Raw genomic sequence first — 57,671 nt, forward strand, 5'->3', positions numbered from 1 at the left:
CTTCGGGGGGTGACTGCGTACCTTTTGTATAATGGGTCAGCGAGTTACTTTCAGTGGCAAGCTTAACCGAGTAGGGGAGGCGTAGCGAAAGCGAGTCTGAATAGGGCGTTAAGTCGCTGGGAGTAGACCCGAAACCGAGCGAGCTAGCCATGGCCAGGCTGAAGGTGCGGTAACACGTGCTGGAGGGCCGAACCGGGATCTGTTGAAAAAGATTCGGATGAGCTGTGGCTAGGAGTGAAAGGCTAAACAAGCTCGGAGATAGCTGGTTCTCCTCGAAAGCTATTTAGGTAGCGCCTCGTGTATCACTTCCGGGGGTAGAGCACTGTTTCGGCTAGGGGGTCGTCTAGACTTACCAAACCGATGCAAACTCCGAATACCGGAAAGTGCAGCACGGGAGACAGACGGCGGGTGATAACGTCCGTCGTCAAAAGGGAAACAACCCAGACCGCCAGCTAAGGTCCCCAAATCAGACTTAAGTGGAGAACGATGTGGGAAGGCATAGACAGCCAGGAGGTTGGCTTAGAAGCAGCCATCCTTTAAAGAAAGCGTAATAGCTCACTGGTCGAGTCGGCCTGCGCGGAAGATTTAACGGGGCTTAAAGTCTGTACCGAAGCTGCGGATGCGAGCGCAAGCTTGCGTGGTAGGGGAGCGTTCCGTAAGCCTGCGAAGGTCAACTGTAAGGTTGGCTGGAGGTATCGGAAGTGCGAATGCTGACATGAGTAACGATAATCAGGGTGAAAAACCCTGACGCCGAAAGCCCAAGGTTTCCTGCGCAACGTTAATCGGCGCAGGGTTAGTCGGCACCTAAGGCGAGGCCGAAAGGCGTAGTCGATGGAAAACCGGTTAATATTCCGGTACCAGGTGTAACTGCGATGGGGTGACGAAGAAGGCTAGGTCAGCCGGGTGTTGGACGTCCCGGTTTAAGCGAGTAGGCAGATCCTTTAGGCAAATCCGGAGGATCAATGCCGAGACGTGATGACGGTGTCTTGGTTCGCCAAGACCGAAGTGATTGATGCCAGGCTTCCAAGAAAAACCTCTAAGCTTCAGGTTACATTTGGCCGTACCAAAACCGACACAGGTGGGCGGGATGAAAATTCTAAGGCGCTTGAGAGAACTCGGGTGAAGGAACTAGGCAAAATGGTACCGTAACTTCGGGAGAAGGTACGCCCCTGGTACGTGAAGTGACTTGCTCATGGAGCGGAAGGGGGTTGCAGTGAAACGGTGGCTGCGACTGTTTAATAAAAACACAGCACTCTGCAAACTCGAAAGAGGACGTATAGGGTGTGACGCCTGCCCGGTGCCGGAAGGTTAATTGATGGGGTCAGCGCAAGCGAAGCCCTTGATCGAAGCCCCGGTAAACGGCGGCCGTAACTATAACGGTCCTAAGGTAGCGAAATTCCTTGTCGGGTAAGTTCCGACCTGCACGAATGGCGTAACGATGGCCACACTGTCTCCACCCGGGACTCAGTGAAATTGAACTTGCTGTGAAGATGCAGTGTACCCGCGGCTAGACGGAAAGACCCCGTGAACCTTTACTACAGCTTTACACTGGACTTTGAATTTGCTTGTGTAGGATAGGTGGGAGGCTGAGAAGCCGGGACGCCAGTTCCGGTGGAGCCGACCTTGAAATACCACCCTGGTGAATTTGGAGTTCTAACCCAGATCCTTGAATCAGGATCGGGGACCGTGTATGGTGGGTAGTTTGACTGGGGCGGTCTCCTCCCAAAGCGTAACGGAGGAGCACGAAGGTGCGCTCAGCACGGTCGGAAATCGTGCAGAGAGTGTAAGGGCAAAAGCGCGCTTGACTGCGAGACAGACAAGTCGAGCAGGTACGAAAGTAGGTCCTAGTGATCCGGTGGTTCTGAATGGAAGGGCCATCGCTCAACGGATAAAAGGTACTCCGGGGATAACAGGCTGATACCGCCCAAGAGTTCATATCGACGGCGGTGTTTGGCACCTCGATGTCGGCTCATCACATCCTGGGGCTGTAGCCGGTCCCAAGGGTATGGCTGTTCGCCATTTAAAGTGGTACGCGAGCTGGGTTTAGAACGTCGTGAGACAGTTCGGTCCCTATCTGCCGTGGGCGTTGGAGATTTGAGGGAAGTTGCTCCTAGTACGAGAGGACCGGAGTGAACGAACCTCTGGTGTTCCGGTTGTCACGCCAGTGGCACAGCCGGGTAGCTATGTTCGGACGGGATAACCGCTGAAAGCATCTAAGCGGGAAGCCCCTCCCAAGATGAGATCTCCCTGGGACGAAAGTCCCCTGAAGGGCCCTGGAAGACGACCAGGTTGATAGGTGGGATGTGGAAGGTCAGTAATGGCTGAAGCTAACCCATACTAATGGCCCGTGAGGCTTGACCATATAACACCCAAACCGTTTGGGTGACGACACCCAACGCCGTGTACATTGTCCGAGGAAAGAGCGAAAAACAACAGCTCACCTCATAACCCGTTTTGCCTGGTGGCCAAAGCGAGCGGGAACCACCCGATCCCATCCCGACCTCGGAAGTGAAACCGCTCAGCGCCGATGATAGTGCAGTTCCCTGTGCGAAAGTAGGTCACCGCCAGGCACCCTATCCCCTAATAAGCGCCCCGCACATCCAAAGCGGGGCTTTTCATTTTTAGAAGAACCCCACCACTATCGGCCTCATAGGCATCGAGCAGCGATATCATCAAGGACCGAATTGAATCCAGTATAATCTCGCGCCTACCGCCGTTTTTTCTTTTGGAAATATTCTGCTAAAACGAATCAATTTTTCCTTTTTATGCAGGATATTCTTGACCAAATCGAAGGAAATCTCGATCTCTGTCTCCGCAAAGATCGCTATCATCTGAGTAAGAGACTTTCTCAGCTACGAGCCGAGATGCGCCGCGGCCAGTTGGCTGCCGATCGGTTGCAGTCGCTACAGGAAGCAGTCAGCCAGTCTATGGCGAAAAGGCAGCTTCGAGCGGAGAGCGTTCCAGAGCTGGATTATCCGCTAGAGCTGCCAGTCGTTGAAAAAAAAGACGAGATTCTCGAGAAAATCCGTAATCATCAGGTGGTCGTTGTTTGCGGAGAAACGGGCTCTGGCAAGACGACCCAATTGCCAAAAATCTGTCTCGAGGCTGGCCGTGGTGTTTCTGGTTATATAGGCCACACACAACCCCGTCGTATTGCGGCACGAACCGTTGCCGCTCGGATTGCCGAAGAGCTCAAACAGCCTTTAGGGCAGGCGGTGGGTTATAAGGTTCGATTTCAAGATCAGACCCGGCCGGAAAGCCTGATCAAACTCATGACCGACGGCATCCTGCTGGCGGAAATTCAGCACGATCGCTTTCTCGAGCAATACGACACCTTAATCGTGGATGAGGCGCATGAGCGGAGCCTCAATATCGATTTCCTGTTGGGCTATCTCAAATGGCTGCTGCCCAAGCGTAAAGATCTGAAGCTCATCATTACTTCCGCCACGATCGAGCCAGAACGTTTCGCTCGGCATTTTGGGAACGCCCCGATTATCAATGTTTCGGGACGCACCTATCCGGTGGAGATTCGTTACCGGCCGGTTGAAGTCGAGGAGGGCGATGAGACCGACCATGCCGAACAGATGGCGATTGTTAACGCCGTGGATGAGTTGTGGCGTGAGCAGCCTGGGGATATTCTCATCTTTCTCAGCGGTGAGCGCGAAATCCGCGAGACCGCCGAGTCGCTACGTAAGCACCACCCGTCAAACTGCGAAATTCTGCCGCTGTACTCGCGCCTGTCTCAATCCGAGCAGGAACGAGTATTCAGACCTTCAGGCATGCGTCGCATTGTGCTCGCGACCAACGTCGCAGAAACGTCGCTCACCGTGCCCGGAATACGCTCGGTGATTGATACGGGGTACGCCCGTATCAGTCGGTATAGCCATCGCAGCAAATTGCAACGCTTGCCAATCGAGAAGATTTCCCAAGCCTCGGCTAATCAGCGCTCCGGCCGCTGCGGACGAGTGGGCCCCGGGATTGCTATCCGCTTATATTCCGAACAGGATTATCTGAATCGGCCGGAATTCACCGACCCGGAAATACTCCGTACCAACTTGGCGGCGGTCATTCTGCAAATGCACGCTCTCAAGTTGGGTGATATTTCAAACTTTCCCTTTGTAGAACCGCCCGACGCCCGGCTGATCCGCGACGGTCTTCGGACCTTGCAGGAGGTCAATGCGCTGGATGATCGCGGACAGATCACCGATATCGGTCGCAAGCTCGCAAAGCTGCCGGTGGACCCGAGGCTCGGGCGTATGCTTTTGGCAGGAGCGGAAGAACATTGCCTGAGCGAAGTCGCTATTATCGTCGCTGCCCTGAGTGTGCCCGATCCACGCGAGCGCCCTGCCGACAAGGCTTCGAATGCCGATCAGAAACATGCCCGTTTCCGGGATGACAATTCGGATTTTCTGTCCTTCCTGAAGCTATGGACCGAGTACGAGGAACAGAAGAAGTACTTGTCGAAATCCAAGCTGCGTCAGTGGTGTCGCGAGAATTTCCTATCCTATGTGCGGATGACAGAGTGGCACGACATTCACGGGCAGATCATGGAAGTGCTGAAGGGGGAACTGGACCTGAAGCTGAACCAGGTGCCTGGCGAATACGGCGAAATTCATAGGGCGCTCCTTTCGGGTCTTCTGTCTAATGTCTGTCTCAAGCAAGAGCAGAACGAATACGTTGGAGCGCGTGGAACCAAGTTGTTCATTCATCCTGGCTCCTTTTTGTTTAAGGTCAAGCCCAAATGGATCATGGCGGCCGAGCAAGTGGAAACCACTAAGGTCTACGCCCGTACGGTAGCTAAGATAGAGCCGGAATGGATAGAAAAGGTGGGGGCTCATCTCGTTAAGCACCAACACTACGATCCGCATTGGGAGCGCAAGACAGCTCGCGCCGCGGTGTATGAGCGCACTACGTTGTTCGGACTCATTGTTCAAGCGGGGCGAAAGATTCCGTATGAAAGGATCAATCCACAAGGGGCGAGAGACATGTTTATCCGTCACGCCCTTGTGCACATGGATTACGACAGCAAGGCACCGTTCTTCCTGCACAATTTGAAACTACTGGAGGAAGCGGATTATCTTCAGCACAAGGGACGGCGAGCCGATCTGCTGGTGGACGAGGATTGGCTGTTCCGCTGGTTTGACGAACGTATTCCGCAGGATGTAGTCAACGGCGTTACCTTCGAGCGCTGGCGTAAGTCCATTGAAGCCCGTGAGCCCGATCTTCTCAAGCTCAGCCGGGCCGACATTACCACAAAGGAAGCCGCTTCGCTGGACGCTAAGAATTTTCCCGATCATTTTCAGGTAGGTCCTTTGCGGTTCCAGCTGCAGTACCGCTTCGAACCGGGACATGAGGACGACGGCGTCACGGTCATTGTGCCGCTGCATCTTTTGAACCAGCTTGATCCTGAGCCGTTCCGCTGGTTGGTTCCAGGGCTACTCAGGGAGAAAACCGTCGCTCTGATCAAATCTTTGCCCAAGACTTTGCGTATCCATTTCGTGCCGGCATCGGACCATGCCGAACGCGTGTTGCCCATGCTCGACTATGGACGCGGTTCTTTCTACGCGCAGCTTTCTTCGGCTTTGAAAAAAACCGGCGGTATTGCCGTATCACCCGACTCTTTCCGAGAAGACGTACTTCCGCCGCACTTGCGCATGAATTTCGCCGTTGTCGACGAATTTAACACTGTCATCGATCGTTCCCGCGATCTGAGAGAGCTCAAAGCTCGCCATTCTGCTGATGCCGGTAAGAATTTTCAGCAGTTGGCGGGACGGGCCTATCTTCATACTGGCTGCAAGAGTTGGACTTTCGGCGAATTGCCTCGCTGTTTCGACGGCCAGTACGACGGCCAGACGATCTTTGGCTTTCCGGCGGTGGTCGACGAGGGCGAAACGGTGGGCGTTAGGGTGTTCGATACCCCGGAAGAAGCGGCGTGTCAGCATGAACTAGGCCTTATCAGGCTGTTCCGTTTCGCTTTGGCGAAAGAACTGAAGTATCTGAAAAAGAATCTGGCGGTAAATGCATCGTCAGAACTTTGGTATCGGCAGTTGCCAGCTCACCCTTTCCTCTATTCTGAGTTAAAGACCGGGCGTGAACTGCGCGAGGATCTTCTGAATAGGCTTATGGGCGCATTGTTCCTGGAGGGACAGCCGGATATTCGCAGCGCCGAGCAGTTCGAAAAGCGGCTTAAAGATCAGAGAGCCGAATTGGTCCTAAAAGCAGACGAAATGGCGCGTATGGCTCAAACCATATTTCAACTGTACAGTGAGGTACAGGCGAAACTGAAGTCGCTGCCCGCTGGTCCGACTAAGCAGGATGTACTGGAACATTTGAGATTGCTCGTTTATGCAGGATTCTGGGTTACCACCCCGTATCCGCAAATCCGGGAAATGCCCCGCTATCTCAAGGCTGTGTTACACCGTTTGGAGAAAGCCACTCAAGATCCGCTGCGCGACCGAAAGCAATACGGCGAGCTTGCGCCCTTCTGGGGACGCTATTGGAACGCCGTGAAAGCGGCCAAAGGACAGCGCCTTGCCCCTGAGCGTGAAACCTATCGCTGGAGCTTGGAAGAATTCCGTGTCTCCCTTTTCGCTCAAATGCTCAAGACGGCCTACCCAGTATCCGCAAAGCGGTTGGAAGAAGCGTGGAAACAACTGGGCTTTCAAGGCTGAGATTTGAGTTGTAGAGCCCTTCGAGGCGACAAGGGGGCTCGAGTCCGTGGCGATCTTTGGGTTCGGGTGGCTCGGAGGGTGTGAGTATTCGTGGCTGAGATTAGAATGGCGAAGAATAGGCTCGATAGCTAAGGGCGCATATCGGGGTGATCATTCAGCGAGAGGAGCCAGTTATGAAAATCGGTACCGCACTTACACGTAGCGCCACCCGTGTCATGCTTCTTGGTGCCGGCGAGCTCGGCAAGGAAGTCGCTATTGCCTTGCAACGTTATGGCGTTGAAGTCGTGGCCGTGGATCGTTATCCCAATGCGCCTGCCCAGCACGTGTCGCACTGTGCCCACGTCATCGACATGATGGATGGCGACGATGTGAAACGGCTCGTTGAGATGGAGAAACCGGATATCATCGTTCCGGAGCTTGAAGCGATCGCAACCGACGCTTTGGCGGAGATTGAGCGCGCTGGAAACGTAGTCGTCATTCCCAATGCGCGCGCCGTCGATTTGACGATGAACCGTGAAAAGATTCGTCGTCTGGCCGCAGAAGAACTCGGGTTGCCTACTTCGTCCTACGCTTTTGCCGATTCTTTGGAATCGCTGAGAAAGGTCGTTTCGTCGGTCGGTTATCCCTGTTTCGTGAAGCCTGTCATGTCATCTTCGGGTAAAGGGCAATTCTTGCTGCGAAGCGAAGCTGACTTAGAAAAAGCTTGGGAGCACACACAGTCGGAAGGGCGAGTAAGGGATGGCAAAGTCATCGTAGAGGCAAAGATTGAGTTTGACTACGAAATTACGTTGCTTACGGTGCGAGCAAGGAACGGGCGCTCCGGAGAAGAAACCTATTTTTGCGAGCCAATTGGCCACCGACAAGAGTTCGGCGATTACGTCGAAAGCTGGCAGCCGCAACCCATGAGCAAAACTGCCCAGGAGGAGGCCAAACGTATCGCAAAGACGATAACGGAGAATTTGGGCGGATGTGGCGTTTTTGGCGTAGAGCTGTTTGTCAAAGGGGATCAAGTCTGGTTCAGCGAGGTGAGTCCGAGACCTCACGATACCGGCATGGTGACCATGATTACCCAGGAGCAGAGCGAGTTCGAGCTGCACGCGAGAGCCATACTAGGATTTCCTGTATCGACCCGTCTTCGAGATCCGGGAGCCAGTGCCGTGATCTATGGCCAGGTCGAAGGCGAAGGCCTAGCATTCGAGGGCGTTGATGATGCGCTTGCCGTTCCCGAAACCGAGATTCGGCTGTTCGGCAAGCCGATTTCATATCCACGCCGTCGAGTCGGTGTGGCTTTAGCCGCAGGTCGCTCCGTCGAAGAAGCGCGGGAACGAGCGAGAACCGCGGCAGGGCTGGTCAAGCCCGTGATCGGTTAGGAAACTCGTGTTCTGACGGGCGTTTTGTATCGTCGGCGCGAAAGTGTGAGCCGGTTCGCAGAATGACATCCGTCAATTGAAAAAAAGCAGATTCGTGCAAAACTTTTCGTCTGTCGACATAGCGACGGTCAACAGGCGGAAAGACGATGTTCAGACCAATTGATAAATGCGGGCTGGCATTTTTATTCTTTCTTTTTTCGAATTCGGTCGGTGCAGATGTTTACAAATATGTTGATAGCACCGGACACGTTTTCTACACGGATAATCCGAAGCACTCAGGATATCGATTGATTATCAAGACGCCGACTGCGTCATCTCCCTTTTCGTCTTCGAGAACATGGCGGTTGGGAACGCGATTTCCAAAGAGGAACCGCAGTCAATTCGACCCCTTGATTGAAGCGGCAGCCAACAAATACAGCCTTGATCCCGCATTACTGCATGCCGTCATTCGTGCGGAATCCGCCTACAATCCCGCGGCTGTGTCTCCTAAGGGCGCTGTCGGTCTGATGCAGCTTATGCCGGAAACCGCTGCCCGTTTCGGCGTTCGCGATCGTTACAATCCGAGTGAAAACATAGAGGCGGGAGCGAGGTATCTGAGGCAATTGATCAACATGTTTCAGTCAGACATACGACTGGCGGTGGCGGCCTACAATGCTGGGGAAAAAAATGTCATCAAATATGGCAACAAGATTCCTCCGTTTCAGGAAACTCAGGCCTACGTAACACGGGTTCTCAATTACTACAACCGCATGAATTGATGCCCATCGCCGAAACACCCGAAACCCTTGTGATGGGGATGCCTCAGTTGGTATCCCCGTCGGTCGCAGTGGCGCGGGTTTGGGCCATTCTCGAACGTGACGATTTCAACTTTGCCGAGATTGCCGAGGCAATCGGTCAGGATCCGGCACTTACCGCACGATTATTGAAGATAGTCAACAGTGCGTTTTACAACTTGCCGGTCCGTATCGAGACCATTACACGTGCGGTCGGGCTGGTTGGTGCCGATACGCTGTACAGTTTGGCGCTGACCACTTCCGTCATCCACAGCTTTCGCAAAATCCCGACGTGTTTGGTCAATATGAATGATTTTTGGTTGAACAGCCTTTATTGCGGCGTGATTTCGCGTCTATTGGCCAAGGAAGCCTCTGTCCTGCACAGCGAACGCTTGTTTGTTGCGGGCCTGTTACATCGCATCGGTGCGCTGATTATCTATTTGCGTTTGCCCGACAAGGCGCGGGAAATTCTGTTGGCTGCCGCTGGCGACGATCGGTTGATCCCGGGATTGGAAAAAGATCGGCTCGGTTTTACTTATGCGGAGATCGGGGCGGAACTGGCCAAGGCCTGGAAACTGCCAGAGGCTTTGCAGGAAGCGATTCGTTGGCATCTCGAGCCTGAATTGGCCGAAACTCACCGCTTGGAAGCCAGTCTGTTATATCTTGCGAATCGACTAAAAACCGTGGCATTACTCGGCTTTCCGGCCGACGACGTGATTCGGGCGATACCGGACGAGGTTGCCGTTACGACACGTTTGGACGAAGGCCAAATAATGAAGGTGATGGCCCTAGCGTCCGAACAATTCAGCGAAACGGCCGCCGTATTCATGCCAGGTGTTTATCTGCAGCATTGATCCGTTTAAACTACCCGTATTCCGAAGCTCGTGAGCAGGCGAGCAAGTCGTATTAGCGGTAGCCCAACCAGCGCATTGGGATCTTCGCCTTCGAACTTTTCAAATAGCACGATACCCAAGCCCTCCGATTTAAACCCACCGGCACAGTCAAAAGGTCGTTCGCGATCGACATAACGTTCAATTTCCCGATCATCCAGTGATCGAAAGTAGACCGCGCAACGGTCGATATCCGTTTTCATTTCTCCAGTGGTCGTGTGCAACACGGATACGGCGGTGTAAAAGGCGACACGTTGTCCCGAAGACTCGCGAAGTTGCCGAATGGCGTTGTCGCGCGTCATCGGCTTTACTAATTGCCTTCCGTTCAGAACGGCGACTTGATCCGAGCCGATAATCAGGCTTTCGGGAAAGCGAGGTGCCGCCGCCGCGGCCTTCTCCTTCGCGAGTCGCAGTGCCTGGTTATCGGGACTTTCATCAAAACCGGGCGTTTCGACAACTCGAGGAGAGACTGCCTCGAATTCGAGCCCCAGCTTTTTCAACAAGTCTTGGCGATAGGTGGAGCTGGAAGCCAGAACAATTTTTGTCATGGAGTCGGATTTGAGTTAAAGATTTGAGCGGTCGAAAGAGGTATACGTGAAGCTATTTTGACACCTTTTCACATTTCTCGATATCATTGCACGTTATGCTTGACTGTTTGCCAAACTCAATCGATCCGTTAGAGTATGCGGACAAGAGGCGCAGGATCGTCGGATCGGTGCCTTTGAACGAGATGTCTCGCGTACGGGACATGGTGCTCAATGAGAAAGGCGAGGCAAAAGTCGATCTCGAATTTCGGAAAGAAGGCCGGCGAGCAGTCGTTTCCGGGTGGGTCGAGGCTGATCTCGAGCTGGAGTGCCAGTGTTGTTTGGAGCCTTTGGACTGGCCGGTACGCAGCAAAGTACACCTAGGCATCGTCAGTACCATCGATGAAGGAAATCTGTTGCCAGAACCGCTTGAGCCTTTGCTTCTCGATGAAACGGGTATGATCGATCCTGCGGACATCGTTGCTGACGAATTGGTGTTGGCGATTCCGCCGATTCCCCAACACCCTCAGTGTGCTTTGCCTAAGACGGAAACCGATGCTGAATCCCGCGAGAATCCTTTCGCCGTATTGGCGCAACTCAAAAATAGTCGACAGTAGGAGCTCTTAAATGGCCGTACAGCAAAATCGTAAAACGCGTTCCAAGCGAGGTATGCGTCGTTCGCATGATGCATTGAAAGCTAAAGCGCTTTCCATTGAACCCACCACAGGCGAAGTCCATCTCCGGCACCATGTCAGCCCGGATGGATATTATCGCGGGCGCAAAGTGATCACCAGCAAAGAGGAGTCGAGCGAAGAATAGTTTCGATATCCTGATCGATTCGGGGAGCCGAAGTTTTCGCGATTTCTTTTTGTTGTTTCTGCTGAGTTTGCCGCTCGATTGATTGAATAATAACTATGAGTAAGAAGCCGACCATCGCTGTGGATGCCATGGGCGGCGATCACGGTCCCGCCGTGATCGTTCCGGCGGCTCTGGATAGTGTCGAAAGCAATCCTCATTTAAACCTGATTTTCGTGGGTGACGAAGCTGTCTTGAAGCAGCACCTTGGGGCGGCGTTAACACGCTTCGGCGACCGGCTTCGCATTCATCACGCCTCCGAAACGGTGGAAATGCACGAGTCTCCGGCTAAGGCTCTCCGTAGCAAGAAGGATTCATCCATGCGAGTTGCCATTGACCTGGTCAAGAGCGGCCTTGCCGATGCGTGTGTCAGTGCCGGGAATACCGGTGCCTTAATGGCGATCGCAAAATTCGTTCTCAAAACGATACCAGGGATCGACCGGCCAGCCATTATCTCTGCTGTGCCGTCCATGGGAGGCCATACCCATGTTCTGGATCTCGGAGCTAATGTTGACTGCTCGGCAGAGCATCTCTATCAATTTGCCGTGATGGGGTACGAGCTCGTTCGCGCAGTGGAGGAAAAGGAGCACCCACGGGTAGGATTGCTGAATATCGGCGAGGAAGAAATCAAAGGCAACGAACAGGTCAAGGAAGCTGCGAAATTGTTGGCTGACGCCCACATCAATTTTATCGGTTACGTCGAAGGAAACGATCTTTACTCGGGGAACGTGGATATCGTCGTGACCGACGGCTTTGTCGGTAATGTGGCGCTCAAAACCAGTGAGGGGCTCGCCAAAATGATCAATCATTCAATCAAGCAAGCATTCAGCAAGAATTTTTTAACCAAACTGGCCGGCTTGGCAGCTATGCCTGTACTTCGCTCCTTCAAAGAGCAATTTGATCACCGACGCTACAACGGAGCCAGTTTGCTGGGACTGCGTGGCATCGTGATCAAGAGTCACGGCAATGCCGACCGTTTGGCCTTCGCAAATGCGATTGGCATCGCTGTCCGGGAGGTCGAGAAAGCCGTCCCAACTCGTATCGGCGAGCGGATCGCTGAAATTTTCGCCGAGAGGAAAACCGCGTGAGACGGTACTCTCGGATCCTCGGAACCGGCGGCTATCTCCCCGAAACTATTCTCACCAACGACCAGATCGCTCAGACCGTCGATACGTCTGATGCCTGGATCGTCGAACGGACGGGTATTCGCGAGCGTCGCATCGCCGGGGAGCACGAAACGGCTTCCAGCATGGCGGAACATGCAGCTCGTCAGGCTTTGCAGTCGGCTGGAATCGAACCGGGAGCGATCGACCTCATTATCGTTGCAACCTGTACGCCCGATCGTGTTTTTCCCAGTACCGCTTGTTTGTTACAGCAGCGGTTGGGCATCCAAAATTGTGCAGCATTCGACGTTCAGGCAGCGTGCTCCGGATTCATATACGCACTCAGTATCGCTGACCAGTATGTCAGGGCAGGAACCGCCCGGCGGGTTCTTGTCGTAGGGAGTGAAGTCATTTCGCGTATCGTCGACTGGTCGGATCGTACAACCTGTATCCTTTTCGGCGACGGTGCGGGAGCGGTCGTGCTCGAAGCTTCGGATGAGCCAGGGATTTTAAGCACTCATATCCATTCGGATGGGCAATACCAGCATCTCTTGTACGTGCCAAATTCCCACAGCATTGGAAACGGCGAAGACAAAGATCGATTCCTGAGAATGCAAGGGAACGAGGTCTTCAAGATCGCTGTCAATACGCTCGGACGCATTGTGGACGAGACCTTGGCCGCCAATAATCTGCAGAAATCGGATATCCACTGGCTAGTGCCTCACCAAGCCAATATACGTATCATCGCCGCTACGGCAAAAAAGCTGCACCTGCCCATGGACCGCGTGGTGACGACCATCGAGAAGCAAGGTAATACATCGGCGGCTTCGGTACCGCTCGCTTTGAATGAAGCGGTTCGCGACGGTCGGATTCAGCGCGGACAAATGATCTTGATGGAAGCTTTCGGCGGTGGTTTTGCGTGGGGCTCGGCCCTAATCCGGTATTAGGGGAATTTATGTCTACACATCGCGTCGACGAAGGCTTGGCATTCGTTTTTCCTGGGCAAGGCTCTCAATCCGTGGGGATGTTGGCGGAACTCGCTATGACCCAGATCGAAGTGGAGTCCACTTTTCAGACCGCATCTGAAGTACTCGGTTACGATCTCTGGGACTTGGTGCAGAATGGTCCCGAGGACCGACTCAACCTTACCCAGTTTACCCAGCCGGCCATGTTAGCCGCCGATGTTGCGGCTTGGCGGGTATGGTGCAAACACACGCCCGTTAAGCCAGCATGGATGGCGGGTCACAGTTTGGGCGAATACTCGGCTCTGGTGTGTTCGGGCGCTTTGGCGTTCGAGGATGCGGTTCGTCTTGTGGCCGAGCGCGGCCGATTGATGCAGGAAGCGGTTCCACCCGAAACCGGAGCGATGGCGGCTATTTTGGGGCTGAGCGATGATCAAGTCGTAGACGTATGTCGCAGGGCAACGACCAGAACGGAACTTGTCGCATCAGCCAATTTCAACGCTCCTGGACAAATCGTGATCGCCGGTCATCGGCCTGCGGTGACGCGGGCCATCGAACTCGCGAAAGCAGAGGGGGCCAAGCGAGCCGTCCTTTTACCGGTGAGCGTGCCGTCTCATTGTCCCTTAATGGAAAGGGCCGCCGAGGAATTTAGGGCAATGCTTGCGGATACCGCGGTCACTATCCCTGAAATCGCCGTGCTGCACAACGTGGACGTGGCGTCCCATTCGGCACCTGAAGTCATCCGGGTGGTTCTAGAAAAGCAATTGTACAGTCCTGTTCGTTGGGCCGATTCCATCCTATTCATGTCACAACAGGGCGTCACGCGTTTTGTCGAATGCGGTCCCGGTCGAGTGCTGAGTGGCTTGAACAAGCGGATTGTCCCGACGTCTAGAACCGAGGCGGTTTTTGATCCAAATTCTTTGTCTAAAGCGTTGGAGCTTGTTCAATGATGACTAAAGTCGCTATTGTAACCGGAGCCAGTCGCGGTATCGGACGTGCCATAGCGCTGCGTTTGGCGAAGGAGGGCCATACCGTGGTAGGCACGGCGACAAGTGAGTCTGGTGCCGATGCTATCTCCGCGGCTCTGACGGAGGCTGGATTCCGCGGCAAGGGCATGGTGTTGGACGTCTCGGCAGCTGGCTCAATCGAGCCGTTTTTCGAAGCCGTGAACGACGCGTTCGGGGCACCGCTCATCTTGGTCAATAACGCCGGGATTACGAGGGACAACTTGCTGATGCGGATGAAAGACGAGGAATGGGAAGACATTATCCGGACCAACCTGTCCTCCGTTTACCGCATGTGTAAAGCGGCTTTGCGCGGAATGATGAAAGCCAGGGAAGGTCGTATGATCAATATTACGTCCGTGGTCGGCGCAATGGGAAATGCCGGGCAGACCAATTATGCGGCCGCCAAAGCCGGAATCATTGGGTTCACTAAGTCGCTCGCGAGAGAAGTCGGGTCGAGGAATATCACTGTAAACGCCGTGGCCCCGGGGTTTATCGATACCGATATGACGCGTGTTCTGCCTGAAGAAAGCCGCAAGGCACTATTGGATAATATTCCGTTGGGAAGGTTAGGGGCCGCCGACGACATAGCGGGTGTGGTAGCCTTCCTCTGCTCGGAGGATGCCGCCTACATTACTGGCGAAACGATACATGTCAACGGTGGCATGTACATGGCGTAAAGCTGCCCGGTGTTTTTCCCGAAAAGGCTTGTATTCACCGGGTTTCAAATTAAAATTTCCCGACTCACTATAACCAGACAAAACAGCTGAGGATATAAAACGATGAGTGATGTAGCAGAGCGTGTTAAGAAGATCGTGGCTGAGCAATTGGGCGTGAAAGAAGAAGTCTCCAACGAAGCTTCTTTCGTCGACGATCTCGGTGCCGATTCCTTAGACACGGTCGAACTGGTGATGGCGCTGGAAGAAGAGTTTGAATGTGAGATTCCCGACGAAGACGCGGAAAAGATCACGACTGTCCAGCAAGCAATAGACTACATCGAAAGCCACATCTGATTTAGTCCTGCCGCCCCGCACGGTTTTCGGCTTGGCGGGGCAGGATTGTTTTTTGTCAATTTCCAACCCCTCTAAGGCATAACGTTGAGTAAAAGGCGCGTGGTCGTTACCGGCTTGGGCGCAGTGTCGCCGGTCGGGTTAACGGTAAGTGATTCCTGGAAAAGCGTGCTTGAAGGCAAAAGCGGTATCGCGCCTATCGAGCATTTTGACGTTTCGGATTTCTCGACCCGCTTCGGCGGCAGCGTTAGGGGATTTGATATCACCCGATACATTCCCGAAAAAGAAGCTAAGAAAATGGATGTTTTCATTCATTACGGGCTAGCGGCCAGCTGCGAAGCGTTCGAAGATTCCGGATTGGAAGTGACGGAAGAAAATGCCGAACGGATCGGCGTTGCCGTCGGTGCCGGTATCGGCGGTATCACGGGAATCGAGAACGGGCATAGCGCCTATTTAAAAGGTGGCCCGCGGAAGATTTCCCCGTTTTTCGTACCCAGCAATATCATCAACATGATTTCGGGCAACGTATCCATCAAATTCGGATTGAAAGGCCCGAATTTCGCCATTGTTACGGCTTGTACGACGGGCACCCACAATATCGGAGAGGCTGCCCGAGTAATCCAATACGGCGATGCCGATGTCATGATTGCCGGTGGTGCGGAAATGGCGACCTCGCCGACCTCATTGGGGGGATTCGCATCGGCGCGTGCCTTGTCCCGGCGTAATGATGATCCGGTCCGCGCCAGTCGTCCGTGGGACAGAGATCGCGACGGCTTCGTATTGAGCGATGGCGCCGGGGTTTTGGTGTTGGAGGAATTGGAACACGCTAAAAAGCGTGGGGCGAAAATTTACGCGGAACTGATCGGTTACGGCATGAGCGCCGACGCCTATCACATGACTCAGCCGCCGGAAAGCGGCGAAGGAGCTGCCCGCTGCATGCGCAATGCATTGAGAGATGCCGCTATCAACGCCGATCAGGTCGATTACATCAACGCTCACGGAACTTCGACGCCGGCCGGCGATATTGCAGAAACCAGAGCAGTCAAATCCGTACTCGGTGATCACGCCTACCGTACCCCGATAAGCTCGACCAAGTCCATGACCGGCCATATGCTGGGTGCCGCCGGCGGCATCGAGGCGATCTTCTCGGTTCTCGCGCTGAGAGATCAGGTCATCCCGCCGACGATCAACCTGGACAACCCAGATCCGGAATGCGATCTCGATTATGTTCCACACACGGCTCGTGAAGCGAAGTTGAACATCGTCATGTCGAACTCTTTTGGCTTCGGCGGAACGAACGGCACTTTGATTTTCAGGAAATTTAGCTGATTCTCTGGACGAATCCGACTCACGCCAGCGGTTGCCGTTGGAAATGGGGTTGGTTCATCTTTAAAAGCACGCGTTAAGCGTGCTTTTTGTTATCTTAGGACGACGAAGCATTTTAGATTCGCCGATAAGACGATGAGCGGCTCCGGTGCGTATGAAGTTTTGATTGACGGCCAGCCGATGCGCTGCGTGGATGCTGTAGACCGCGGATTTCAGTACGGCGATGGGACATTCACCACGATCACCATCCGCGAGGGGGTACCGTTATTTTGGCCTTTGCACCTTGCTCGTTTGGAACGAGACTGCCGGCAACTCCTCATCCCTTTTCCCGGAGTCGAACATCTAGAACCCGATGTGCGGACGCTTTGCGCGGCACATCCGGACGGAGTGCTGAAGATACAAATCACCCGTGGTATCGGAGGGCGCGGTTACCGGTTGCCCGAGCCGCAACGGGTGACTCGAGTCCTGAGCATACACCCACCGCCCGATTATCCATCCGAGTTACGGGAAATCGGCATCGAGGTTCGGCTCTGCGAAAATCGCCTGGGCATCAACCCTCGTCTGGCCGGCATCAAACACATGAATCGCTTAGAGCAAATCCTCGCCCGCGCTGAATGGACCGACGATGCGATTCGAGAAGGCATCATGCTGGATACTGAGGGCTATGTCGTTGAGGGCACGATGAGCAACCTTTTTCTAATTAAGAATGGCACGCTGTATACGCCGAAAATCGACCGTTGCGGCGTTGCCGGAGTCATGCGGAGTATAACGATCGAGACAGCCCTCCAGCATGGTATGGCTGTCGCAGAATCGCGTATTACCCTCGAGGAACTTTTCGCCGCCGATGAGGTATTTTTGACAAATTGCGTGATTGAAACATGGCCCGTCAGACGTTTCGGGCATCGAACGTATGGCGTGGGACCGATTACACAAGAGATTGATCGATGGCTAAGGACGAAGGCGGAAAACGAGCAGGTCGCGGCGTTCAATGGCTGATCGGGACTATCGTCATCGCCGCTAGCTTCCTGATCGGATGGTTATGGATGGATTATCGAGCAGCGCTGGACAGGCCGTTGGTACTCGATCGTCCAGTCTATTTCGAGATTGCCAAAGGGGATGGCCTGGCGCGCATAAGCACCGAGCTTGAACGACAGGGAATCATAGGCAATCGGATTTGGTTCACACTCAGGGCGTGTATCGACGGGTCGGCCAGGCAATTGAAATTCGGCGAGTACGAGATTCCGCCGGGAACGACGCTTCGGCAATTGTTGGCGATGTTCGTCGCCGGCAAGGTTCGTCAGCACCCAATTACTCTTGTGGAGGGATGGACATTCCGCCAGGTTCTCGCCATGCTGGACCAAAGTCCTCCCCTAACAAAGCTTGCGAGGGGTAAGTCTCCCGAGGAGATCATGCGAATGGTCGGGGCGCCGGATGAGCATCCGGAAGGTCGTTTCTATCCGGACACTTATTTCGTGACCAAGGGAACCACGGATATCGAGGTTCTCAGGCGAGCCTATCGGAAGATGCAGGCTGTGCTTGAAGAAGAGTGGGCGAATCGAGACGAAAGGACCACCTATGCCACGCCCTACGAGTCATTGATCGTGGCGTCTATCGTGGAGAAGGAAACCGCGCGCCCAGAAGAGCGACCCCTCATCGCCGGCGTGGTTACCCGACGTCTGGCCAAGGGCATGTTGCTACAAACGGATCCGACGATCATTTACGGTTTGGGGGATGATTTTTCCGGGAATATCCGCAAAGAGGATCTGCTGAAAGACACGCCTTACAACACCTATGTCCGTGTCGGGTTGCCGCCGACGCCCATCGCCATGCCGGGGCGCGATTCGATCCACGCGGCTTTGCACCCAGCCGCGGGAGAAAGTCTTTATTTTGTCGCACGCGGCGACGGTACTCATGTCTTTACGAACACTCTCGAAGACCATCAGCGTGCGGTCGAACAATTCCAAAAGCGCCGGCATGATTAGGGGGAAGTTCGTCACGCTCGAAGGCGGGGAGGGTGTGGGCAAAACCACTAATCTGGAGTTCATCCGGGATTATTTACAAAGTCACGGCATCAGGTTTCTGGTTACCCGAGAACCGGGCGGGACGCCTATCGGCGAAGCCATACGCCGGCTGATTATCGAGTCGCAAGGTATGGTGGCCCAGACTGAGCTGTTGTTGATGTTCGCTGCCCGCGCACAACACCTCGAAGAGGTCATCAAGCCCGCTCTGGCCGAAGGACTCTGGGTTGTTTCTGATCGGTTCACCGACGCTAGCTACGCTTACCAGGGCGGCGGCCGCGGTATCGATACCGGGGTCATACGCTTTCTCGAAGACTGGCTACAGAAAGGTCTGGAACCGGATCTCACCTTTTTGTTTGACGCTCCGGTTGAAATCGGCCTTAGACGGGCGCGTGACAGGGGAGGGCTCGACCGCTTCGAAAGCGAGCGGCCCGCGTTCTTGTCCCGGGTCCGGGAAACCTATCGCGAATTAGCCCAACGGTGGCCTCATCGTATCAAGCTACTCGATGCAACCCGGCCGCTCGCCGAGGTGCAAGCGGACATCGCCGAGCATCTGGATTCTTTGCGTCAACGCTGATGGGAACGGATTCGGGCAACATTCTCTTTCCCTGGCTCGATGAGCCTTGGCAAAGACTGAACGCTTATTTGACTGCTCGGAGACTGCCGCAGGCCTTGTTGATTCATGGCGTTGACGGGATCGGAAAGACCCGTTTGGCGGAGACTTTCGCCCAGAAACTGCTGTGCAGGAACCCAAGCGACTTCGCATGTGGCGATTGTGCCGGATGCCGCTTGTTTCTCGCCGGAACCCACCCGGATTTCCTGAAGTTAGAGCCCGCGGAACGAGGAAAGCCGATCGCCGTGGACGCAGTACGGCACTTGATCGCGAACCTTTCCCTCAAGGCGCAGTATGGCGGCTACCGTGTCGTTGTATTCTGCGAGGCACATCAGTTGAACATCAGTGCAGCCAACGCTCTCCTGAAAACCTTGGAAGAACCGGGCGAGAATACCGTTATGTTGTTGCTGACCGACAACCCCTCGGCTCTGCCGGCTACCATCTTCAGCCGCTGCCAGCGTCTTCCGATCGCGCTTCCGGACCATGCAGTCGCCGCGCGATGGCTGGAACAGCAAGGAACCGGCGATTCGACGGCGATCTTGTTGGCAGCCGCGAGATATGCTCCGTTGAAGGCTTTGGCGCTCGCCGACTCGGATGTCGTGGAACGACGGAGCGCGGTATTTTCGGAGTACCGCGACGTGGTGCTTCGGCATCGGGAGCCGGTGTCGCTCGCGGAGAGGTGGTCGGCGCTGCCGTTTGAGGAGTTGGTCGATTGGATGATTTCCTGGGTGATGGATTTGATCCGTCTTCGCAGCCTACCGGACTATCCCGACTTGGATAACCCGGATTTACGCGATGATTTGCGGGCTTTGGGTTCTCGACTACACTTGAAGAGCCTGTTCGAGTTTCTCGACGCGTTGTTACAAGCGAAACGGGCATTGAACGGTCAACTCAACCGCCAATTGCTTTTGGAAGAACTGTTGATCCATTGGGCACGGCTCGCGTGCTCGCCGCATGTGGATTAGGCCCTGTCATGAGTGCTAGCGAGAACAAATTACGCCAAGGAATTCTGTCTTTGACCATCCGGGACAAGAACGTTCTCTATGCCGCTTACATGCCGTTCGTCAAGAACGGTGGACTGTTCATTCCCACCAACCGGGTTTATAGCCTGGGCGAAGAAGTGTTCATGCTGCTGAACCTCATGGATGAATCGGAACGTATTCCGGTCGCCGGAAAGATCATCTGGATCACACCTATGGGCGCGGAAGGATCTCGCGCTGCTGGTATCGGTGTGCAATTCAGCGAAGAGGACGGCGGGTCTACCCGTGCCCGAATAGAAAACTACCTCGCCGGCAGCCTTGAATCGCAACGGCCGACCCATACGATGTAGATCGCGATTGCCTGCTGCCTTTTTCCGGCCCCGCGATGAATGGATTTCGGTACCATGATCCGGTTTTTCCTCGATCCGGATTCCGGTGAATGTCACCCATTCCTTTCGGTGACCGGTGCCGCCGGCTCCGATAAGTAAACTTCCACCCGCCGATTTGCCGTCCGACCCTGGTGCTGTTCGAAGCCACCGGAGAGCCCTCTCCGTACTCGCGGGCCACGATACGTTCTGCTGGACTGATGCCGTTTCTGCGCAAGAAACTCTGCACGACTTTTGCTCGGCGCAGGGACAGTTCCCTGTTGTAGGATACCGAACTCGGCTATCCGTATGCCCTTCTATCAGTACATTGCGATCCGGTTGCTGTTCGAGCGTCTCCACCACTTGGAAAAGATCGGGTCGAACGCAGGGTTTGAGCTTAGCGTTATCATACTCGACCAACACCTTGCCCAAGGTGACCAACAGACCGCTCTTGCTCTGTTGAGCCTTGAGCGCGGAAGCCGCTGTCGCAAACGCAATTTCTCGCGCTCATCGCGCAGGTGCTGCTCCCCGGTGTCGGCTTTTCGCGTTTCGGCCGTGGCCCGTGCGCTTTCTACTTTCGCTTCGGAGAGGTAGATGAGATGGGTGGTTTTGCTCTCGTCGTCGGCGCCTTCAGCCTGTCGCAAAATACGGCCCGCTTCCGAAAGCGCGACCAGTGCATTTTGCGCGATTTCTGCGTCCTGGAGGGTTTCTCAATCCGAAAAGCGTGCTCTTTCCAATGCTTCATTGTGTGTGGCGAAGCCCGAATATATTGCGATTCGGTTTCGGACTTGAATTTTCGCAGAGGTGGCTCGCAGGTGGAGCACAATCAAAGATTCGTTATCTGATACCGGCCATCCTCTATTCTAGCCACAATATCGTCTGGACTACTTGTCAAAAAGATTTCCCGCCTTTCGTTTGATGTCCTCGGCGCTGTCCTTGAGGCTCTGAACTCTTCGTTTCACGATGCGTAACCAATGCCGTGCCCAGGCAAACTCGATCCCGAGAATTGCTAGACCTAAAGGAATCATCAGAAAGGCCGGGCCTGGCAATACGATTAAAGCGACGCCAATCAACACTATGGATGTTCCGACTACGCCGATGACCACGCGCCGCGCTACCTGATATGTCTTAACGAGGCTCGTACGTGACATAAATTCTCGCCGATTGAAGAGCCGCCGTTTCGTTGAAGGTTCACGGATTTGACCGGTCATCGGGTGGTCGGTTTCGAGGTTCGCCGAACGAATGAAAGGACTTGGCCTCAGCTTGTGCGTCGGCGCAGGCGGTTGCTCAGCGCCGCGATATAGGGTTCGGCTGTCGTGGGTTTTGAAAGAATTGCTTTTCCCTTGACACACCGTAATCGCAAGAATGACGGTATGGCGTATTAGTCGAATGAGAGCGATACTGAAGTATTAGCGTACCCAATTACTAATGGTCGACGAAAGACGCATGGTTTTATCAGAAATAGAAGCGTCCGCTATTCCGTATTCGGAAAGATTTGCCGGAGTCGAACCGGCCTTCCGGGGATATGAGCCCCGGCGCGCACCGGCGCCTTTATTGGCTCCGCGGTATACGTGAGGCACAAAAATAAGGTTTTAATCTATTAGATAGATGGTTTGCTAAATTGTCGCAATAAAATGGTAAATTCCGTGAATATACTTATCTCATAAAAGTTACAAATCTCGTGAGGGCGACAAATTATTATCGCGGGACGTCTCAGTCGATATACCTTATGCTTCGCGAGAATTACTAACTATTCAGGCTTGTACTCTATGTGACCTAAAAACCCACGGATAAGTCTCGTTACAATCCGTTTTGAAGGGATATTTTCAACGGCTGAACAGACCGCAACGTGTAAAGCACAGGACCTTTTCGGGACGATTAGTTATTTTGGAATTCGACGTTCCCGAAAACCGGAAGTTTTCGACAGGATTGCTACTATCCTGGCTTCTTGTACTGTGGGATTTCAAGCGAGGATAAACTGTCGCGTCTCGTGTGATTATTTACCGAGAAGGCGTTATGCTCTGTTTGAAGCCCGGAGCCTTCTCCAGGAGATCTTCGGTCCGTCCAAGTGAGGTTCCTCTCCATGCAGATTCGTCTTCATAAGAACGCCCGTACCACCCCGGCCGTTCGGCAGGCCATTCAAGCATCCACGTTGAGCGAGCGCGCCTTGGCCCAAAAGCACGGCATTAGCCGAACGACCGTCCGCAAGTGGAAACACCGCTCCTCGGTCGAAGATGCCTCGCATCGGCCCCACACCCTCAGAACCACGCTCACGCCCGCCCAGGAAGCCATCGTGGTCTACCTCCGCCAAGCTCTGCTCCTCCCCTTGGATGATCTCCTGGCCGTGACCCGGGAATTTCTCAATCCCGCCGTGTCCCGTTCCGGGCTAGACCGCTGCCTGCGCCGCCACGGGGTGGCGTCCCTCAAGACCCTGCTTCCGCCTACAGAGAAGGCGAAGGTCAAACCCTTCAAGGCCTATGAGCCCGGCTTCCTTCACCTGGATGTTAAGTACTTGCCCGCCATCGACGGCGAACCCCGCCGATACCTGTTCGTCGCCATTGACCGTGCCACCCGCTGGGTCTATGTCGCCCTCAAGCCCAACCGCACCGCCTTAAGCGCAAAGGACTTCCTCAAAGCGGTGATTCAGGCCGCGCCTTTCCGCATCCAGAAATGCCTGACCGACAACGGCTCGGAGTTTACCGACCGTTTCCTGACCCGAACTCGGCAGCCCTCGGGGACGCATGAGTTTGACCGCCTCTGTACTGAACAAGGCATCGAACATCGCCTGATTCCGCCGGGCCGGCCCCAAACGAATGGCCTGGTGGAACGCTTCAATGGCCGCATCGAGGAGGTGTTGCAAACCCATCACTTCGATTCAACCGCCGATCTGGACACCACCCTGCACCGCTATGTCGAGCTGTACAATCATCACATTCCCCAAAAGGCCTTAGGCCATCTCACCCCGATCCAGGCTCTCAAAAACTGGCAACTGTCCCATCCTCATCTTTTTCGAAAGAAGGTTTACGATCTTGCGGGACTTGACAGATAACTTCGCGTTTTCTCACCATAAGGCGTATCGGTCGTGACGGCGACGAGTTTCCGGGCAGCCGCGAAATAAGAGTGGCCTGGGAACTTAAACGCCGTTTCAGTATCTATAAACGCGCGATGATTGTCCTCCTTTCCGGTACGTGTCTATATCGGGCGGCTCGGCCCTGGTCTCGCAGCAATCCCGTGTGTCGATCGGCCGGAGATGCGCGCGCGGGCAGTTCGATTCAAGCTTCCCCCGAGCCCATGTCTGTCGGCACATCAGCCTCCGGACTCTCGACGGATCTTTAGGCTTCCGGTGGAATGAGATAGCGGCGTGACTACAGTCGGAGACATATAAATCATGTGGGAAAGTATGCGCACATTTGCTACGACTGACGGTCTCATGCCGCACGGATACTGCCTGCTTTGGCGTCCTTTTTTGCTGTACCTGCACGTCATTTCGGATGTGATGACGGCATTGGCCTACTACTCTATTCCCGGTGCCCTAATCTACTTCGCTCTGCGCCGTCGAAACTTTCGCTTTCGGTATGTTTTTTTGCTTTTCGGCGCGTTTATTCTCGCCTGCGGTACCACGCACCTGCTGGGTGCATGGACGATTTGGCACCCAAGTTATGAAGTCCAGGGCTTCGTCAAGTTATTCACTGCTGTGATTTCGATCGTCGCGGCCTTCGCGGTATGGCCACTGATCCCGCAGGCTCTCGCAATGCCTAGCCAGGAGGAACTGGAGGAGACCAACCGCCGATTGTTGAAGGAGATACAGGATCGCAAAGCGGCCGAAGAGAAAATCCGGCAATTGAACGCGAACCTGGAAGAACGAGTGGCGCAGCGTACCCGGGAGTTGACGCAGCTTAACCGCCAGCTTGAATTGGAAATTCAGGAACGCAAACGGGTGGAAGACAGTCTTCGCGATGCCGATCACCGTAAGGACGAGTTTCTGGCCATGTTGGGCCATGAGCTCAGAAATCCTTTGGCTCCGATTCGCAACGCGGTTCATGTTATGCGCAAGATCGCTGTGACCGATCCCAATTTGGCTTGGGTGCGAGATGTCGTCGATCGTCAAGTTGCCCATCTTAACCGCCTGGTGGACGATTTGCTGGATGTTTCCCGCATTGTCCGGGGCAAGATTACGCTGCACAAGAGCGCTGTCGCGCTGGCTGCCGTCGCCGAACAGGCCCTCGAGGCCAGCAAACCACTCATCGATGCCCGTCACCACGAACTTACGGTGTCCTTTCCCGAAGAAACGATACAGGTTTACGGCGATCCGGTCCGTTTGGCGCAGGCTGTCTCGAACCTACTGAATAACGCGGCCAAATACACCCCTGTAGGCGGCAAGATCGGGTTGACGGTTACACGCGAATTCGGCCAGGCGGTCATCCGTGTGCACGATACCGGCGAAGGCATACCGGATCACCTGTTGCCCAAGCTATTTGATCTGTTCACGCAAGCGGAGCGTACGATCGACCGCTCGCAGGGCGGTCTCGGTATTGGTCTGACCATTGTCCAAAAGGTGGTGGAGTTGCACGGAGGACGAGTCGACGCGCGCAGCGAAGGTCCAGGCAAAGGTAGCGAATTTGTGATCCACCTGCCTATCTATGAAGGATTTACGGGAGGCGGTGCCACCGGCGAGGTCAGGTCCGTGGGTCGGACAACCAGTGATCAAGGTTTACCCGGTGCAGACCGAACTTTTCCGGGATCAGCCTCCCCGAAGATCGAAAACGAGAAACGCCGTCCACGCTAAAGCGTGGCACGCGATGATGGCCCACAATATTCTGCGGTAGCGGGTTTTCCGTATCTTATGGCGGAAATCGTGCCGGGCAAGAACCGCTCCCGGCCATCCGCCCATGAGCTCGACCATGTGCATGGAAAACTCGGGTACACGCCATTGGCCGGTTATAGCGTGTTTCTTGTCCAAACCATACAGCATGATGGTCAGAACGCTCAAAAAAACGTAGGAAAAGAACGGAATCGGGTTGTGTGTCCGCCACATCAGATAGCACGACAGGAGAATGGGCGCTCCGATCAAAGCCCAAAGGAACGGCGAACGAGGCGTGGCGAGAATGCCGTCGGTCGGTTTTCTCACCGCGACATCGACGCCTTTGATCGCGGCATACGAAAGGCGTCTTTTCCCCGGCGTATCGGTTGCAACGTTGTACAACAGGATATCGCCGACTTGGGGGCGCCGGACTGTGCCTGACTCGATCGCGCTGATGTGGACGAAATAATCGTCGCCGCCAGTGGCAGGACGAACGAACCCAAAGCCTTTGTCATCGTTCCAAAGAACAAGGACGCCTTCCTGCAAGCGGGAATCGTCGGCAACAACCGGCTGCTTACGGGCGGCCGGCTTTTGTTTATCGGAGGGATTCGAAGTCAATTCTATCTGCCTTAATGTCCGGTTGTGAAAAACATCTTAAGTTCATTCGCGTCGTTCATTACCCATTTTACATCTGCCGGCTCGAATCAGGATGGCGGATGCGACAAGGCCCGGTACGCCAGTGCCCGGGCCTGCCCGTGGGGGTTTAAACGATTCGCTCCGGTTAATCCACACGTACCTCGATCTTGCGGGGACGCAATTCAGCCCGCTTCGGAATTCTCAGCGTGAGCACGCCGTCTTTGAGCGAAGCGTCGATGTTGTTTGGTTCCAGTTCCGGGCTCAGCGAGAAACTTCGGCGGTATCGCGTCGAACGGATGTCCGCGTAGAGCGCCTGGATGCCCTCGGGCATTTCGAGATGCGCATCGCCCTCGATCAGCAGGGTGCGTTTGTCGACTTCTATATTGAGTCGGTCTTTCGAAACTCCCGGTATGTCCGCGATTAGCGTGATCCCGTCCGCGTCTTCGTAGATGTCGACCGGCGGGGTTAGCACGACCTGATGTTCGGCTCGTTGTACCTCGGCGGCCGGCCTAATCGCAACATCTTGTGTCTGAGTCATGATACCTCCCTCCGTTTACACACCTCACTTCACTTCGATCTGGCGAGGTTTGGTGGCCTCGCGCCGCTTTACCTTGATATGCAGAATACCGTTTTCGCAACGGGCTTCGACTCGATCCGGGTCAACGTCTTCCGGTAGTGTGACCGCGCGCCGGAAGGTGCCGCTGAAGCGCTCCTGGCGGTAATAGTTGGCTTTCTCGTCCCGCGGCAATTTGCGTTCGCCGGATACGGACAATACGTTTTGCTGAAGCGAGATGTCCAGCGTCTTGGGATCGATACCCGGAACAAACAGGTAGGCATCCACCTCGTCGGAGGTAGCGCCTATGTTCACGGGAGGAAAAGCACCTCTGGCAGCCGACCTGATACCGATCGGCCATGGCCAGCGGGCGAACAGATCGTCGATTTCTTGTTCGAGGCGTTTGAATTCGTCAAATAGGCTGCTTTCGAACGGGGTGAGTCGATTGAACATCTGTCATACCTCCATTTAAGTGGTTCACCGTCTTGCCGCCTATACAAAAAGTGGGGTTTTGCCCAAGATTTTCAAGGGATTCGGAGCTGGCGACGGGCGTGGGCCAACGGCTAGGCGGAGGTAATCTATGCTGGGACGGTAGAGCTTCTGGCCGTGTCCGCAACTCGCCTGCGAACCAAGATCCCAATGAATAGACTTCAGGATTTTTTCCACGGGTCCGTTCACTGCCCAGCCCGCCGGTCAGAAGGGCGAGCGTTTTTCTTGAATCTTACGTTTCTACCGTGCCCGCGATACGCTTCGGTTTGAGCGATGTGAGCTCCAGCGTGAAGAGCGGTCGGCTGGCTGGACGGTAGGTAGCTGCAGTGGCTTTTTGGAATATTTCAACGGCCGCTCGCCGTACGGACAGTTTTGTGTGCGTTACATCGAGTAGTTCGGGAGCAGTCTTCAATTTCCGTTTTGGGTGGCGAACCAGTTTCCCCTCAATGGAGACCGCTTTTTCCCGCGAACCAGCGGGTTGCCTGTCGTGCGATCTCCGAAGGAACGACATGGCCGCCTTCGAACTCCTGGTAAGAGACGTCATAGCCGGCACGTTTTAGCTTCGGCACAATGCGGCGGCTACATTGATCGATCGGCAAGACGGTGTCCTCAGTGCCGTGGGAAATGAACACCCGCGGGTTTCCACGCTGCACCGTAGAGATCATGAAACCTGGCGAGAACGCGAGGATATGGCTGAACAGGTCACCGTTCATGATTCCCAGGGAGAGCGCATAGGATGCGCCGTCCGAAAAACCTCCGATCGCGATGCGGGATGTATCGATCGCGTAGTGGGCGAACACGTGATTCAGGATGCGGTCGACCTGGCCGACGTCGATGCCGTAGTCTTGGATAATCACGTCCCAGGTGAATTCGTTCGATGCGGGGGCCGCAAGGATCAAACCACAGGGGTCGGCTAAATTCAGGAGGGGCGCTAAGCCGTGTCGGGAGTTGCCGCCGGCTCCGTGAAAAAGCAGCACCAGAGGGAGAGCCCGCTCTTCCCGATAATTTTCAGGAACGTAGAGATGACCGTTGCATCCGGATTCTAGCTCGAGTGGCTGCAGGCCAGTCGGCGCCGGTTTCGCTGCTTTGGTCCGTATCCGTTCGGGGCGGGCCGAAAGATGTCCTATCTTGCTCATCGGTCGATTTCCCTGAGGCAGGTTCTGGTGATGTTACAGATCGTCAAGAAAGCAAAGCCGCGAGCGCTTCCTCTCCGTCCGGTAGGGGGGCAAGGGGACTCGAAGAGGGCTTTACCCGTCTTGGCGCACAATAAGGTCTCCTGACAGGTGTTTGACGAACGGGCTTATCGCAACGGAAACCCGATGCTTACGCCAGTACGTACGTTGACCGGACCGTATCGCACTCCGGGGCCGGAGATGCCGATCCCGGCATATGGCCGCACGCTGCTGCATGCACTGAACAATGGGGCGACGGTAGTTAACCCGATGATCAGGATGATCGCCTTTTTCGATACTTTCATGAAAAGACCTCCTGTTTCATCGCGAAGCCGGTATCTGCTGAATGCCGAATATAGCGCCCGAAGGATCGGCTATCACGGCGACCGTTCCTGAGCGGATATTCGGGTTCGGAGCAATGAGTATCCTACCTCCAAGACTTTCCGCGCGGGAAACAGTTCCGTCGAGATCTGAGACGCGGACGTAAGGCAGCCAAGCCGGTCCTCCATCGGCCATAGGTAGTCTCGCGGCCCCGGCTGCCGGAATGCCGTTGTGCTGGAATATCAGGTACGGCTGTGTGCCGCTTTCGTTCGCCAAGGAGCGCGCCTGAAAGCCCACCAATTCGCGGTAGAACAGTGCCGCTTCGTCGACTTTCTCGGTCCACAATTCGTTCCAGAACCAGTCGTTTTCTTCGGGGGCACCGATGTCGGGATCGCCCCAGCGGGTGCGGATGACGGTCAGCAAGGCACCGCCGGGGTCCCGAATGATGGCGAAACGGCCCCGTTCCGGTGCGGTGATTGGCTTCAGCGGCACGCTTCCGCCATAGCGTTCGGTCTGGCGTACGGCGCGATCGACATCTTCGACCGAAAGCAGGCTGAACCATTGGCTTGCCGGGCGCGGCTGTTCGTCATCCTTTTCCACGAAGCCGGCGATCGGATGTCCGTGATTCCAGGCAATCGTATAAACGAAATCGGCCGAGTCGAAATCCGTGAACTGCCAGCCGAACAGGTTTCCGTAAAAGCGTTTCGCGCCGGATAAATCGTCGGTCAGGAGATCGTGCCAGATAATGCGGCCCGGATAGTGAATCTGTGTCTCGTGTTGGGTAAGCGGTGGCAACTCGACCGTTCGTCCCGTGCAGCCGGAGAACGCCGCGAGCGTAACGGTCAGCAGGACTGCCGACGAGGTCGGAAGCCATCTTGTGCAAGCACGTTTGGCGGTCTCGGATCCGAATGAGCGCATGACGAACTCCTGCTGCATGAAGGAAAATCCTACTCTTGCTATCTTTCCCGGTTCCCGGAAGAACGGCCAATCAATCCACCTTGACCAGCAAGGCTAGCGGAAAGTACGAAAAAAGCTCTGCTGCCGTCAGCGGGGCGGTGCCGCTCAAGGTTATCTGCTCCCGAGTGTAGGCATGCACGTAAGTGCCGGCGACGGCGGAGGGTAGCGTCAGTCGGGTGTCATTCCACACCGCGCTGTCGCCGAGTCTCGGTGCGACGCCTTTGCCGAGGCGCAATATCCAGCGGGGCACCGCCACTAGCACGGTGCGCGAGCCGAAACGGCGGAGAAACGCACACAGGTGTTCGGCTTTTTCCCCTTCGGCTTCCAGCGGCTCGTAACCACCGCGGCGGAACAAGTCAGGGTCCCGCTGTCTGACGCGCAGGGTTTCCCGTGTGACAAAAAGTTTGATGCGTCCGTCGCTCATGTCGTTCAGCAATTCGCGAAGTTTCGGCGCGAGCTCCGCTGCGCTCAGTTCATCCCATGTCTTGATCTCGTTCAACAATCGCTGTCGGAGCTCATAATCCACCTGGCGCCGGTTGTCCGGGTCGACCAGGCTGAAGTCCCAGATCTCGTTTCCCTGATAAATATCCGGCACGCCGGGAGCCGTGAGTTTGAGCAGCACTTGGGCTAGGCTATTGTGCAAACCCGCTCGGATGATTCCCGATAGAAAATCGAGGAAATCACGGATGAACTCGTCCCGAGTTCCGGGGATGACGAGTTTACGCAAAAAATCGGAGACCGCCCGTTCATAGGGTAGGTTGGGATTGAGCCAACTGGTGAACAGCTTGGCCTCGCGCATGGCCTTGACCATATAGGCTTCCAGCCGCTGCGTGTAATCTTCGGCACGCTCTGGGGTCAACGGTTCCAACGGCCAGGTTCCCACCAAGGTTTGGTAGATCAGGTATTCGTCGTTTCTCGACGGGGCCGGGTCACCTTCAACGATACTTTTTTTCTTTCGGTTGAATTCGCTCCAGTTGCGTACGCGAGCCATCCATTCGTCGGGCAGCTCCGATAATGTGTTGATGCGCGCCCTTACATCTTCCGAGCGCTTGGTATCGTGGGTCGAGGTGCTCAGCAGGGAATGCGGCCAGAGTTGCCCGCGCTCTTCATTGAAACGGTGGAATTCGGCGATGGAAAAGCCGAAGCGGGTGGGATCGCCGCCGACTTCGTTCAGCGAAACGAAGCGGTTGTAACGATAAAACGCCGTATCTTCCATGCCTTTCGCCATGGCCGGTCCGGTCAGCTGCTGAAATTTCATGGCGAACGAGACGATTTGCTCCCGATAGCGGTCGCTCTTGCCTTCCGCTAGGTGGGTCAGGAGCACATCACGGACGAAGTCGAAGATCGTAAGGTCTCCTACCAGGCTGCGTTTTTTCGCCCGTTCGACAGCGAGTTCGATGTAGTTTCGGTCGGTTTCCGATACGCCCCGGCTGCTGACATAGGTCCGGTAGACCGGGAAACAGGCGATGATTTCCCGCAAGGCATCGCGCAGGCTATTCAAGCTGTAGTCACGGGTGCGGCGATCGCTCTCGGCGATTCGGCTCAGCCGGTTAGCGAGCACCGTGAGTTCGCTGGACAGCGCGACCCTCAGAATCAAGCGCTTCGATTGATAAAGCAACTCGTCGAAATCGACGGGAAAACTGCAGAACGAGCGGTAAAAAGCATCCAGCGGTTGTTCGGCGCCGGGCCAGATGAAAAGGCCGTTAACGAGATTGGCGAAGTCGTAGCCGGTTGTGCCATGAACTGGCCATTGACTAGGCAGGCGCTCATTCAGGGCGAGGATTTTTTCGACGACGATGTAGAAAGCCTGAGCCTCGGAAGCAGTGGCTTGGCCTTCGGTTTCGTAAGGCTCGGAACGGGGTAGTGCCAGTATCCGTTCTTGCAGCGTCTGGCAGTAAGCGCCTGGATCGTAGAGTCCATCCGGATGATCGATCCTGAGCCCCTGCAGCTTTCCCTGGGCGATAAGGTTCAGCACGAATCCATGGGTCGCCTCGAACACATCCTCGTTTTCAATGGACAAAGCAGCTAAATCGTTCGTATCGAAAAACCGCCGATAATTGATTTCGTCGGCTGCGACCCGCCAATAGGCTAGCCGGTAAGCCTGGTGCTCAAGGAGATCGTGCAGGCGATCGAAGCTCGCGGGAACTCCGGGAGCGCCGTTGAACTCGCTGACGTTCTTGGCGATGAACTGCGAGATGTCCCGGCTGGCAGCGCACAGTTGGGCCAGATGTTGTTTATGGATTTCCTTGTCTCGGTTGCGCTCGTTGCGTTTTTCTTTGCTGGTTTGCCAGCGGCCCGGTAGATGGCCGAAGGCCGTGATCAGACTTTGGAACTCGGCCAGATGCGCGTCATCGGTGTTCAGCGTCGTTTTTAGCTGATCCAGCCGGTAGCCTAGTATGCGCGGGTATTCCTTCGGATCGATGGGGAAACGGTGGGGGCCGTAGTAGACCGAAAAGGAACCCTCTTCAGAATCGAAAACCAGTTCCAGTTCGCCGCTTTCCAGGGCGGTTCCGTACGGCGAGCCCAGGGTCGGGAGGAGCACTTTGCCTCGCAAGTAGTCTTTGACCGGCGACCAGTCGATATCGAAAAAATCGGCATAATTGGAGGCCGGCCCGTTTTCGAGCACGTCCAGCCACCAAACGTTGTCGCTGCCCATGACCCCCATATGATTCGGCACCAGGTCCAGGATCTGCCCCATGCCGCGCCGGGCGAGCTCGGCCACGAATCGGTCGAAGTCTTCGCGGCTGCCGATTTCGGGGTTCAGCTCGCCGTGATCCACGATATCGTAGCCGTGAGTGCTGCCCGGTCGTGCTTTCAGATACGGCGACGCGTAACAATGACTGATTCCGAGGTCCTGAAGATAAGGCAGAATTTCGGTTGCTTGCCGAAAGGTGAAATCGCGGTTGAACTGCAGCCGATAAGTCGCCCGTGGGATCGAAAAGCTGACCCCGCGGGCGCTTGCCGGTTTGCTCTTGATCTGGGTTTTCGGACGCCCGCCGAGGTTTTCCGCCATGACCTGAAGCAGAGCCGTGACAGTATCGTCCTTGCGCCATTGTTCGAATTCCAGTGGCAGCTTTCGCCGCCAGTTCGGGAAGTCGTCGGGCGCGCCTGGAAGGAACAATTGGTCCACCTGTCCGAGAGCGTCATCCAAGCGCAACAACACAATTTCGGCCGGAGTCCGCGATAACATGAGATAGACCGCACACACGAGGTCGGCCGTCATGTCGGGCACGGAAATCGGATGAATCGTGCTGTCCTGCGGCAACAAGCCTTCCTGTTCCAAAGTGACAAGCAGGCGGGCACGAGCAACAGCCCGCGCCACGACGGCCTCTTGACGGTCGTCCTCGGAGGCGAACAGCCCGAGCGCCTTGCGTTCGTCCAAATCGCGTCCGAGCCAGAAGCCTCGTAGCGGCGGTTCATCGATCCCGGCCGTGGTGACCGCCGCCCCGGCTGCGAATTCTCCAGGACGCAGAGGTTTTTCGGTTTTCCAATGGGCAAACAGCGATTCGCACGGTAAGACGCCTACTTGTTTTAGTCGCTCCGTGATATCTGCCGGGGCGTCTTGCACCTCGCTCGCCAGGACTAGGCATCGATTTCGGTGACTTTCCAAGGCGAGAATGCCCAGCAGATCCTCGAAGGGAAAGGCGACATAGCTGCCATCCTCCGAATCCCCACCGGGCGGAATCCAATACTGTCGCGCCAGATCGGATACCTTACGCACCAGCAAGGCGTCACTTTGCCGCATGGTTTGTCGTAGGCCGGCCGTGAACGGCCGGTACGCGGCCTCTTTCAAAGCTGCTGGTAAAAATGGCGCAAGGGTGGAAATTTCACCGTGCGGGCAAGTTTCTGTCGGCGGGGCACCGAGTCGGATGGCGGTTGCGCAGAGCGATTGCTGTGACCAGACCTCGGCACCGTCGCAGGCACTATTGAATACGAACTCCTGGCACAAGCCGATTTCAAGGTTCAACTCCGCCGCGCGGTCCTTGATCGACTGCATCTGCTGTTCCGCCTGCCAGTAGAGATAGCCATAAAAGTCGAGGCGGTTTGCATTTTCTGCTGCGAAGCGTTTTACCTCGGACGAGGAGGGGTCCCGGAACGGTAGCGGCCAGTCGGTCCACTTGGAATACCCGAAGCCCTCGTGGGAAAAGTGTTCGCTGAGTGCATCGAACAGCGATTGGTAATGGAGCGCCGACCCGCATGCCGCTTGATAGGCTCGAAAGGCCTTGCCGCGTTTGGACGGCTTTCGCAAGTGCTTATCCCGGAAATGAGCGAAGACCGATTCGAGAATGCCGAGCTTAACCGCCGCCACTTCCGCGTAGTCGATAAGCTCCTGGGCGCGCAAGGCGCGCAGCCGCGCCTGGAACTCCAGGTCCGCGACCGATTTCTGTGCGGCCTCGGACTCGTTGAAATCGGGAATCGCCTCAATGTCGAGGTGGAGCACGTTGTAAAAGAGCCGATTGGACGGTTCATTCGGATTGCAAATGTCCGGTCTCGAGAGGTTCAGGGCCTTGAGAGGGCTTATTCGAATCATCGCCGCCTCGTATTCGGCGACATAATCGACCACGCCCTTGAGATCGGTGAAATCGCCTATACCCCAGTTGCGCTGCGAGCGTACGGCGTGAAGAGACAGCGACAATCCCCAGCGCTTGTGTTTCTCGTTTAGGACCGGCGGGAGATAGCAGCGCTCCGGTGTCACGATCAGGCACGTGCTACCTTTGAGCGCTTTCTCAGGATACTCTACCGTAAGGTGGTGATACCCCAATGGTGGGCAAGTCGGCAGGGTAAACGCGTAACGCCGGTAGCATTGATCCAGAAACGTCGATTCGCCGAGCAAGGGCAGTTCGGCTGGGCAGAAACTCCCCTCCCATCGCTCTCCGTTATCCAGCTCCAGAGACCACGCCATCAGCACATGATCGAACTGACGGGGCACGGTGCAAGCGACGACGCGGGCATCCTCGCCCTCCCGAACGACTTTGACCGGCGGCAGTATTCGTAGCCAATCTCTGTGCTCCAGCTCGGCCATGATAGCCGGTATGCGTGCATCGTCGCAGGCATCGATGCCCATGGTCGCGAGGAGCTCCCGTTTGGTATCGGTGGAAACGCGTACCGTTTCGCCGCGTGCATCGACAAACTCCGTCTCGATGCCGCAAAGATTGCAGAGTTGGTCGATCGCCTTGACGGCGGGCATCGGTCTTACCTCATGACCTGCGAATGTCCTTCTCCTTTTTGGAGAAGGTGGCCCGAAAGATCAGATGAGGGAGAGTGTACAGAGTCCGTTTTCCGCGAACCCGTTGTTGGACCGTGCATGTTTTCCGCGGGGATTAGGAACCAAGCCGTAGACCAGGGAGGGATCCGGCCCAATGTCAATGCTGCGGCGACGTCCGGATCGCTGACGGCCAGCGGCGGGACAGAAGGAATATTCGGATGCGACAGCGGTTCGCCGCCAAGATTGGTCCACAGGATCAGAAGGCTATCGTCATCCAGTAGCCAGACGACCGCGAGCCCTCGTTTGTCCGGAAGCTCAAAACGCGAACGGCCCGGGCGTATTTTCCTAAGAAGCGGAACGATTTGCTCCCGCCGTACGGCCAATAGCGATCGGTAGAAAGCATGCCATTCCTGGTGGTCTTGCCTGTCCAACGCGGCCCAGTCCAGTTTCGAGCTGAAAAAAGTCGAGGGATCTGAAGGGTCGGGAATCCGACGACGAGATTCGGGATCGGCGAATCGCTCGAAGCGGGCAAATTCGTTGCGCCGTCCTTCGGTTACGGCCTCCGCTAGTTCCGGCCCGAAATCACAGAAATACCGGAACGGCGACGGACAGGCGAATTCCTCGCCCATGAACAGCAGAGGAGGGCAGGGTGCCAACAACAAGATCGTTAACGCGGCCCGGAGCGGGCGGGGTTCGGCGAGGTCGCACAGCCGCTCGCCGAAAGCGCGGTTGCCGACCTGGTCGTGGTTTTGTAGGAAAGAGACGAAGGCGGTGGGCGGAAGGTCGCGGCTGATTTCTCCGCGCCGCCGACCATGGCGATAGAGGGAAGGCTCGCCTTGGTAGGCAAAGCCTTCGCTCAGCGCGCGGCCCAAGTATTTCAGAGGAGCATCAGCATAATCGGCGTAATAGCCATCGGTTTCGCCCGTCAGTACAAGGTGCAGCGCGTGGTGCACGTCGTCGTTCCATTGCGCGTTGTAGTGCCGAGGCGACCCGTTGGCTTCCCGCACGAGATAGCGCGCCGCGTTGTCATCGTTTTCGAGCATCAAATGAATGTGCCGATGGGCTCCGGGACCAGCCCGCACCCGCTCCGCCAACTCCTCGAGAATATCGGGACGCGAATCGTCCAGGATGGTGTGAACGGCGTCCAGCCGCAGTCCGTCCAGGTGATACTCTTCCAGCCAGTACAGGGCGTTGTGAATGAAGAACTCGCGAACCGTACGGCTGTTTTCGCCGTCGAAGTTGATCGCGTTGCCCCAGGGCGTGTGGTGCCGGTCGCTGAAGAACGGCTTCCCGTATACATGCAGGTAATTGCCTTCCGGACCGAAGTGGTTGTAGACGACGTCGAGGAATACCATGAGGTTTCTATGATGGGCTGCTTGGACCAGTTCCTTGAGCTCGTCCGGCGTTCCGTAGCTGGAATCGGGGGCGAAAAGCAGCACTCCGTCGTAACCCCAGTTCCAACGGCCGGGGAAATCCGCTACCGGCATCAGCTCAATCGCTGTGATTCCGAGCGAGGCCAGATAGTCCAGCTTGTCGCACACGGCCCGAAAACGGCCCGCCGGCGTGAAAGTGCCGATGTGCAACTCGTAGATCACGGCTTCGTTCCAGGGCCGGCCGGTCCAGTTCTCGTCAGTCCAGCAGAAACCAGCCGGGTCGATCACCTGGCTGGGGCCGTGCACGTCCCGCGGGTTGAAGCGCGAGGCAGGATCGGGAACGGTGAGTTCCTGGTCCAGCCTAAAGCGGTAATGGTTGCCGACCGAGGCTTCCGGCGTCGTGAGTTCGAACCAGCCGTTGGGACAGCGCTGCATAGCCAAGTGCTTTCCGCCTTCGTCCGTTTCGAGAACGAGGTCAACGCTTCTGTTTTGCGGCGCCCAGAGTCTGAACCGTACGCCATCCTCCGTAATGTCTGTGCCAAATGGCATCGAGTGTTTTCGAATCATCGTTTCGCTGTGTGTTTCCATCTCGGATCCGTTTGAGGCGACGGCGTGCTGGAGACGCTTAGCCGGTGCTGAGGAAACCCACGGCCCATTCCAGCCTGTGTGATCCACGGTCGGCTTCTGACAGCGCGGTGCTTGGTGTGGCTGTGGGGTATGCCAAGCACCTCGGAAGGTGACTTTCCATTCCGAATTTTTTCGATCCGTCGAACGCGCACTGATACCTACTGGCCCCTGACCCGAATGCCGCCCGCAAGTTCGATGCGTTCCCCCGCGGTATACAGCAAACTCACCATGAGCGTCAGATATTCCCGAAGATGGCGGGTGATCAGGAAATTCTCGCGTACGAACTGATGGGCTTTACGGCCCATTTTCTCGATCTTGCGCCGGTCGTGGAGCAGGTAGCGGATACGGAGTGCCGCGCCCTCCGGCGTGTTGACCAAGAAACCGGTGTGATGATCGATGACCTGCAGCCGGATACCGCCGGTGTCTCCCCCTATGACCGGCTTGCCCTTCCAAAGGGCTTCGGTCACGGTCAGGCCGAAACCCTCACGCAAGGATTTCTGCACCACCAGGTCGGCGGCCCGCTGTAAGGCATTAATCGTTCGGTGCGCATCGGGCGGAAGAAGCAGGATGTGAACGTCGGGATCGCCTTCTGCCGCTTGACGCGCTTCGGCCAAAACCGCGTCCCCCTCGGGATCGTCGGCAGCGGAGCCTCCGGCAAGAACCAATTGAATATCGGGGAGAAAGTGCTTAGCGATTCGATAAGCCTCGATCACGCCCAAGGGGTCCTTGAATTGGTCGAAGCGCGAAATCTGCACGATGATCGGTCGCGACCGGTCGAGCCCGAAAAGTGCACAAACGGTGTCGATTTTGTCATTGGATAAATCGACATTCTTGTCGCTCAACGGATCAATGCTGGGCGGAATCAAATACTGAGGGTGGGGCAAAGGTTGCGCGAATGAGGCGAGTGAAAAAACGCTGGCGTCGTAGCCGGCGACGAAACCGCGGAGATAGCGCCAGATCATCCGGTTGGGCCGGTGAATATCGATATGGCAGCGCCAAATCCATTTGCCCTTGCGTTCCGGAATGTATCTGAGGAGCGGCGAAGGCTGCGGATCGTGAATGAAAACGATGTCGGCATCGCTCAAGATCGGGCGCAGCTGTTCGGCGTTGAAGGCGTTGGTTTCTTCGAAGTTCCGCAGCCAGTCGTTGGGCATGGTCACCATCTTGCCCTGAAGCCCGTTGTGGAAATTCTTGGTGCATTGATAGAACAGCGCATCGCCGGTGATCACTTCCCAGTGGGTTTCGATGCCGAGTTCGCGCATTAGCGGCACATGCTTCTCGAGAATTTCGGCCACACCGCCGCCAAAACGGGTCGAGTTGACATGGACTACCCGTTTGTCCCTCAAGGTTCCCGCGAGCTGATGCAACTGATCGATGACGTCCTGGCCGACGACCTCGGCATAGGACTCCAACAGGTTAGCCACCGTCCACCTCGCACAGGTAACTCGAAAAAACGTGTGCCAACTCCTCGCGGAGGCTGGCTAGCGTCGTAAAGTAGGGATCGATTTTCGCCAACGAGTGGGAGAGGCTTTCGTAGCGCTCCCCGAAAGACTCGAGCCAATTCCGAAAGTCGTCCAGGCGGTTTTCGTTACGCCGTCTGGCATCGATGAAGTGATAGAAGATGCTGCTTACCGACAGTTGTCCGACCCGGGTAGCCAGCGCCTCCGGGGTGAAAAATTGGAGGTCGGTACGGAAAACGACGGTCAGTGCTCGGATGAACTCAAACTGCTGGTCCGGTTGAGCCCACGCCAAGACCTCCCGTTCATCGAGCCGCTGCTCGATGATCTCGATCAATTCCTGGCGCAATTCGTCCAGCGTGTTGTAGCTGTTGGGATCGACCACGCTCAGGCGCTCGGCGAGCACCTTGTCGTGCAAGGCGTGCCTGGACCAGGCGGCGAAGTCGTTGCTGTATTCGGGCTCGCCGAAGCGAGGATGGAGCAGATTGCCCCAGAAGTGGAAGTAAATGCTGCCCGGATGAATGACTAGGAGCTGATCGCGCAGTTCCTTAAGATTCTGTGCGCGCCTACCCGTCGCGATGGCCAACAAGGCACAGTCGTTGACGATGAAAGGCGTCGATCCGCTGGCGTGATTCTCCATGGCTCTCGCTTGCCTGCCGCTTCAGCGCTAATCAGTTCGTTTACGATAAACAGCTAGTCGATATTTGTAAATCCGCGAAAGTCGGAGTATCTCTCATGCCGACAACGTATCGGACCGCTCGCCGGTTTCGACGATACGGGAGATGGCCACGCCTGATCGTTGTCCCTTGTGTTAGAGTTTCAATCCAGCGTACCGGTTCAGTTACAGGGTCCGGTTCGGGAAGTTCTGGCGCATGCTGGGGAGACGACACGATGTCGAAGAAGACGGAAAAGAGCACACTTAAAGAGACGGACGAATGCGAGGCCCAAAGCAAACTTGAAACCCTGGCGGATGTCGGGGAGTCATCCGGGCAGCCGGAGCACGCGTCGTCTCGCGATCTTGATGCCCGTGTGCTCGAGTTGGAGACCGAAAACCGCAAGCTTAGGGAAACACTGGAGGCGATGCATGAGTCCAGAGACCGCTACGTGAATCTTTTCGACTTTGCCCCGGCCGGTTACTTGACCATGGATGAGCGCGGCATAATACGGGAGATCAATCTGACCGCCGCTGGAATGCTGGCTCGGCAGCGTCCCAGTCTCATTGGGCTTCCCTTCGTCCGTTTCGTTGCCAAGGCCGATCAGAAAACGTTTTTAAAACATCTCTCACAAAGCCGGAACGAGCGTCGCAGCCTGACAATGGAACTCCGCCTGGTAGGAAAGGGAGGCTGGCATCTTCCGGTGGAAATGCATACCTCATCGGCACGGGATGACCGGCACTGCCTGTTTTACCGTGCTGTACTGACTGACACCAGCGAGCGCTTGCTAGTGCGCACGGCGTTGGATCAGTCTCGTCGCCAACTCGAGCAGAAAGCTTCGGAACGGACCGCCGCCCTGCTCGAGAATCGGCTACTCGAGGCTGAAGTCGCGGAACGTAAGCGTTTGGAAGCGGAGTTGCGGCAACGCATGCAGGAATTGGCGGACGCCGACCGACACAAGGACGAGTTCATGGCCATGCTGGCTCACGAACTACGCAATCCTCTCGCCGCTATCGTCAACGCGACCGAGCTGATGAGACGGAAACCCGAGGGCCACGCGGACTTGCACGACTGGGCCTGTCGGGTGATTAAGGATCAGACCGCGCATCTTGCGCGCCTCTTGGACGATTTATTGGATGTTGCGCGGGTTACGCAGGGAAAGATTGTGCTAGAAAATAAGACACTCGACTTGAGAAGCGTCGTTTCTCAGGCGATCGAGACCAACCGCGCCATGATTGATGACCGCCGCCACCATTTGAAGGTTCGGGTTCCTCCCGAACCGGTCTGGGTGTACGGCGATGGCACGCGCTGTGTCCAGATCATCGGTAATTTGATTCATAACGCCGCCAAATTCACCGATGTCGAGGGGCAGATCGAGGTCGTCGTCGAAATCGAACGCGACGAGGCTATCGTGCGGGTTCGCGATAACGGAACCGGCATCTCGCCCGATCTTTTGCCGCGCATTTTCGAGCCGTTCACGCAAGAGGACCGGTCGCTGGCGCGTTCGCGAGGCGGCTTGGGAATCGGGCTGTCGCTCGTCAAAAAGCTTGTCGAGTTACATAACGGCAAGGTAGAGGTATTCAGCGAGGGTCCCGATCGGGGCAGCGAATTCGTGATCCGTTTGCCTACAGCGACAGCGCCTTCCTCTGCCCTGGAACAGCGCGAAACGAACTCTGGTTCGCCTGCGGGCGATCATGCCGGTCAATATGTTTTGGTGGTCGACGACAATGCGTCTTCGGCGGATTCTTTGTCGACCTTGCTCCAAGCGTACGGCTATCGAGTCCAGGTCGTCTACGATGGGAAAGTCGCCCTCGATCTGATCAAGGAGCGAGTACCCGATGTCGTGCTATTGGATATCGGTATGCCGCAGATGGACGGTTACGAGGTGGCCCTTCGCATGCGGGACGACCCACGGCTCGCCAGAACCCGCTTGATTGCGGTCTCCGGATATGGGCAAGAGGAAGATCGCCAACGTTCGCGAAAAGCCGGCTTCGACCACCATCTGGTCAAGCCGGTGGACATCGATATCTTGCTAGATTTGCTAGGCAGCCCGTCCTCGTAGCCTGGCAACCTTGGGCCGATGGGTCTCATCGGGCGAGGTGCCGTAGGCTAGGAATCCTTTCCAACACTTTGAACGGCAAGAGCTTGCCGGCAACAACCGGCTTCGTTCTTTCGTGCCGTATCGCCTGGTGAAAAGCGCTCTAACGCCCACACACACCGCTCAAGGTCGCGACGAATCCGCCACGATGCGCCCGCTATCCAGGCGGACCAATCGCTCGCAACGGGAGGCCAGGGACTCGTCATGGGTGACTAGGACCAGCGTAGTGCCTTTCTCACGATTCAGTTCGAACAGCAATTCGATGATGGTTCTGCCGGTGTTGCTGTCCAGATTGCCGGTAGGTTCGTCCGCGAATAGGATTTTAGGCTCGGTGACGAAAGCCCGGGCCAGGGCGACGCGCTGCTGCTCGCCGCCCGAAAGCTGTCGCGGATAGTGCTTGGATCGGTGGCTGAGGCCTACCCGTTCAAGCATGGCCAGGCTGCGGCTACGCGCTTCATCGCCGGCTCCCGCAAGTTCCAGAGGCAGCATCACGTTCTCCAGCGCAGTGAGATTGGGAAGGAGCTGGAACGACTGAAACACGAAGCCGACGTATTCGCTGCGAAGTCGTGCCCGGCCATCCTCGTCCAGATCGGTGAGGCAGGAGCCGGCGAGCCAGATGCGGCCGGAGGATGGTAAGTCCAGCCCCGCCAGCAGGCCGAGCAAGGTCGATTTACCCGATCCCGAAGCGCCCACAATCGCAAGAGTTTCTTCAGGTTTGATCGAGAGGTCCACTGCTGTCAATATATCCAGCCGACCATCCGCGGTGATGACGTATTTGCTGAGCTTTTCCGCTCGAATGACGAACTCTGCGTCGTCGTTCTCCAATGCTTCGATCCGTTGCTGTCTCATGCGAAAATTTTTGATTTCCTTCATTGTTTTTATTGTGCTGCCGGGATTGGGTCAGGCAAAGACTGTTCTCGTTCTGGGCGATAGTATCAGTGCCGGGTACGGTTTGGAAAAGATAAACCACGGCTGGGTGGCCATGTTGCAGGAGAAGGTTCGGCCACTGGGTGTCGAGATCGTCAACGCCAGCATTTCCGGAGAGACGAGCGCCGGCGGGCTTGCCCGGATCGACTCGCTCTTGAAGCGGCACCAGCCTTCAGTGGTGATTCTCGAACTCGGCGCCAACGACGGCTTGCGCGGACTTTCGCCCAAGCAGCTGGAGGCCAATCTGAGCGAAATCATCATCCGTTCCAAGGCTGCCGGTGCCGAGGTGTTGCTGCTGGGAATGATGATACCGCCGAACTACGGTAAGCGTTACGCCGACATGTTCAGGAATGTGTTTTACCGGCTCGCGGAAACGCATGACACGGGGTTTGTGCCGTTTCTTCTGGAAGGTGTCGGCGGTCAGGATCATCTGATGCAGGCTGATGGCCTGCATCCCAACCGCCAGGCCCAGCCGATGCTGTTTCGCCAGGTTTGGGACAAACTGGAACCGATGCTCGCCCGTTAAGCTTCCGATTTTAGGCGTCGCGATTTATGCGATCCCAACTCGAAATCAACTGAAACACAGCTTTATTTCTTGATCGAACATATGACTGCATCCTTGGAAGCATTCATCTCCAAAGTCAAACAAGACCAACCCGTGACCTTCAAAGAAACCCTCGACATGATCGGCCTACATTACGAGTATCGGCCGACCCGCTTCACCAACGGCAGGGGTGACGAACGAGTGGTTAATGAAGCAGGCAGCAACGAAGGGTCCTGCAAGATTTTCTATTTCGGCCGGCTGCACCGATTATCCGAGAAGGAAACCCTCGCGCTGTTCGGTGAGCATTACGCCGAAGTGCTGTCTAACCCGAACGGTGACAGCCACAAGAACATCAGGACCTTCATGCGCTACGGTTGGCCGGGTATCACTTTTGACGGCGAAGCCCTGATTCGAAGGACCTAAGCCCTGGCGTGTGATGAAACTGAAGGGGCCCGGGTTCGCTGCCGCAGGTCGGGCTACGCTTCTGTGCGGCCAAAGCGTAGTGTACCGGCGTTTACCGCGTATTCCACCGTCTAGTCTCGGTGAACAAATTGTTGTCTAATCGCGAACGCTTTGTCGGCGAATGCTGTCAAAAGCCCGTTTTCCTTATGTTTTTTCTGGAAAATTAGTACTACGAAAACACGATTGGAGAGCCGTATGTTGATCTTCTTAAAAAGCCTGGTGGGCCTTTCGATTTTGATTTTTGTCGTCGGTCTGATCAAACCGAAATGGGTTCTGTTCTGGATGAAGGAGCCGGACCGCCTCATGGCGACTTCGCTGGGATTGTTGCTGTTCATGATATCGTGGACGAGCATCGCCAAGCTGACTTTGAAGCCGAAGGCGCCGGAGCCAGTGCAGCGTTCGGAGCGTTCGGTGGATAAGCAGAATACGCTGCAGTTGGGACGCTGAGCGTTTACCACCGCACGCGCTTCAGCCCGCTGTGGTGGAGAATATTTGCGGCGATTTCTTCCACCGACATGGTCGAGGTGTCCAAATAGGGAATGCCCGCTGACCGGAACAGCGCCTCCGCAGCCCGGATTTCGTTCCGGCATTGATCAAGCGAGGCGTAGCGGCTCGTAGGTCTTCGTTCCTCTCTGAGCTGATGGAGCCTCTCGGGGGTCATGGTCAGACCGAACAAGCGCTTGCGATGCAAGCGCAGATTTGCCGGCAGCCCGGAAAGCTTCAAATCCTCGTCGGTCAGCGGGTAGTTGGCGGCCTTGATCCCGTAGTGCAGGGCAAGAAACAGGCAGGCCGGAGTCTTACCAGAACGTGAAACGCCGATGAGGATGATGTCCGCTTTGTCGTAGGCGTCCAAACCGACGCCGTCGTCACAGTCTATGGCGAATTTCAATGCTTCCACGCGTCCCCGCCCGAGCGTTGCGTTGCCCAGGCCATGGGCTCTTCCTATCGCTTGGGCGGAAGGCTGTCCTAGCGTCGTTTCCATGCGGTCGAGAAAAGCCTCGAAAAGATCGAACACCACGGCTTCGCTGTCTTTCAGGATATGGCGTAGCCGCTCGTCGGTCAGCGTGCTGAACACGAGCGGTGCCTGCCCGTCTCGGGCATACGCCTCGGTAATGCGTCGGCATAAATCCTGGGCCTTGGCTTCACAATCGACGAATGGCTGCGTGATGCGCTCGAACTCGATATGTTCGAACTGGCTCAAGAGACTTCGCCCGAACGTTTCAGCTGTGATGGCGGTGTGATCGGACACGAAGAAGACGGTGCGCTTCATGCTTTCCTTACCATGCGGTGCTTTATTCCCATAGAATACCGGAATCAAAGGCAGCGAAGCCGTGAGAAAGCCCTCGCGCCGTAGGTTTTCGCACGCTCGGCAAGTGACACGGGGTGACCGATGAACGATTACGTGGTTTGGTTCGATGAGATAGGGATCGACGATGTAGGGCGGGTAGGCGGCAAGAACGCTTCCCTGGGCGAAATGATCAGCCACCTTTCCGAAGCGGGGGTCACGGTGCCCGATGGTTTCGCCACCACGGCCGAAGCTTATCGGGATTTTCTCGCTCAAAACGGACTGGACCGACGCATCTGGGCGGAGCTGGATCGGCTCGACGTGGACAATGTCACGGCGCTCGCGCGCACCGGCGAAACCATTCGCCAATGGATCATGAACACCCCTTTCACCCCGGGGCTGGAAAAAGCGATCACGGAAGCTTACGGCCGCTTGGCCGGCGAGTCTCCCAAGGATTTTTCGGTCGCCGTGCGCTCTTCCGCAACCGCGGAAGACCTTCCCAGCGCGTCTTTCGCCGGCCAGCAGGAAACCTACCTCAACGTGCAAGGCCTGGACGGCGTGTTGCGCGCGGTGAAGCAGGTTTTCGCATCTCTTTTCAACGACCGGGCTATCGCCTATCGCGTACACCAAGGCTTCGAGCACCGCAAAGTACTCTTGTCCGCCGGCGTGCAGCGGATGGTGCGTAGCGACCTCGCTGCGAGCGGGGTGATTTTTACCCTAGATACCGAATCGGGTTTTCGCGACGCCGTGTTCATCACATCGAGCTATGGCCTCGGCGAATTGGTGGTACAGGGCGCGGTCGATCCGGATGAGTTCTACGTCTACAAGCCCGCTCTCGCGGCCGGGAAATCGGCGGTGCTGCGCCGCAGCATCGGGAAGAAAGCCGTGAAGATGATTTACGACCCTGCCAAGGCAGTGGTCACCGTCGACACGCCCGAGGAAGATCGTCGGCGTTTTTCCATTACCGACCAGGAAGCGGAAGAGTTGGCGGGGCTTTCGGTGCGTATCGAGCAACATTACCAGCGGCCCATGGACATCGAATGGGCGAAGGACGGCCTCGACGGTCGGCTCTATATTCTCCAGGCTCGACCGGAGACGGTGCAAAGCCGTGTCACGCGTGAGATGGAGCGCTATCGGCTGAAGCAGAAAGGCAAGGTCCTGGCACAGGGGCGCAGCGTTGGGCACCGTATCGGGAAAGGGCTCGCCAAGGTCATCGCCAGCGCGTCGCAGATGGATCTGGTGCAGCCGGGTGACGTGCTGGTCACCGACATGACTGATCCGGACTGGGAGCCGATTATGAAACGGGCTAGCGCCATCGTCACCAATCGTGGTGGGCGAACCTGCCACGCGGCGATCATTGCTCGCGAACTGGGCATTCCGGCAGTCGTCGGTTGCGGCGACGCCACCCGCAAGATCCAGCGCAACACTATGGTGACGGTGTCCTGCGCCGAAGGCGATACGGGTTATATCTATGAAGGCGAACTGCCTTACGAAGTCAGCAAGATCAACCTGGACGAGATGCCGGAGGTGCCGATCAAGCTCATGATGAATGTAGCGAATCCGGAGCGTGCCTTCGCCTTTTCCCAGCTGCCGAACGAAGGCGTCGGGCTGGCCCGGCTCGAATTCATCATCGCACGGACCATCGGCGTTCATCCGAAAGCCCTGCTCGAATACGACCGCCAACCGGCGGAGCTCCAGCTGGCGATCCGCGAGCGTATGGCCGGCTACCGGGATCCGGTGAGCTTCTATGTCGACAAGCTGGCCGAAGGCATCGCCATGATCGCGGCCGCTTTCGCGCCGAAGCCGGTGATTGTCAGGACCTCGGACTTTAAGACGAACGAGTACGCGAACCTCCTGGGCGGCGAGACCTACGAGCCCAAGGAAGAAAATCCCATGATCGGCTTTCGCGGCGCTTCACGCTATGTGCACGAGTCGTTCCGGGACTGTTTCGAACTGGAATGCCGCGCCCTCAAAAAGGTGCGCGAGGACATGGGGCTGGAGAACGTGTGGGTCATGATTCCCTTCGTGCGTACCCTGGAAGAGGCGCGCGGGGTTGCCGAACTGCTTCATGACTTTGGGCTGCCGCGTGGCGTCAATGGGCTCAAATGGATCATGATGTGCGAGATCCCCTCGAACCCTTTGCTGGCCGACGAGTTCCTGGAAATTTTCGACGGCTTTTCCATCGGTTCCAACGACCTGACCCAGCTCACGTTGGGCATAGACCGGGACTCCGGCCTCGTCGCCGGCGGTTTCGATGAACGCAACTCGGCGGTCAAGGCCCTCATCCGTCAAGCCATCCAGGCCTGCCGCAGGCGCGGCAAGTACATCGGCATCTGCGGACAGGGACCGTCCGACCACCCGGATCTCGCGCGCTGGTTGCTGGAGGAAGGTATCGAGAGCCTATCGCTCAATCCGGATTCCGTGGTTGAGACCTGGATGTTTCTGGCCGGCAATAACGCCGGTTGAGAATCGAGAAAGCTGACAGTCTCCATATTTTCAATTACAATGGCGCGTTTTCGGAGAGATGGCCGAGTGGTCGAAGGCGCACGACTGGAAATCGTGTATACGGCAAAACCGTATCGAGGGTTCGAATCCCTCTCTCTCCGCCAGTTGAGATCCCGGAGAAGTCCGGCAAAATCCGAGAAGCCCGCATGGTTTAACGCCCAGCGGGTTTTTTGTTGCCCGAATACTTCCGGTAAAGATCGGTTGAAGCCGGGGCAACTTGGGGGCAACATTAGGGGCAATCGCCCGGACTCGGAGGACAGTTGCCCCCATGCCCCTTACCGACAACACGATTCGCAACGCGAAACCCCACCAAAAGCCCGTTCGGCTGTACGATAGTGGCGGTCTGTATCTCGAAGTTGCCCCCAGCGGGGGCAAGTGGTGGCGGTTCAAGTACCGCTTCGACGGCAAGGAGAAACGGATCTCCTTGGGCACCTATCCGGAAACAAGCCTGAAGGAGGCGCGCGAAAAGCGGGACCATGCCCGCAAGCTGGTGGCGCAAGGCATCGACCCGAGCGCAGAAAGGAAAGCCACCAAGACAGCGGAATCTGAAACCTTCGAGGCGATCTACCGGGAGTGGCTAGAAAAGTTTTCCCCGCGCTGGGCGCCCAGCCACAAGGAAAACATCGTTCGCCGCATCGAGAAGGACATTCTTCCCTGGCTCGGCGCGCGGCCGATCGCCGAGCTGAAGGCTGCCGATCTGTTGACTGCGTTGCGGCGCATCGAGGCGCGCGGGGCGCTGGAATCGGCACACCGTACCAAGCAAGCCTGCGGCCAGGTCTTCCGCTACGCCGTGGCAACCGGCCGGGCCGAGCGCGATCCGACCGCCGATCTTCGTGGCGCGCTACCGCCTTCCACCAAGAAAAGCTTCGCGGCGATTACCGATCCGAAGGACGTAGGGGCGCTGTTGCGCGTCATCGATGGCTACGAGGGATCGTTCATCGTCCGTTGCGCCCTGCGCCTGGCGCCCTTGGTGTTCGTCCGCCCCGGCGAGCTGCGGCAGGCCGAGTGGTCCGAGTTCGACTTGGAGCGGGGTGAGTGGCGGATTCCGGGGTCTAAGATGAAGATGAAAGAGCCTCACATCGTACCGCTGTCCCGCCAAGCCTTGGTGATCCTGGAAGAACTCCGCCCCTTCACCGGCACCGGACGTTACCTGTTCCCCAGCGAACGATCGAGAGACCGACCGATGAGCGACGGTACCGTCAATGCAGCGCTGCGGCGCATGGGTTACGGTTCTGACGTGATGACCGGACACGGCTTCCGGACTACAGCTTGCTCCATCCTCAATGAACAAGGGTGGAATCGGGACGCCATCGAGCGCCAGCTAGCGCACGCCGAACGGAACAAGGTTCGAGCGGCTTACCACCGGGCGGAACACCTGCCCGAGCGGCGGAAGATGATGCAGGCCTGGGCCGATTACCTGGATAGCTTGAAGAACGGCGCTGACATCATTCCGCTATCCGCGCCGCAATTCGGTATACGCTGAGCCCATGAAATGAAGACTGTCGACACTCAAGGATTCATGAAACGGTTATAGGAGGTATCGCGTTGAGCCTGCGTTCCGCCAACGAGATACTGAAACAAGCAGGTTTGCCGAAAGCATACTGAGTTCACACAGTTTGCCGCGCCTAGCCTTTGGCCGGGCGAAAATCGGGCTCCCTTACCCGAATGGCGCGGCTCCTATCGTAAGGGGAAAGCCAAAAGGGGGATTTGATGTCTAGTGTTCCGCCGACCGATTTAAGGTGGTTTAAGTTATCCCGCTACGAAGCTTGCAAGCGCTGGAGCCTGGAAACATGGCTTAGGGTTTTGAAAGGGCGCAAGTTTTGTTACGAGTTTTGCGACGAGAAGAAGAGATATCTTGATGAATGGCCTAAGAATCTTGAGGCGTTGCTTAAGAGCGGGGAATTGGTTGACCGTGAGGAAATACTGAGGATTGAGGAATTACTTAATACTTTAAGAAAAAGCCGCGGGAAGAAAAGAATCCTTAATGAAGCCTGCCAGCGTCTGAGAGGATGTGGCTACTTCCTTGATATTTTCCGAGACCCGCAAGAACTCCTGGACGAAGAGCCTGGCCTAAACCAATATGTGAAGTTTGAGCTTGGTGATCAAAGGACCAGTGTGGAACCTTTGAGCTTCACTGAAGCAAAGCGTTTATCGGAAGTCGTTCATGTGGCCGAATTTTATATGGAGCCGAAATACGATATCGTCAGTTGCGTGGACCGCGGGTTTCGTAACTCACCATCCCAAGACGAGGGAAGATACGGCCCTATGAAAGTCGGCGTTCGTATTACAGACCCCAAAGAATACGAGATATACCGCAAATTATTGGGATATCCATCTGATATTACCGGGGACTACAAGGATGTGGTTTTAGACAGCGATTTTAAGAGGCTTTCAGTCGATGAAGTAATTGGGGAGAAACGCCGAGATTTATTACCTTTGGATCGGATTTATTTAAGCGTGGATCCCTGGGCTGACGAAAGCGTTTTTATCGCGGAAGCGCTAGCTTGTAGAAGGAATCTATGTGTCAAGTCCCGCATGATTGTAAACCCTCTTTCGAAAAAGATGAGGATGGGACAGTTGCCAGTTTTTGAGTGCTTGAATCGGGGTGAGATGGCCTAAGGCCTTTTGGGGAATGTGATGATTGTACAGCTCGACATAGCGGTGCAGGGTGGTGTCCAGATCGGCGGTTGAATCGAAGTGATGGGTTTGCAACACCTCCTCGATGCGGCCATTGAAGCGTTCCACCAGGCCATTCGTTTGGGGCCGGCCCGGCGGAATCAGGCGATGTTCGATGCCTTGTTCAGTACAGAGGCGGTCAAACTCATGCGTCCCCGAGGGCTGCCGAGTTCGGGTCAGGAAACGGTCGGTAAACTCCGAGCCGTTGTCGGTCAGGCATTTCTGGATGCGGAAAGGCGCGGCCTGAATCACCGCTTTGAGGAAGTCCTTTGCGCTTAAGGCGGAGCGGTTGGGCTTGAGGGCGACATAGACCCAGCGGGTGGCGCGGTCGATGGCGACGAACAGGTATCGGCGGGGTTCGCCGTCGATGGCGGGCAAGTACTTAACATCCAGGTGAAGGAAGCCGGGCTCATAGGCCTTGAAGGGTTTGACCTTCGCCTTCTCTGTAGGCGGAAGCAGGGTCTTGAGGGACGCCACCCCGTGGCGGCGCAGGCAGCGGTCTAGCCCGGAACGGGACACGGCGGGATTGAGAAATTCCCGGGTCACGGCCAGGAGATCATCCAAGGGGAGGAGCAGAGCTTGGCGGAGGTAGACCACGATGGCTTCCTGGGCGGGCGTGAGCGTGGTTCTGAGGGTGTGGGGCCGATGCGAGGCATCTTCGACCGAGGAGCGGTGTTTCCACTTGCGGACGGTCGTTCGGCTAATGCCATGCTTTTGGGCCAAGGCGCGCTCGCTCAACGTGGACGCTTGAATGGCCTGCCGAACGGCTGGGGTGGTACGGGCGTTCTTATGAAGACGAATCTGCATGGTGATGGACCTTACTTGGACGAACCAAAGATCTCCTGGAGAAGGCTCCGGGCTTCAAACAGAGCATAACGCCTTCTCGGTAAATAATCATACGGGACGTGACATCTATGCGCTCGGCTTGGCATTAAATCTGTCGATTTGAAGCTACCCCAATCACACGACCAATTTGAGAGGTTGCGTCACACATGGTGCAAGGATCAGCTGCTGCCCTTTCTAGATTTGACGATTTTTTCCCGCGTGATGAATTGCCCGTTTAAGAATGATGGTGAAATTTATTCGAGGTTAAGGCTATTTCCGGAGGAAAAGAGCCAGCACAGCAACCCAGCTCAGGCGATCAGTGCACAAACTCGCCCCGATGCGGAAACCATGATATCCGACGAAATGATCCGTGCTTTGACTGCTATCGCCTACAGGCCGACGCCCGCCGGCCCGAGCCGCCCAAAGAAAACTAAGACCTTGAACCTCCCCACGGCTTGAAAGCCGGGGGATTCCGGACGTTTACGCAGCATGGCGTAAACCCTCGTGGCTCGTTCCGAGCCCGGTAATAAGCGTGTTGATCGCTGCGTCATAAATCTGCCGAGATGTCAATCGCGATATCGCGGGCGCAATAACCCGACTGAAATCTTTCGACGGTCCGTGCAAGCTCTTTAAACCGATAAACAACGGGGGCTGCCCAAAAATGACCACGAAACTCGAAATACTTCGCCCGGCGGAAGCCCGAAAAATCACCGGCTTGGGAAAGACCCAATTTGCGGAAAAACAAAACCCCAAAAGCAAATATTTTGACCCTACGTTCCCGGTGGCCGTGGCGTTGGGTTGCAGATCGGTAGGTTATTACCGGCACGAGCTGGAGCAGTGGTTAGCATCGCGTCTGCGGATTACGGCAGAGGAGCGCCGGCGGCGCGCAACCGCGCGGGGGGCCGCCGCATGATACCCGCGACGACCCACGCGCCAGACTTTACCCGTATCGTTGAAATTGGGAGCCGCCCGGACGTGCTAAGCGCCGGGGTGCTTGCAGGGTTTTTGCCCTCTACAATCCAACGGGCGTACAAGGAGGCCAAGCGCCAGGCAAAACGTCCACGGGAGATCGCTTTTGCTCTACCGAGCTGGGAGTCTGACCCAAGGTATGTGATAGCGAGTTCTGGAGGCCGATACAGCGTAGCCTTGCACTACTCGATTGATTGCCCGGTTTGCCGCGTAGTTTGCTTTACCAAATCAGCAGATGACCCCGATACGGCCGCCGACTATAAAGACGCCGTCTTTGAGTTTTTGGAAAGGCTCCGGCGCCGCATCATTTATTCCGGCAGATGGCCCTACCTGAAGATAGGTGATTGGTCTGATCGGTGCTTACGGGCTCTCGTTATTGGAGGCGACGTCGAAACTGTCCGATCGATCGTCGATCGCTACGCTGGCGACAACTATCGGCATGGCTTTGCGGCTCTTGTGAAACCGGAGGACAAGCCATGGTCTTGACAAAGCCCACAAGCCGGCCCATCCTTTTCGCGCTGCTGCAAAAAACAGTAGCCGGGCGTGGAAACCCGAATAATCTCAAGGCGACTAAACGCCTCACCATGGCGTTTTTTTACGCCTGCTTTCTGTCTATGGCGGGCGGCGCATGGGCAGGTTTCGGCCTGGCCGGTGTCCTTGAGAGCCGGTTTTCCACCCCGTGTGTCGTTCGCCGCCTCATCCCGCGTGGAAACGGGACCGGCGGCTCCACTTAATCTCAAGGAGCCAATCATGAATACTCCATCCACGGGCGAAAACCGCCCCGATATTGCCCTCATTGCGCGCGCTACGCGCATCGCCCTACAGCAATTCCCGCTGGCCGATAACGAAGATCTGCTCGTTACGATGCCGTTCTTCAAGCTGGTCTATCTGCTGACGCTTGCTTTGGAGGAAGGAGGTCGCTTAGCAGCATCTCAACCGAAAAAAGAAGACCTTATCGCCAGCCTGAAAGCCCTTTTGGCCTTCGTTGAGCAACACCCGGGTACCGATAGCGCTCGCGTCATCGTGTCGGTTCTGTGTTCGCTCTATTACGGCAACCGTTTCAAGGTCGATCTGACCGGACTTCGACAGATCGATCGAGCCAGCTTAGAGCACGTTTTGAATGTGCTGCGCCTGGACCATTCGACCGCCAAGGAAGTGCACGAATATTTCGAGAACGGTAGCGCGCGTTGGGAGGAGATGTTTTCCGCCTACGGCTTCACCAAGGGAGGACGCAGCCATGGGTAGAGAGCTCAATCTGATGCTGACGCGACTGACTCCGGAGTGCCGCGAAGCCATCGCGGAAATTACGCGAAGAGATTACTCCCACACTGAACTACTCGGACGGATCATTGACCGCGTTCGGGGCCTGGCCGGTGTGATGATGATGGCCTCGGATGAGCGCGACATTCTGTTTCCTCAAGATGTCTCCGAGGTTGCTTCGGCAATCCGCGAAGACATGGAAATCGCGAAGAAAGTTTTAAAGGACTTCGAGCGCCAGTTCGGAATTGGTTTGGAGCGTTCCCAATGAACAACGTTATCCAATTCCGACCGCAGAGAAAAAATCAGCCTTCCTCGAAATGCCGGTTCACCAACCTGAGCGAGGCGGATCTTCGCTGGCGCTGCGCGGCAACGCAGGAGCTGCGCCGGCTCCGCGATCTGACGGGCGAGGCCTCGCCGGTCGGCGAGCGGCTTGACCAGGCTTATCGAGTGTTGCTCAGGGCAACCGTCGAGATTGCGGACATCGGGGGGTGGTAGATGGCCGTGACCAAGCCTTCCCTCGAGCTGACACAACCGCTTCCGGCGGGGTCGGCCGCCGAGGCCTTCACCGCCGATCGTGGCGATACTCAATCGCAGTCGGCCGGATCCTCCACCGCTCATTTCGGCGAGGCTGCCCAGGGCAGGCCGGCGCGAAGCCGGAAAGGGACTATCCCACCAACGGCTGCCAACGTCCGGGCCGCTCTGTCCTATCTATCGCCCGACTGTGACCGCGACACGTGGGTGTCGATCGGGATGGCTGTCAAAGATGCCCTGGGCGATGCCGGCTTTGAGCTGTTCGATGCGTGGTCCAGGGACGGCCAGTCCTACCGGCCGGCTGACTGCCGCGACACCTGGAAGTCCATCAAGCCCGGCGGCGCGACCACCGTCGCGACCCTGTGGCGCTTGGCCCTCGATGCCGGCTGGCGGCCGGACGGCGAAGCCCACGAGGAAACCGAGGCCGAGCGCCAGGCGCGCGAGCGGGAACGGGCGCGGCGCGCGGAACGTGAGGCCGCAGACCGGGCCAAGAAAGCCCGGGCGGCTGAGAGGAAGACTGCGGAGCTGGCGCGGATCGTGGTTCCGGCCGGTGAGAATCATCCCTATCTGATCCGCAAAGGGGTTAAGCCGACTGAAACTCTCTTCGAGATTCCCGCGGATCGACTGGCCACAGCTATAGGCTATGCGCCCAAAAGCGACGACGAACCGCTGGCCGGTCGCGTGCTGGTGGCCTTCGTGGAGCATGACGGCCGACGCGCGACAGCCGAGTTCATCGATGCCACCGGCCGCAAGTCTGCCCTCGCCGGAGGGCCGAAGAGCGGGGGCTATTGGGCGGCGCAGCCATTACCGGACGGCGATGGGGCCGGCCTGGTGCTTCTGCTCGGTGAGGGCATTGCGACCGTTTTATCAGCCCGCGAGGCAACCGGATACCTGGCCATTGCGGCGCTGTCGGCCGCGAACTTGCCGAAAGTCGCCACGGCGTTGCGAGCGCGCTATCCCAAGGCCCGGCTGATCGTGTTGGGCGATGCCGGCAAAGCCGTGAAGTACGCCGAGCAAGCGGCCAAGTCTACGGGCGCGGCGCTGGCGGTACCTGGCTTCACGCCAGAGCAAGCCTCCGCGTTCCAGAGACAGCACGGCAAGCAGCCCACCGATTTTAACGATCTGGGGGCGCTGGCCGGGCTTGAGGTGGTCAAGCAGCAAATCAGACAAGCCGAGCGTGCCGGGACTGGGATGCCGGCCGCGAAGTCCGAGCTGCCGAAAGGGTTCAAGCTGACCGACAAAGGGCTCTTCTTCCTGGAAGAAGGCGAGGATGAAGCCACCGATAAACGAAAAATCTTCGTGTGCAGCCCTTTGTTCGTTACCGCCGAAACCCGGAGCAAGGATCAAACGCAATGGGGGCGCCTGCTTGAATGGAACGACCGCGACGGGCACGCCCACGCTTGGACCATCCCCATGGCCATGCTGGAGGGCGAGCCTTCCGGCGTTTGCTCGGTATTGGCTGACGGCGGCCTCATCGTCGGCGTCGGCTCCAAATCCCGCAATCTTCTGATCCGCTATATCAAAGAGTGCAAACCTGGCGCTCGGGTGCGCTGCGTCAACCGGATCGGCTGGCACGGCCCGGTGTACGTCCTTCCGACCCAAACCCTCGGCGAGCGGCAAGGTGAGCGCGTGCTGTACCAGAACGGCGCTTCGGGGCCGGGCGACTTTCGCCAGCGCGGCAGCGTCGCCGAGTGGCGGGAGTCCGTGGCCAAGCTATCCGCTGGCAATTCCAGACTGATGACGGCTATCGGCTTTGCCTTCGCCGCGCCCTTGCTCCAGTTCGTGCCCGGCGAGGAATCCGGCGGCGCCCACTTCCGTGGTGATAGCAGCTGCGGCAAGTCCACGCTCCTGTGGGCGGCGGCTTCGGTTTACGGGCAACCATCTGGGGACGATTCATTCCGAAAGGAGTGGCGGGCGACCGGCAACGGGTTGGAGGGCTTGGCCACGTCGCGGAATGACTCGCTTTTGATCCTCGACGAGATGGGCCAGGTGGACGGCCGTGAGGCCGGGAACATCGCCTACATGCTGGCCAACGGCCAGCCGAAGCTTCGTATGGCCGACAACACCGGGCTGCGCAAAGCCCCCTCATGGCGGCTCCTTTTCCTATCGAGCGGTGAAATCAGCTTGGCCGATCACATGGCGGCGGCCGGCAAGACGATTAAAGCCGGCCAAGAAAACCGGCTCGCCGACATTCCCGCCGCGCCCTTTACCGGGTTCGGCGTATTTGACCGGCTCAACGGCTATCCGTCGGGCGCCGAGCTGTCGGTGGCGATCCGCGAGGCTGCGGCGAAGTATCACGGTGCCGTGGGTATTGCGTTTATCGAGCGTGTTGCCGAGATCCAGGAGACTTTGCCCGATCGTCTGAAAACCGCTATCGCCCGTTTCGTAGCCGATGTCGTGCCGCGCGGGGCGAGCGGTCAGGTGGACCGCGTGGCAAAGCGCTTCGGCCTGGTCGCCGCGGCGATCGAACTGGCTGGCGAATTCGGGTTAACCGGCTGGGACCCAGGAGAAGGCACGTGGGCGGTCAAGGCATGCTTTGCTGATTGGCTCCACCAGCGTGGTGGCGCGGGCGACCACGAGGTAACGGCGATCCTGTCGCAAGTTCGGGCCTTTTTCGAGGCCAACGGCGAAAGCCGTTTCTCCGACTGGGAGGCCGCCGAACGCGTCGCCAACAGCGTGGAGGATGAACGGCGCGTCGTCGCCAATCGCGTGGGATTCCGGCGCCGGAGCCAGACCGAAGGCTACACCTACTATGTACTGCCCGAGGCGTTCAAGCGCGAGGTATGCGCGGGGCTCAACCCAGATCGGGCCGCGCAAGTGCTTAAAGAACACGGCTGGCTGGAGCCTGATAAACAGGGCAAAAGCTCACAGAATCAAAGGCTTCCTGGCTTTGGCAGGCAGACCCGGTGCTATGTATTTACCCCCAAGATGTGGGAAATGCCGTAACCGTTTCCGGGTAGGCCAAAAACCGGGTGTAACAGGTGTAACAAGCTAAGAAAAACCTAGCAATTACGCGGGTTCCAGAGGGAGGGGGCTTGTTACACGAGGGCAAAAACAAGGTGTAACAAGGTGTAACAGGTGTAACAGGTGTAACAGGTGTAACAGGTGTAACAGGTGTAACAGGTGTAACAGAGTGCGAAAACAGAAAATCAGCAACGGCGCGGCTTTCAGAGGTTGTTACACCTGTTACACCTGAAAAAACGCTTTCCCGAAAAAACATTAACGACTGGAACAAAAATCGACCTTCCCCACAACCAACGAGGACCATGATGAGTACTACCGAAACCACTACGACCATCGCCACCCAGGAAGCCCTGGACGCATTCAATGACGCTCAAGCCGAATTCTTGGAGTGGCGAAGCAAGCTCAACGCGTTACAGACCCGGGCCGAGCAACAGCAGGCCCTGGCCAAGGAATCTGAAGCCGAGGCGGCATCGCACAAGGAAGCTATCGACAAGCTCATTCGTGACGAGAGCGTCGATAAAGCCAAACTTCACGAGCTGACCGCCAAGCACAAGGCGGCGCTGAGCCTGGCCGAGCAATATCTAGCCTTCGCCGACGAACTGCTTCAGGAGAAGGAAAAACACCGGCCCTATGCGATGTTGGCCGCGGAGAGGTACTACTCTTCTTGGGAACGAGCCGTTTCGAGCGTTGTCGATTCTGAGGTTTCCTTGATCCTGGATGACATCCGGGACCGCTTGCTTCGGGCCGTGAAGCTGAAGGAACTGGCCCTTAAGATGGCTCAGAGGATGGTCAAGACGGGTATAACCTCTGACGCCTATGGTCGCGACAACCTTACCGATCTAGCTTTTGGTGAGATTAAGCGCCACCTCGCCAAAAGTCTTGAAGGATTTAATCTGGATTTGGGTTCCGGCGGCGCCTTGGCCCTGTTAGAACGGAAGCCGGACATCCGTCCCTTCACCAGATCCGAGATTAAAAACCCGATGACCATCGTTAAGTTGAGGCAGGATCTTGCGCGAAAGCAGTGCGAAGCACAGCGCGCGTAGGTTTCGTCCGGCGGGGGGGGGATGCGAGTTGTTTTTCCACGCTGTGGTGGAAAGTCCGCCATACGCCACATTGAAGGCAGATATCAATGAACAATAGGCTTACATTTATCGTCTCCCTGCTGAACCGCGTGAGCGGTCCTGCCAACCAAATTTCCCAGTCGCTGGACCGGATGACCCGGCAGGCCGAAGCCGGCTTCCAGCGTATCGGCTACGGCGTAGCGGGGCTAGTCGGCGCGGGTTACAGCGTCGCCAACTTGGTTGGCCCCGCGCGGGCCATGAATAACGCCCTGAGTACCGTCCAAGCGCTCGGAGGGGATATGCAAACCCTCACCCAACTGGACAAACTGGCCAAGAGTTTTTCAGTCGAGTTCGGCGATAGCGCGGCCGATTTCGTTAAAAGCGCCGCCGCCATCAAGAGCGGGATCGACGATCTCACGGGAGACGAGATCGCGCGCTTCACCTATGTGGGCAACTTGCTGGCCAAGAGCGCGGAATCGGATGCCGCGACCATCACCAAAGTCATGACCTCCATGTACAACGTGTTCAAGCAACAGGCCGACGCCATGGGGCGCGCCGAGTGGGTGGCGCTGATGGCGGCGCAAGTCACGCGCGCGGCGAAAATCTTCAGGACCGATGGCCAGCAAATGGCCGAGGCGTTCGAAGGCCTCGCCGCGACCGCGACGAACGTCAATAGGCCGATGCACGAACAGGTCGCGGTGCTCGGCAAGCTGCAAGGGGTCTTTAAAGGGGCGGAAGCGGCCACGAAATACGTTTCCTTCCTCCAAGGAGTCGGCAAGGCGCAAGAAAAGCTTGGACTCAAGTTCACCGACAGCCAGGGGAAGATGCTATCTGTCGTCGAGATCCTGGAGCGCA

Annotated in this window: 50 protein-coding genes, 1 tRNA gene, 2 rRNA genes and 1 pseudogene (2 of these 54 only partly in view); 37 read left to right on the forward strand and 17 right to left on the reverse strand. The window is 56.6% G+C overall.

What is annotated here, in order from left to right; translation table 11 throughout:
* The 6 genes from QEN43_RS15710 to QEN43_RS15735 form a co-directional block, all read left to right on the forward strand.
* Positions 1–2,362, forward strand: a 23S ribosomal RNA gene (locus QEN43_RS15710); it begins 532 nt to the left of the window's first position.
* A 95-nt stretch (positions 2,363–2,457) separates the two neighbouring features.
* Positions 2,458–2,570, forward strand: a 5S ribosomal RNA gene (gene rrf / locus QEN43_RS15715).
* A gap of 195 nt (positions 2,571–2,765) precedes the next feature.
* Complete coding sequence (gene hrpA, locus QEN43_RS15720) at positions 2,766–6,671, forward strand: ATP-dependent RNA helicase HrpA (protein WP_026609296.1); 3,906 nt, start codon at positions 2,766–2,768, stop codon at positions 6,669–6,671.
* A gap of 173 nt (positions 6,672–6,844) precedes the next feature.
* Positions 6,845–8,041 (forward strand): formate-dependent phosphoribosylglycinamide formyltransferase, encoded by a 1,197-nt coding sequence (gene purT, locus QEN43_RS15725; RefSeq protein WP_026609297.1) that lies wholly within the window; start codon positions 6,845–6,847, stop codon positions 8,039–8,041.
* 146 nt (positions 8,042–8,187) lie between these two features.
* Complete coding sequence (locus QEN43_RS15730; RefSeq protein WP_036267853.1) at positions 8,188–8,799, forward strand: lytic transglycosylase domain-containing protein; 612 nt, start codon at positions 8,188–8,190, stop codon at positions 8,797–8,799.
* Entirely contained in the window at positions 8,799–9,668 is an 870-nt protein-coding gene (locus QEN43_RS15735; protein ID WP_026609299.1) for an HDOD domain-containing protein, read from the forward strand. The genes QEN43_RS15730 and QEN43_RS15735 overlap by 1 nt, the downstream gene beginning before the upstream one ends.
* 5 nt (positions 9,669–9,673) lie before the next feature.
* On the opposite strand, the gene QEN43_RS15740 is transcribed toward QEN43_RS15735, so the two are convergent.
* Positions 9,674–10,252, reverse strand: a complete 579-nt coding sequence (locus QEN43_RS15740) for a Maf family protein (protein WP_026609300.1) — start codon at positions 10,250–10,252, stop codon at positions 9,674–9,676.
* Between the two features lie 182 nt (positions 10,253–10,434).
* Here QEN43_RS15740 and QEN43_RS15745 point away from each other — a divergent pair, with 182 nt between their 5' ends.
* The 13 genes from QEN43_RS15745 (at position 10,435) to QEN43_RS15805 (ending at position 20,449) form a co-directional block, all read left to right on the forward strand.
* Complete coding sequence (locus QEN43_RS15745) at positions 10,435–10,845, forward strand: YceD family protein (protein WP_235726588.1); 411 nt, start codon at positions 10,435–10,437, stop codon at positions 10,843–10,845.
* A 10-nt stretch (positions 10,846–10,855) separates the two neighbouring features.
* A complete protein-coding gene (gene rpmF / locus QEN43_RS15750; RefSeq protein WP_026609302.1) occupies positions 10,856–11,047 on the forward strand; it encodes a 50S ribosomal protein L32 in 192 nt (63 codons plus the stop codon).
* 95 nt (positions 11,048–11,142) lie between these two features.
* On the forward strand, positions 11,143–12,171 hold the full coding sequence (gene plsX, locus QEN43_RS15755; protein WP_026609303.1) for a phosphate acyltransferase PlsX: 1,029 nt from the start codon (positions 11,143–11,145) through the stop codon (positions 12,169–12,171).
* Positions 12,168–13,133: a beta-ketoacyl-ACP synthase III gene (locus QEN43_RS15760; RefSeq protein WP_026609304.1), complete on the forward strand. Its 966-nt coding sequence runs from the start codon at positions 12,168–12,170 to the stop codon at positions 13,131–13,133. The genes plsX and QEN43_RS15760 overlap by 4 nt, the downstream gene beginning before the upstream one ends.
* Before the next feature lie 8 nt (positions 13,134–13,141).
* The gene (fabD, locus tag QEN43_RS15765) at positions 13,142–14,098 is read left to right on the forward strand and encodes an ACP S-malonyltransferase (protein WP_026609305.1); all 957 of its coding nucleotides are present in this window, start codon (positions 13,142–13,144) and stop codon (positions 14,096–14,098) included.
* Positions 14,095–14,832, forward strand: a complete 738-nt coding sequence (gene fabG / locus QEN43_RS15770) for a 3-oxoacyl-ACP reductase FabG (protein WP_026609306.1) — start codon at positions 14,095–14,097, stop codon at positions 14,830–14,832. Before fabD ends, fabG begins: the two co-directional genes overlap by 4 nt.
* Positions 14,833–14,934: 102 nt before the next feature.
* Positions 14,935–15,165, forward strand: coding sequence for an acyl carrier protein (gene acpP, locus QEN43_RS15775; protein WP_026609307.1), 231 nt, complete (start codon positions 14,935–14,937; stop codon positions 15,163–15,165).
* Positions 15,166–15,249: 84 nt separating this feature from the next.
* The gene (fabF, locus tag QEN43_RS15780) at positions 15,250–16,491 is read left to right on the forward strand and encodes a beta-ketoacyl-ACP synthase II (protein ID WP_026609308.1); all 1,242 of its coding nucleotides are present in this window, start codon (positions 15,250–15,252) and stop codon (positions 16,489–16,491) included.
* A 132-nt stretch (positions 16,492–16,623) separates the two neighbouring features.
* Positions 16,624–17,484, forward strand: a complete 861-nt coding sequence (gene pabC / locus QEN43_RS15785) for an aminodeoxychorismate lyase (RefSeq protein ID WP_036268473.1) — start codon at positions 16,624–16,626, stop codon at positions 17,482–17,484.
* Entirely contained in the window at positions 17,433–18,470 is a 1,038-nt protein-coding gene (gene mltG, locus QEN43_RS15790; RefSeq protein WP_317963392.1) for an endolytic transglycosylase MltG, read from the forward strand. Before pabC ends, mltG begins: the two co-directional genes overlap by 52 nt.
* Complete coding sequence (gene tmk / locus QEN43_RS15795) at positions 18,463–19,083, forward strand: dTMP kinase (RefSeq protein WP_026609310.1); 621 nt, start codon at positions 18,463–18,465, stop codon at positions 19,081–19,083. The genes mltG and tmk overlap by 8 nt, the downstream gene beginning before the upstream one ends.
* On the forward strand, positions 19,083–20,084 hold the full coding sequence (locus tag QEN43_RS15800; protein WP_026609311.1) for a DNA polymerase III subunit delta': 1,002 nt from the start codon (positions 19,083–19,085) through the stop codon (positions 20,082–20,084). The genes tmk and QEN43_RS15800 overlap by 1 nt, the downstream gene beginning before the upstream one ends.
* Positions 20,085–20,092: 8 nt before the next feature.
* Positions 20,093–20,449: a PilZ domain-containing protein gene (locus QEN43_RS15805; protein WP_026609312.1), complete on the forward strand. Its 357-nt coding sequence runs from the start codon at positions 20,093–20,095 to the stop codon at positions 20,447–20,449.
* On the opposite strand, the pseudogene QEN43_RS21830 reads toward QEN43_RS15805, so the two are convergent.
* From QEN43_RS21830 to QEN43_RS15810, 3 genes and pseudogenes are all read right to left on the reverse strand, one after another.
* Positions 20,379–20,744, reverse strand: a pseudogene (locus tag QEN43_RS21830) (OmpA family protein); the annotation flags it as partial. The gene QEN43_RS15805 and the pseudogene QEN43_RS21830 overlap by 71 nt on opposite strands.
* Positions 20,745–20,784: 40 nt before the next feature.
* The gene (locus QEN43_RS21835) at positions 20,785–21,153 is read right to left on the reverse strand and encodes a DUF4398 domain-containing protein (RefSeq protein WP_162144295.1); all 369 of its coding nucleotides are present in this window, start codon (positions 21,151–21,153) and stop codon (positions 20,785–20,787) included.
* A 195-nt stretch (positions 21,154–21,348) separates the two neighbouring features.
* A complete protein-coding gene (locus QEN43_RS15810) occupies positions 21,349–21,615 on the reverse strand; it encodes a PGPGW domain-containing protein (protein ID WP_036268475.1) in 267 nt (88 codons plus the stop codon).
* Positions 21,616–22,547: 932 nt separating this feature from the next.
* On the opposite strand from QEN43_RS15810, the gene QEN43_RS15815 reads away from it, so the two are divergent.
* Positions 22,548–23,513 carry an IS481 family transposase gene (locus tag QEN43_RS15815; protein ID WP_317963393.1) on the forward strand — a complete coding sequence of 322 codons (966 nt, stop codon included), beginning with the start codon at positions 22,548–22,550 and terminating at the stop codon, positions 23,511–23,513.
* Between the two features lie 351 nt (positions 23,514–23,864).
* Entirely contained in the window at positions 23,865–25,250 is a 1,386-nt protein-coding gene (locus QEN43_RS15820; RefSeq protein ID WP_317963394.1) for an ATP-binding protein, read from the forward strand.
* Here the strand turns inward: QEN43_RS15820 and QEN43_RS15825 are convergent.
* From QEN43_RS15825 to QEN43_RS15870, 10 genes are all read right to left on the reverse strand, one after another.
* A complete protein-coding gene (locus tag QEN43_RS15825) occupies positions 25,206–25,883 on the reverse strand; it encodes a DUF1294 domain-containing protein (protein ID WP_235726519.1) in 678 nt (225 codons plus the stop codon). The genes QEN43_RS15820 and QEN43_RS15825 overlap by 45 nt on opposite strands.
* 163 nt (positions 25,884–26,046) lie before the next feature.
* Positions 26,047–26,439: an Hsp20/alpha crystallin family protein gene (locus QEN43_RS15830; RefSeq protein ID WP_026609316.1), complete on the reverse strand. Its 393-nt coding sequence runs from the start codon at positions 26,437–26,439 to the stop codon at positions 26,047–26,049.
* A 24-nt stretch (positions 26,440–26,463) separates the two neighbouring features.
* Positions 26,464–26,907: an Hsp20/alpha crystallin family protein gene (locus QEN43_RS15835; protein ID WP_026609317.1), complete on the reverse strand. Its 444-nt coding sequence runs from the start codon at positions 26,905–26,907 to the stop codon at positions 26,464–26,466.
* Positions 26,908–27,386: 479 nt separating this feature from the next.
* Positions 27,387–28,079: an alpha/beta hydrolase gene (locus tag QEN43_RS15840; protein WP_026609318.1), complete on the reverse strand. Its 693-nt coding sequence runs from the start codon at positions 28,077–28,079 to the stop codon at positions 27,387–27,389.
* A gap of 164 nt (positions 28,080–28,243) precedes the next feature.
* Positions 28,244–28,420, reverse strand: coding sequence for a hypothetical protein (locus QEN43_RS15845; RefSeq protein ID WP_156912651.1), 177 nt, complete (start codon positions 28,418–28,420; stop codon positions 28,244–28,246).
* A gap of 16 nt (positions 28,421–28,436) precedes the next feature.
* Positions 28,437–29,354, reverse strand: a complete 918-nt coding sequence (locus tag QEN43_RS15850; protein ID WP_162144262.1) for a VOC family protein — start codon at positions 29,352–29,354, stop codon at positions 28,437–28,439.
* 70 nt (positions 29,355–29,424) lie between these two features.
* Positions 29,425–34,581, reverse strand: a complete 5,157-nt coding sequence (gene treY, locus QEN43_RS15855) for a malto-oligosyltrehalose synthase (RefSeq protein WP_036267859.1) — start codon at positions 34,579–34,581, stop codon at positions 29,425–29,427.
* 5 nt (positions 34,582–34,586) lie between these two features.
* Positions 34,587–36,521 carry a malto-oligosyltrehalose trehalohydrolase gene (gene treZ, locus QEN43_RS15860; protein WP_202901081.1) on the reverse strand — a complete coding sequence of 645 codons (1,935 nt, stop codon included), beginning with the start codon at positions 36,519–36,521 and terminating at the stop codon, positions 34,587–34,589.
* A 236-nt stretch (positions 36,522–36,757) separates the two neighbouring features.
* Positions 36,758–38,023, reverse strand: coding sequence for a glycosyltransferase (locus tag QEN43_RS15865; RefSeq protein ID WP_026609319.1), 1,266 nt, complete (start codon positions 38,021–38,023; stop codon positions 36,758–36,760).
* Positions 38,016–38,696, reverse strand: a complete 681-nt coding sequence (locus QEN43_RS15870; protein WP_026609320.1) for a DUF5752 family protein — start codon at positions 38,694–38,696, stop codon at positions 38,016–38,018. The genes QEN43_RS15865 and QEN43_RS15870 overlap by 8 nt, the downstream gene beginning before the upstream one ends.
* Positions 38,697–38,947: 251 nt before the next feature.
* Here QEN43_RS15870 and QEN43_RS15875 point away from each other — a divergent pair, with 251 nt between their 5' ends.
* Positions 38,948–40,771: a hybrid sensor histidine kinase/response regulator gene (locus QEN43_RS15875; RefSeq protein ID WP_051331449.1), complete on the forward strand. Its 1,824-nt coding sequence runs from the start codon at positions 38,948–38,950 to the stop codon at positions 40,769–40,771.
* A gap of 159 nt (positions 40,772–40,930) precedes the next feature.
* Here QEN43_RS15875 and QEN43_RS15880 read toward each other — a convergent pair whose 3' ends face one another.
* Positions 40,931–41,656 (reverse strand): ABC transporter ATP-binding protein, encoded by a 726-nt coding sequence (locus QEN43_RS15880; RefSeq protein ID WP_051331450.1) that lies wholly within the window; start codon positions 41,654–41,656, stop codon positions 40,931–40,933.
* On the opposite strand from QEN43_RS15880, the gene QEN43_RS15885 reads away from it, so the two are divergent.
* The 3 genes from QEN43_RS15885 (at position 41,655) to QEN43_RS15895 (ending at position 43,187) form a co-directional block, all read left to right on the forward strand.
* Positions 41,655–42,260, forward strand: a complete 606-nt coding sequence (locus QEN43_RS15885) for an arylesterase (RefSeq protein ID WP_026609322.1) — start codon at positions 41,655–41,657, stop codon at positions 42,258–42,260. The two genes, QEN43_RS15880 and QEN43_RS15885, sit on opposite strands and share 2 nt — an antisense overlap.
* An 81-nt stretch (positions 42,261–42,341) precedes the next feature.
* Positions 42,342–42,701, forward strand: a complete 360-nt coding sequence (locus QEN43_RS15890) for a HopJ type III effector protein (protein WP_026609323.1) — start codon at positions 42,342–42,344, stop codon at positions 42,699–42,701.
* A 234-nt stretch (positions 42,702–42,935) separates the two neighbouring features.
* On the forward strand, positions 42,936–43,187 hold the full coding sequence (locus QEN43_RS15895; protein ID WP_051331451.1) for a hypothetical protein: 252 nt from the start codon (positions 42,936–42,938) through the stop codon (positions 43,185–43,187).
* Between the two features lie 4 nt (positions 43,188–43,191).
* Here QEN43_RS15895 and ppsR read toward each other — a convergent pair whose 3' ends face one another.
* Positions 43,192–44,010, reverse strand: coding sequence for a posphoenolpyruvate synthetase regulatory kinase/phosphorylase PpsR (gene ppsR, locus QEN43_RS15900; RefSeq protein WP_026609325.1), 819 nt, complete (start codon positions 44,008–44,010; stop codon positions 43,192–43,194).
* 120 nt (positions 44,011–44,130) lie between these two features.
* Here ppsR and ppsA point away from each other — a divergent pair, with 120 nt between their 5' ends.
* From ppsA to QEN43_RS15920, 4 genes are all read left to right on the forward strand, one after another.
* Complete coding sequence (ppsA, locus tag QEN43_RS15905; RefSeq protein ID WP_036267861.1) at positions 44,131–46,491, forward strand: phosphoenolpyruvate synthase; 2,361 nt, start codon at positions 44,131–44,133, stop codon at positions 46,489–46,491.
* Between the two features lie 52 nt (positions 46,492–46,543).
* Positions 46,544–46,634: transfer RNA gene (locus QEN43_RS15910), tRNA-Ser, on the forward strand.
* Positions 46,635–46,798: 164 nt separating this feature from the next.
* A complete protein-coding gene (locus QEN43_RS15915) occupies positions 46,799–48,013 on the forward strand; it encodes a tyrosine-type recombinase/integrase (protein WP_317963395.1) in 1,215 nt (404 codons plus the stop codon).
* Positions 48,014–48,240: 227 nt separating this feature from the next.
* Positions 48,241–49,149 (forward strand): hypothetical protein, encoded by a 909-nt coding sequence (locus QEN43_RS15920; RefSeq protein ID WP_026609328.1) that lies wholly within the window; start codon positions 48,241–48,243, stop codon positions 49,147–49,149.
* Here the strand turns inward: QEN43_RS15920 and QEN43_RS15925 are convergent.
* Complete coding sequence (locus QEN43_RS15925) at positions 49,048–50,013, reverse strand: IS481 family transposase (protein WP_317963396.1); 966 nt, start codon at positions 50,011–50,013, stop codon at positions 49,048–49,050. The genes QEN43_RS15920 and QEN43_RS15925 overlap by 102 nt on opposite strands.
* Positions 50,014–50,692: 679 nt before the next feature.
* On the opposite strand from QEN43_RS15925, the gene QEN43_RS21840 reads away from it, so the two are divergent.
* From QEN43_RS21840 to QEN43_RS15960, 8 genes are all read left to right on the forward strand, one after another.
* Positions 50,693–50,944 (forward strand): helix-turn-helix transcriptional regulator, encoded by a 252-nt coding sequence (locus QEN43_RS21840; protein WP_084161651.1) that lies wholly within the window; start codon positions 50,693–50,695, stop codon positions 50,942–50,944.
* A 532-nt stretch (positions 50,945–51,476) separates the two neighbouring features.
* Positions 51,477–51,734 carry a hypothetical protein gene (locus QEN43_RS15930; RefSeq protein WP_317963397.1) on the forward strand — a complete coding sequence of 86 codons (258 nt, stop codon included), beginning with the start codon at positions 51,477–51,479 and terminating at the stop codon, positions 51,732–51,734.
* A gap of 16 nt (positions 51,735–51,750) precedes the next feature.
* Positions 51,751–52,245 (forward strand): DUF7673 family protein, encoded by a 495-nt coding sequence (locus QEN43_RS15935; RefSeq protein ID WP_156912655.1) that lies wholly within the window; start codon positions 51,751–51,753, stop codon positions 52,243–52,245.
* Positions 52,238–52,528, forward strand: a complete 291-nt coding sequence (locus QEN43_RS15940) for a hypothetical protein (RefSeq protein ID WP_026609333.1) — start codon at positions 52,238–52,240, stop codon at positions 52,526–52,528. The genes QEN43_RS15935 and QEN43_RS15940 overlap by 8 nt, the downstream gene beginning before the upstream one ends.
* Complete coding sequence (locus QEN43_RS15945; RefSeq protein WP_026609334.1) at positions 52,525–52,755, forward strand: hypothetical protein; 231 nt, start codon at positions 52,525–52,527, stop codon at positions 52,753–52,755. Before QEN43_RS15940 ends, QEN43_RS15945 begins: the two co-directional genes overlap by 4 nt.
* Complete coding sequence (locus tag QEN43_RS15950; RefSeq protein ID WP_317963398.1) at positions 52,756–55,737, forward strand: DUF927 domain-containing protein; 2,982 nt, start codon at positions 52,756–52,758, stop codon at positions 55,735–55,737.
* 323 nt (positions 55,738–56,060) lie between these two features.
* Entirely contained in the window at positions 56,061–56,798 is a 738-nt protein-coding gene (locus QEN43_RS15955) for a hypothetical protein (protein ID WP_026609335.1), read from the forward strand.
* Positions 56,799–56,968: 170 nt separating this feature from the next.
* Positions 56,969–57,671, forward strand: partial view of a phage tail tape measure protein gene (locus QEN43_RS15960; RefSeq protein WP_317963399.1) — the 5' end (the start) only. 1,157 nt of this gene lie beyond the right edge of the window; the window shows 703 of its 1,860 coding nt (coding positions 1–703); it begins with the start codon at positions 56,969–56,971; the stop codon falls past the right edge of the window.

It is taken from the genome of Methylocaldum szegediense (assembly GCF_949769195.1).
Classification (GTDB): domain Bacteria; phylum Pseudomonadota; class Gammaproteobacteria; order Methylococcales; family Methylococcaceae; genus Methylocaldum; species Methylocaldum szegediense.

Excerpts from the sequence above, each read along its gene's own strand:
- QEN43_RS15815 (WP_317963393.1), top strand. The coding sequence starts at position 22,548 with ATGCAGATTCGTCTTCATAAGAACGCCCGTACCACCCCGGCCGTTCGG.
- QEN43_RS15955 (WP_026609335.1), top strand. The coding sequence starts at position 56,061 with ATGAGTACTACCGAAACCACTACGACCATCGCCACCCAGGAAGCCCTG.
- QEN43_RS15735 (WP_026609299.1), top strand. The coding sequence starts at position 8,799 with ATGCCCATCGCCGAAACACCCGAAACCCTTGTGATGGGGATGCCTCAG.
- QEN43_RS21840 (WP_084161651.1), top strand. The coding sequence starts at position 50,693 with ATGACCACGAAACTCGAAATACTTCGCCCGGCGGAAGCCCGAAAAATC.
- QEN43_RS15830 (WP_026609316.1), bottom strand. The coding sequence starts at position 26,439 with ATGACTCAGACACAAGATGTTGCGATTAGGCCGGCCGCCGAGGTACAA.
- QEN43_RS15810 (WP_036268475.1), bottom strand. The coding sequence starts at position 21,615 with ATGTCACGTACGAGCCTCGTTAAGACATATCAGGTAGCGCGGCGCGTG.
- fabD (WP_026609305.1), top strand. The coding sequence starts at position 13,142 with ATGTCTACACATCGCGTCGACGAAGGCTTGGCATTCGTTTTTCCTGGG.
- QEN43_RS15895 (WP_051331451.1), top strand. The coding sequence starts at position 42,936 with ATGTTGATCTTCTTAAAAAGCCTGGTGGGCCTTTCGATTTTGATTTTT.
- QEN43_RS15845 (WP_156912651.1), bottom strand. The coding sequence starts at position 28,420 with ATGAAAGTATCGAAAAAGGCGATCATCCTGATCATCGGGTTAACTACC.
- QEN43_RS15890 (WP_026609323.1), top strand. The coding sequence starts at position 42,342 with ATGACTGCATCCTTGGAAGCATTCATCTCCAAAGTCAAACAAGACCAA.
- QEN43_RS15950 (WP_317963398.1), top strand. The coding sequence starts at position 52,756 with ATGGCCGTGACCAAGCCTTCCCTCGAGCTGACACAACCGCTTCCGGCG.
- fabG (WP_026609306.1), top strand. The coding sequence starts at position 14,095 with ATGATGACTAAAGTCGCTATTGTAACCGGAGCCAGTCGCGGTATCGGA.
- QEN43_RS15920 (WP_026609328.1), top strand. The coding sequence starts at position 48,241 with ATGTCTAGTGTTCCGCCGACCGATTTAAGGTGGTTTAAGTTATCCCGC.
- acpP (WP_026609307.1), top strand. The coding sequence starts at position 14,935 with ATGAGTGATGTAGCAGAGCGTGTTAAGAAGATCGTGGCTGAGCAATTG.
- QEN43_RS15935 (WP_156912655.1), top strand. The coding sequence starts at position 51,751 with ATGAATACTCCATCCACGGGCGAAAACCGCCCCGATATTGCCCTCATT.
- ppsA (WP_036267861.1), top strand. The coding sequence starts at position 44,131 with ATGAACGATTACGTGGTTTGGTTCGATGAGATAGGGATCGACGATGTA.
- QEN43_RS15740 (WP_026609300.1), bottom strand. The coding sequence starts at position 10,252 with ATGACAAAAATTGTTCTGGCTTCCAGCTCCACCTATCGCCAAGACTTG.
- treZ (WP_202901081.1), bottom strand. The coding sequence starts at position 36,521 with ATGCCATTTGGCACAGACATTACGGAGGATGGCGTACGGTTCAGACTC.
- hrpA (WP_026609296.1), top strand. The coding sequence starts at position 2,766 with ATGCAGGATATTCTTGACCAAATCGAAGGAAATCTCGATCTCTGTCTC.
- QEN43_RS15940 (WP_026609333.1), top strand. The coding sequence starts at position 52,238 with ATGGGTAGAGAGCTCAATCTGATGCTGACGCGACTGACTCCGGAGTGC.
- QEN43_RS15870 (WP_026609320.1), bottom strand. The coding sequence starts at position 38,696 with ATGGAGAATCACGCCAGCGGATCGACGCCTTTCATCGTCAACGACTGT.
- QEN43_RS15880 (WP_051331450.1), bottom strand. The coding sequence starts at position 41,656 with ATGAGACAGCAACGGATCGAAGCATTGGAGAACGACGACGCAGAGTTC.
- QEN43_RS15820 (WP_317963394.1), top strand. The coding sequence starts at position 23,865 with ATGCGCACATTTGCTACGACTGACGGTCTCATGCCGCACGGATACTGC.
- QEN43_RS15805 (WP_026609312.1), top strand. The coding sequence starts at position 20,093 with ATGAGTGCTAGCGAGAACAAATTACGCCAAGGAATTCTGTCTTTGACC.
- treY (WP_036267859.1), bottom strand. The coding sequence starts at position 34,581 with ATGCCCGCCGTCAAGGCGATCGACCAACTCTGCAATCTTTGCGGCATC.
- ppsR (WP_026609325.1), bottom strand. The coding sequence starts at position 44,010 with ATGAAGCGCACCGTCTTCTTCGTGTCCGATCACACCGCCATCACAGCT.
- tmk (WP_026609310.1), top strand. The coding sequence starts at position 18,463 with ATGATTAGGGGGAAGTTCGTCACGCTCGAAGGCGGGGAGGGTGTGGGC.
- mltG (WP_317963392.1), top strand. The coding sequence starts at position 17,433 with ATGGCTAAGGACGAAGGCGGAAAACGAGCAGGTCGCGGCGTTCAATGG.
- QEN43_RS15930 (WP_317963397.1), top strand. The coding sequence starts at position 51,477 with ATGGTCTTGACAAAGCCCACAAGCCGGCCCATCCTTTTCGCGCTGCTG.
- QEN43_RS15800 (WP_026609311.1), top strand. The coding sequence starts at position 19,083 with ATGGGAACGGATTCGGGCAACATTCTCTTTCCCTGGCTCGATGAGCCT.
- rpmF (WP_026609302.1), top strand. The coding sequence starts at position 10,856 with ATGGCCGTACAGCAAAATCGTAAAACGCGTTCCAAGCGAGGTATGCGT.
- QEN43_RS15875 (WP_051331449.1), top strand. The coding sequence starts at position 38,948 with ATGTCGAAGAAGACGGAAAAGAGCACACTTAAAGAGACGGACGAATGC.
- QEN43_RS15945 (WP_026609334.1), top strand. The coding sequence starts at position 52,525 with ATGAACAACGTTATCCAATTCCGACCGCAGAGAAAAAATCAGCCTTCC.
- pabC (WP_036268473.1), top strand. The coding sequence starts at position 16,624 with ATGAGCGGCTCCGGTGCGTATGAAGTTTTGATTGACGGCCAGCCGATG.
- plsX (WP_026609303.1), top strand. The coding sequence starts at position 11,143 with ATGAGTAAGAAGCCGACCATCGCTGTGGATGCCATGGGCGGCGATCAC.
- QEN43_RS15915 (WP_317963395.1), top strand. The coding sequence starts at position 46,799 with ATGCCCCTTACCGACAACACGATTCGCAACGCGAAACCCCACCAAAAG.
- purT (WP_026609297.1), top strand. The coding sequence starts at position 6,845 with ATGAAAATCGGTACCGCACTTACACGTAGCGCCACCCGTGTCATGCTT.
- QEN43_RS15850 (WP_162144262.1), bottom strand. The coding sequence starts at position 29,354 with ATGCGCTCATTCGGATCCGAGACCGCCAAACGTGCTTGCACAAGATGG.
- QEN43_RS15925 (WP_317963396.1), bottom strand. The coding sequence starts at position 50,013 with ATGCAGATTCGTCTTCATAAGAACGCCCGTACCACCCCAGCCGTTCGG.
- QEN43_RS15730 (WP_036267853.1), top strand. The coding sequence starts at position 8,188 with ATGTTCAGACCAATTGATAAATGCGGGCTGGCATTTTTATTCTTTCTT.
- QEN43_RS15745 (WP_235726588.1), top strand. The coding sequence starts at position 10,435 with ATGTCTCGCGTACGGGACATGGTGCTCAATGAGAAAGGCGAGGCAAAA.
- QEN43_RS15885 (WP_026609322.1), top strand. The coding sequence starts at position 41,655 with ATGCGAAAATTTTTGATTTCCTTCATTGTTTTTATTGTGCTGCCGGGA.
- QEN43_RS15840 (WP_026609318.1), bottom strand. The coding sequence starts at position 28,079 with ATGAGCAAGATAGGACATCTTTCGGCCCGCCCCGAACGGATACGGACC.
- QEN43_RS15835 (WP_026609317.1), bottom strand. The coding sequence starts at position 26,907 with ATGTTCAATCGACTCACCCCGTTCGAAAGCAGCCTATTTGACGAATTC.